Origin of the sequence: Ahrensia marina (genome assembly GCF_001293565.1) — a bacterium.
Classification (GTDB): domain Bacteria; phylum Pseudomonadota; class Alphaproteobacteria; order Rhizobiales; family Rhizobiaceae; genus Ahrensia; species Ahrensia marina.
The window spans coordinates 1-56,868 of record NZ_JXMU01000022.1 but is presented as its reverse complement, the minus strand read 5'-3'; the positions used below and the strand labels follow the sequence as shown (position 1 = coordinate 56,868).

57 protein-coding genes and 1 pseudogene (1 of these 58 only partly in view) are annotated in these 56,868 nt (G+C 50.4%); 30 read left to right on the top strand and 28 right to left on the bottom strand.

Annotation, left to right across the window (positions count from 1 at the left end; translation table 11 throughout):
• The 4 genes in view from SU32_RS13955 to SU32_RS13940 are tightly spaced (each overlapping or abutting the next) and all read left to right on the top strand, a layout consistent with a single transcriptional unit that may run on beyond the window.
• Window positions 1–369, top strand: partial view of an L-aspartate oxidase gene (locus tag SU32_RS13955; RefSeq protein WP_053999990.1) — the 3' portion only. It extends 1,395 nt beyond the left edge of the window; the window shows 369 of its 1,764 coding nt (coding positions 1,396–1,764); its start codon lies beyond the left edge, outside the window; it ends in the stop codon at window positions 367–369.
• Window positions 366–1,322: a fumarate hydratase gene (locus SU32_RS13950; protein ID WP_053999989.1), complete on the top strand. Its 957-nt coding sequence runs from the start codon at window positions 366–368 to the stop codon at window positions 1,320–1,322. Before SU32_RS13955 ends, SU32_RS13950 begins: the two co-directional genes overlap by 4 nt.
• Window positions 1,319–1,984: a fumarate hydratase C-terminal domain-containing protein gene (locus tag SU32_RS13945; RefSeq protein WP_144421148.1), complete on the top strand. Its 666-nt coding sequence runs from the start codon at window positions 1,319–1,321 to the stop codon at window positions 1,982–1,984. Before SU32_RS13950 ends, SU32_RS13945 begins: the two co-directional genes overlap by 4 nt.
• Window positions 1,984–3,579 carry a thiamine pyrophosphate-binding protein gene (locus SU32_RS13940; RefSeq protein WP_053999987.1) on the top strand — a complete coding sequence of 532 codons (1,596 nt, stop codon included), beginning with the start codon at window positions 1,984–1,986 and terminating at the stop codon, window positions 3,577–3,579. The genes SU32_RS13945 and SU32_RS13940 overlap by 1 nt, the downstream gene beginning before the upstream one ends.
• A gap of 9 nt (window positions 3,580–3,588) precedes the next feature.
• On the opposite strand, the gene SU32_RS13935 is transcribed toward SU32_RS13940, so the two are convergent.
• The 4 genes from SU32_RS13935 to SU32_RS13920 are packed head-to-tail and all read right to left on the bottom strand — an operon-like array spanning window position 3,589 to window position 7,030.
• The gene (locus SU32_RS13935; protein WP_053999986.1) at window positions 3,589–4,200 is read right to left on the bottom strand and encodes a glutathione S-transferase family protein; all 612 of its coding nucleotides are present in this window, start codon (window positions 4,198–4,200) and stop codon (window positions 3,589–3,591) included.
• A 29-nt stretch (window positions 4,201–4,229) separates the two neighbouring features.
• Window positions 4,230–5,363: a mandelate racemase/muconate lactonizing enzyme family protein gene (locus SU32_RS13930; RefSeq protein ID WP_053999985.1), complete on the bottom strand. Its 1,134-nt coding sequence runs from the start codon at window positions 5,361–5,363 to the stop codon at window positions 4,230–4,232.
• 9 nt (window positions 5,364–5,372) lie between these two features.
• Complete coding sequence (locus SU32_RS13925; protein ID WP_053999984.1) at window positions 5,373–6,119, bottom strand: sulfite exporter TauE/SafE family protein; 747 nt, start codon at window positions 6,117–6,119, stop codon at window positions 5,373–5,375.
• On the bottom strand, window positions 6,116–7,030 hold the full coding sequence (locus SU32_RS13920) for a LysR family transcriptional regulator (RefSeq protein ID WP_053999983.1): 915 nt from the start codon (window positions 7,028–7,030) through the stop codon (window positions 6,116–6,118). The genes SU32_RS13925 and SU32_RS13920 overlap by 4 nt, the downstream gene beginning before the upstream one ends.
• Before the next feature lie 148 nt (window positions 7,031–7,178).
• Between SU32_RS13920 and SU32_RS13915 the strand changes: the two genes are divergently transcribed.
• From SU32_RS13915 to SU32_RS13905, 3 genes are all read left to right on the top strand, one after another.
• Window positions 7,179–8,156 (top strand): Bug family tripartite tricarboxylate transporter substrate binding protein, encoded by a 978-nt coding sequence (locus SU32_RS13915; protein WP_053999982.1) that lies wholly within the window; start codon window positions 7,179–7,181, stop codon window positions 8,154–8,156.
• A 69-nt stretch (window positions 8,157–8,225) separates the two neighbouring features.
• Entirely contained in the window at window positions 8,226–8,717 is a 492-nt protein-coding gene (locus SU32_RS13910; protein ID WP_053999981.1) for a tripartite tricarboxylate transporter TctB family protein, read from the top strand.
• A complete protein-coding gene (locus SU32_RS13905; protein ID WP_053999980.1) occupies window positions 8,714–10,210 on the top strand; it encodes a tripartite tricarboxylate transporter permease in 1,497 nt (498 codons plus the stop codon). The genes SU32_RS13910 and SU32_RS13905 overlap by 4 nt, the downstream gene beginning before the upstream one ends.
• A gap of 16 nt (window positions 10,211–10,226) precedes the next feature.
• On the opposite strand, the gene SU32_RS13900 is transcribed toward SU32_RS13905, so the two are convergent.
• The gene (locus SU32_RS13900) at window positions 10,227–10,718 is read right to left on the bottom strand and encodes a DUF2938 domain-containing protein (protein ID WP_144421147.1); all 492 of its coding nucleotides are present in this window, start codon (window positions 10,716–10,718) and stop codon (window positions 10,227–10,229) included.
• A 324-nt stretch (window positions 10,719–11,042) separates the two neighbouring features.
• Between SU32_RS13900 and SU32_RS13895 the strand changes: the two genes are divergently transcribed.
• The 4 genes from SU32_RS13895 (at window position 11,043) to SU32_RS13880 (ending at window position 13,921) form a co-directional block, all read left to right on the top strand.
• Window positions 11,043–11,348, top strand: a complete 306-nt coding sequence (locus SU32_RS13895) for a hypothetical protein (RefSeq protein WP_053999978.1) — start codon at window positions 11,043–11,045, stop codon at window positions 11,346–11,348.
• A gap of 165 nt (window positions 11,349–11,513) precedes the next feature.
• Window positions 11,514–12,347 carry a 3-oxoadipate:acetyl-CoA acetyltransferase gene (locus SU32_RS13890; protein WP_053999977.1) on the top strand — a complete coding sequence of 278 codons (834 nt, stop codon included), beginning with the start codon at window positions 11,514–11,516 and terminating at the stop codon, window positions 12,345–12,347.
• A gap of 156 nt (window positions 12,348–12,503) precedes the next feature.
• Entirely contained in the window at window positions 12,504–13,412 is a 909-nt protein-coding gene (locus tag SU32_RS13885; protein WP_201454958.1) for a DMT family transporter, read from the top strand.
• Window positions 13,413–13,444: 32 nt separating this feature from the next.
• Window positions 13,445–13,921: a MaoC family dehydratase gene (locus SU32_RS13880; protein WP_054000002.1), complete on the top strand. Its 477-nt coding sequence runs from the start codon at window positions 13,445–13,447 to the stop codon at window positions 13,919–13,921.
• Between the two features lie 17 nt (window positions 13,922–13,938).
• On the opposite strand, the gene SU32_RS13875 is transcribed toward SU32_RS13880, so the two are convergent.
• From SU32_RS13875 to SU32_RS13860, 4 genes are read right to left on the bottom strand one after another with little or no spacing between them, the layout of a single operon-like run.
• Window positions 13,939–14,502: a sarcosine oxidase subunit gamma gene (locus SU32_RS13875; RefSeq protein WP_053999976.1), complete on the bottom strand. Its 564-nt coding sequence runs from the start codon at window positions 14,500–14,502 to the stop codon at window positions 13,939–13,941.
• The gene (locus SU32_RS13870; protein WP_053999975.1) at window positions 14,495–17,506 is read right to left on the bottom strand and encodes a sarcosine oxidase subunit alpha; all 3,012 of its coding nucleotides are present in this window, start codon (window positions 17,504–17,506) and stop codon (window positions 14,495–14,497) included. Before SU32_RS13870 ends, SU32_RS13875 begins: the two co-directional genes overlap by 8 nt.
• On the bottom strand, window positions 17,503–17,820 hold the full coding sequence (locus SU32_RS13865) for a sarcosine oxidase subunit delta (protein ID WP_053999974.1): 318 nt from the start codon (window positions 17,818–17,820) through the stop codon (window positions 17,503–17,505). The genes SU32_RS13870 and SU32_RS13865 overlap by 4 nt, the downstream gene beginning before the upstream one ends.
• Window positions 17,821–17,880: 60 nt before the next feature.
• On the bottom strand, window positions 17,881–19,134 hold the full coding sequence (locus tag SU32_RS13860) for a sarcosine oxidase subunit beta family protein (protein WP_053999973.1): 1,254 nt from the start codon (window positions 19,132–19,134) through the stop codon (window positions 17,881–17,883).
• Window positions 19,135–19,474: 340 nt separating this feature from the next.
• Here SU32_RS13860 and rpsU point away from each other — a divergent pair, with 340 nt between their 5' ends.
• Both rpsU and SU32_RS13850 read left to right on the top strand, forming a co-directional pair.
• Window positions 19,475–19,705 (top strand): 30S ribosomal protein S21, encoded by a 231-nt coding sequence (rpsU, locus tag SU32_RS13855; RefSeq protein ID WP_054000001.1) that lies wholly within the window; start codon window positions 19,475–19,477, stop codon window positions 19,703–19,705.
• 164 nt (window positions 19,706–19,869) lie between these two features.
• Window positions 19,870–20,727: a tetratricopeptide repeat protein gene (locus SU32_RS13850; RefSeq protein ID WP_053999972.1), complete on the top strand. Its 858-nt coding sequence runs from the start codon at window positions 19,870–19,872 to the stop codon at window positions 20,725–20,727.
• Between the two features lie 81 nt (window positions 20,728–20,808).
• On the opposite strand, the gene SU32_RS13845 is transcribed toward SU32_RS13850, so the two are convergent.
• The 4 genes from SU32_RS13845 to SU32_RS13830 form a co-directional block, all read right to left on the bottom strand.
• The gene (locus SU32_RS13845; protein ID WP_053999971.1) at window positions 20,809–21,024 is read right to left on the bottom strand and encodes an aa3-type cytochrome c oxidase subunit IV; all 216 of its coding nucleotides are present in this window, start codon (window positions 21,022–21,024) and stop codon (window positions 20,809–20,811) included.
• A gap of 109 nt (window positions 21,025–21,133) precedes the next feature.
• Window positions 21,134–21,883, bottom strand: coding sequence for an N-acyl amino acid synthase FeeM domain-containing protein (locus SU32_RS13840; RefSeq protein ID WP_144421146.1), 750 nt, complete (start codon window positions 21,881–21,883; stop codon window positions 21,134–21,136).
• A 176-nt stretch (window positions 21,884–22,059) separates the two neighbouring features.
• Window positions 22,060–24,396, bottom strand: coding sequence for a putative bifunctional diguanylate cyclase/phosphodiesterase (locus SU32_RS13835; RefSeq protein WP_053999969.1), 2,337 nt, complete (start codon window positions 24,394–24,396; stop codon window positions 22,060–22,062).
• 169 nt (window positions 24,397–24,565) lie between these two features.
• Window positions 24,566–25,318, bottom strand: coding sequence for an SDR family NAD(P)-dependent oxidoreductase (locus tag SU32_RS13830; protein ID WP_053999968.1), 753 nt, complete (start codon window positions 25,316–25,318; stop codon window positions 24,566–24,568).
• A 233-nt stretch (window positions 25,319–25,551) separates the two neighbouring features.
• On the opposite strand from SU32_RS13830, the gene SU32_RS13825 reads away from it, so the two are divergent.
• The 3 genes from SU32_RS13825 (at window position 25,552) to SU32_RS13815 (ending at window position 28,918) form a co-directional block, all read left to right on the top strand.
• Window positions 25,552–26,145 carry a TRAP transporter small permease subunit gene (locus SU32_RS13825; protein ID WP_053999967.1) on the top strand — a complete coding sequence of 198 codons (594 nt, stop codon included), beginning with the start codon at window positions 25,552–25,554 and terminating at the stop codon, window positions 26,143–26,145.
• Window positions 26,142–28,061, top strand: a complete 1,920-nt coding sequence (locus tag SU32_RS13820; RefSeq protein ID WP_053999966.1) for a TRAP transporter large permease — start codon at window positions 26,142–26,144, stop codon at window positions 28,059–28,061. Before SU32_RS13825 ends, SU32_RS13820 begins: the two co-directional genes overlap by 4 nt.
• 140 nt (window positions 28,062–28,201) lie before the next feature.
• On the top strand, window positions 28,202–28,918 hold the full coding sequence (locus SU32_RS13815; RefSeq protein ID WP_053999965.1) for a tellurite resistance TerB family protein: 717 nt from the start codon (window positions 28,202–28,204) through the stop codon (window positions 28,916–28,918).
• Window positions 28,919–29,101: 183 nt separating this feature from the next.
• Here the strand turns inward: SU32_RS13815 and SU32_RS13810 are convergent, their stop codons facing one another.
• A complete protein-coding gene (locus SU32_RS13810) occupies window positions 29,102–29,491 on the bottom strand; it encodes a DUF4345 domain-containing protein (protein WP_053999964.1) in 390 nt (129 codons plus the stop codon).
• Window positions 29,492–29,641: 150 nt separating this feature from the next.
• On the opposite strand from SU32_RS13810, the gene SU32_RS13805 reads away from it, so the two are divergent.
• The 3 genes from SU32_RS13805 to SU32_RS13795 are packed head-to-tail and all read left to right on the top strand — an operon-like array spanning window position 29,642 to window position 31,298.
• On the top strand, window positions 29,642–30,316 hold the full coding sequence (locus SU32_RS13805) for a GNAT family N-acetyltransferase (protein WP_053999963.1): 675 nt from the start codon (window positions 29,642–29,644) through the stop codon (window positions 30,314–30,316).
• Window positions 30,313–31,071 (top strand): SDR family oxidoreductase, encoded by a 759-nt coding sequence (locus SU32_RS13800; RefSeq protein ID WP_053999962.1) that lies wholly within the window; start codon window positions 30,313–30,315, stop codon window positions 31,069–31,071. Before SU32_RS13805 ends, SU32_RS13800 begins: the two co-directional genes overlap by 4 nt.
• Window positions 31,059–31,298, top strand: coding sequence for a hypothetical protein (locus tag SU32_RS13795; RefSeq protein ID WP_053999961.1), 240 nt, complete (start codon window positions 31,059–31,061; stop codon window positions 31,296–31,298). Before SU32_RS13800 ends, SU32_RS13795 begins: the two co-directional genes overlap by 13 nt.
• Here the strand turns inward: SU32_RS13795 and SU32_RS13790 are convergent.
• The 4 genes from SU32_RS13790 to SU32_RS13775 all read right to left on the bottom strand — a co-directional run bounded on the left by SU32_RS13790 (window position 31,295) and on the right by SU32_RS13775 (window position 35,384).
• Window positions 31,295–32,296 carry a nickel/cobalt transporter gene (locus SU32_RS13790; protein WP_053999960.1) on the bottom strand — a complete coding sequence of 334 codons (1,002 nt, stop codon included), beginning with the start codon at window positions 32,294–32,296 and terminating at the stop codon, window positions 31,295–31,297. The two genes, SU32_RS13795 and SU32_RS13790, sit on opposite strands and share 4 nt — an antisense overlap.
• Window positions 32,287–32,934 (bottom strand): DUF1007 family protein, encoded by a 648-nt coding sequence (locus tag SU32_RS13785; RefSeq protein WP_053999959.1) that lies wholly within the window; start codon window positions 32,932–32,934, stop codon window positions 32,287–32,289. The genes SU32_RS13790 and SU32_RS13785 overlap by 10 nt, the downstream gene beginning before the upstream one ends.
• A gap of 71 nt (window positions 32,935–33,005) precedes the next feature.
• Window positions 33,006–33,914 (bottom strand): LysR family transcriptional regulator, encoded by a 909-nt coding sequence (locus SU32_RS13780; protein WP_053999958.1) that lies wholly within the window; start codon window positions 33,912–33,914, stop codon window positions 33,006–33,008.
• A gap of 126 nt (window positions 33,915–34,040) precedes the next feature.
• The gene (locus SU32_RS13775; protein WP_053999957.1) at window positions 34,041–35,384 is read right to left on the bottom strand and encodes an 8-oxoguanine deaminase; all 1,344 of its coding nucleotides are present in this window, start codon (window positions 35,382–35,384) and stop codon (window positions 34,041–34,043) included.
• A gap of 87 nt (window positions 35,385–35,471) precedes the next feature.
• Here SU32_RS13775 and SU32_RS13770 point away from each other — a divergent pair, with 87 nt between their 5' ends.
• From SU32_RS13770 to SU32_RS13750, 5 genes are all read left to right on the top strand, one after another.
• A complete protein-coding gene (locus SU32_RS13770; protein ID WP_053999956.1) occupies window positions 35,472–35,975 on the top strand; it encodes a MarR family winged helix-turn-helix transcriptional regulator in 504 nt (167 codons plus the stop codon).
• A gap of 94 nt (window positions 35,976–36,069) precedes the next feature.
• Entirely contained in the window at window positions 36,070–37,095 is a 1,026-nt protein-coding gene (locus SU32_RS13765) for a LacI family DNA-binding transcriptional regulator (RefSeq protein WP_053999955.1), read from the top strand.
• A 14-nt stretch (window positions 37,096–37,109) separates the two neighbouring features.
• A complete protein-coding gene (locus SU32_RS13760) occupies window positions 37,110–38,090 on the top strand; it encodes a 2-hydroxyacid dehydrogenase (RefSeq protein ID WP_053999954.1) in 981 nt (326 codons plus the stop codon).
• Between the two features lie 102 nt (window positions 38,091–38,192).
• Window positions 38,193–38,645 (top strand): AprI/Inh family metalloprotease inhibitor, encoded by a 453-nt coding sequence (locus tag SU32_RS13755; RefSeq protein ID WP_053999953.1) that lies wholly within the window; start codon window positions 38,193–38,195, stop codon window positions 38,643–38,645.
• A gap of 43 nt (window positions 38,646–38,688) precedes the next feature.
• Window positions 38,689–39,468 (top strand): transglutaminase-like domain-containing protein, encoded by a 780-nt coding sequence (locus SU32_RS13750; RefSeq protein WP_053999952.1) that lies wholly within the window; start codon window positions 38,689–38,691, stop codon window positions 39,466–39,468.
• A 5-nt stretch (window positions 39,469–39,473) separates the two neighbouring features.
• Here the strand turns inward: SU32_RS13750 and SU32_RS13745 are convergent, their stop codons facing one another.
• Window positions 39,474–40,223, bottom strand: a complete 750-nt coding sequence (locus tag SU32_RS13745) for a gamma-glutamyl-gamma-aminobutyrate hydrolase family protein (protein ID WP_053999951.1) — start codon at window positions 40,221–40,223, stop codon at window positions 39,474–39,476.
• Between the two features lie 254 nt (window positions 40,224–40,477).
• Between SU32_RS13745 and SU32_RS13740 the strand changes: the two genes are divergently transcribed.
• Window positions 40,478–41,584, top strand: coding sequence for a TRAP transporter substrate-binding protein (locus tag SU32_RS13740; protein ID WP_053999950.1), 1,107 nt, complete (start codon window positions 40,478–40,480; stop codon window positions 41,582–41,584).
• A gap of 87 nt (window positions 41,585–41,671) precedes the next feature.
• Here SU32_RS13740 and SU32_RS13735 read toward each other — a convergent pair whose 3' ends face one another.
• The 3 genes and pseudogenes from SU32_RS13735 to SU32_RS17620 form a co-directional block, all read right to left on the bottom strand.
• Window positions 41,672–42,304, bottom strand: a complete 633-nt coding sequence (locus SU32_RS13735) for a 2-dehydro-3-deoxy-phosphogluconate aldolase (RefSeq protein WP_053999949.1) — start codon at window positions 42,302–42,304, stop codon at window positions 41,672–41,674.
• A 100-nt stretch (window positions 42,305–42,404) separates the two neighbouring features.
• Window positions 42,405–42,647, bottom strand: coding sequence for a peptidoglycan-binding domain-containing protein (locus SU32_RS17625; protein ID WP_342670090.1), 243 nt, complete (start codon window positions 42,645–42,647; stop codon window positions 42,405–42,407).
• Between the two features lie 84 nt (window positions 42,648–42,731).
• A pseudogene (locus SU32_RS17620) lies at window positions 42,732–43,313 on the bottom strand (N-acetylmuramidase family protein); the annotation flags it as partial.
• 113 nt (window positions 43,314–43,426) lie between these two features.
• Here SU32_RS17620 and trhO point away from each other — a divergent pair.
• The gene (trhO, locus tag SU32_RS13725; protein ID WP_053999947.1) at window positions 43,427–44,389 is read left to right on the top strand and encodes an oxygen-dependent tRNA uridine(34) hydroxylase TrhO; all 963 of its coding nucleotides are present in this window, start codon (window positions 43,427–43,429) and stop codon (window positions 44,387–44,389) included.
• Here the strand turns inward: trhO and SU32_RS13720 are convergent.
• The 4 genes from SU32_RS13720 to SU32_RS13705 form a co-directional block, all read right to left on the bottom strand.
• Window positions 44,386–45,288 (bottom strand): UTP--glucose-1-phosphate uridylyltransferase, encoded by a 903-nt coding sequence (locus tag SU32_RS13720; protein WP_082376761.1) that lies wholly within the window; start codon window positions 45,286–45,288, stop codon window positions 44,386–44,388. The two genes, trhO and SU32_RS13720, sit on opposite strands and share 4 nt — an antisense overlap.
• A gap of 75 nt (window positions 45,289–45,363) precedes the next feature.
• Entirely contained in the window at window positions 45,364–46,401 is a 1,038-nt protein-coding gene (gene choV, locus SU32_RS13715; protein ID WP_053999945.1) for a choline ABC transporter ATP-binding protein, read from the bottom strand.
• Window positions 46,398–47,231 (bottom strand): choline ABC transporter permease subunit, encoded by an 834-nt coding sequence (gene choW, locus SU32_RS13710; protein ID WP_053999944.1) that lies wholly within the window; start codon window positions 47,229–47,231, stop codon window positions 46,398–46,400. The genes choV and choW overlap by 4 nt, the downstream gene beginning before the upstream one ends.
• Before the next feature lie 73 nt (window positions 47,232–47,304).
• Window positions 47,305–48,192 (bottom strand): choline ABC transporter substrate-binding protein, encoded by an 888-nt coding sequence (locus SU32_RS13705; RefSeq protein ID WP_245625548.1) that lies wholly within the window; start codon window positions 48,190–48,192, stop codon window positions 47,305–47,307.
• 133 nt (window positions 48,193–48,325) lie between these two features.
• Between SU32_RS13705 and betI the strand changes: the two genes are divergently transcribed.
• From betI to betA, 4 genes are read left to right on the top strand one after another with little or no spacing between them, the layout of a single operon-like run.
• Window positions 48,326–48,904, top strand: a complete 579-nt coding sequence (betI, locus tag SU32_RS13700) for a choline-binding transcriptional repressor BetI (RefSeq protein WP_144421144.1) — start codon at window positions 48,326–48,328, stop codon at window positions 48,902–48,904.
• 26 nt (window positions 48,905–48,930) lie between these two features.
• Window positions 48,931–50,412, top strand: coding sequence for a choline-sulfatase (gene betC, locus SU32_RS13695; RefSeq protein ID WP_054000000.1), 1,482 nt, complete (start codon window positions 48,931–48,933; stop codon window positions 50,410–50,412).
• Window positions 50,412–51,863, top strand: a complete 1,452-nt coding sequence (gene betB, locus SU32_RS13690) for a betaine-aldehyde dehydrogenase (RefSeq protein WP_053999941.1) — start codon at window positions 50,412–50,414, stop codon at window positions 51,861–51,863. Before betC ends, betB begins: the two co-directional genes overlap by 1 nt.
• Window positions 51,863–53,521 (top strand): choline dehydrogenase, encoded by a 1,659-nt coding sequence (gene betA / locus SU32_RS13685; RefSeq protein ID WP_053999940.1) that lies wholly within the window; start codon window positions 51,863–51,865, stop codon window positions 53,519–53,521. Before betB ends, betA begins: the two co-directional genes overlap by 1 nt.
• A 48-nt stretch (window positions 53,522–53,569) precedes the next feature.
• Here the strand turns inward: betA and SU32_RS13680 are convergent, their stop codons facing one another.
• Together SU32_RS13680 and SU32_RS13675 are read right to left on the bottom strand one after the other, a co-directional pair.
• Entirely contained in the window at window positions 53,570–55,012 is a 1,443-nt protein-coding gene (locus SU32_RS13680) for an NAD(P)(+) transhydrogenase (Re/Si-specific) subunit beta (RefSeq protein WP_053999939.1), read from the bottom strand.
• 12 nt (window positions 55,013–55,024) lie between these two features.
• Complete coding sequence (locus SU32_RS13675) at window positions 55,025–56,602, bottom strand: Re/Si-specific NAD(P)(+) transhydrogenase subunit alpha (RefSeq protein WP_053999938.1); 1,578 nt, start codon at window positions 56,600–56,602, stop codon at window positions 55,025–55,027.
• Between the last annotated feature and the right edge of the window lie 266 nt (window positions 56,603–56,868).

Here is a 56,868-nt window from a genome sequence, read left to right as displayed (position 1 = left end):
ACACAAACCGGCATGAAACGCGCGCTGAAAAACATTGCGGAAATCTCGCAAAATCTCATGGAGGTTGGCGTTTCAAACGACAATCTTGCGTTCAACCTCACCTGGCATGACTGGCTGAACATGCGCTCTCTTTGCGATATTTCGCAGGTGATTGCCGAGGCCGGTATTGCACGCGAAAACTCGCGCGGTGCGCATTTCCGTGAAGACTTCCCGGAACCCGGCGAGCTCATAGACAGTTACTTTACTGTGGCAAAGCAAAGCGGCAAGGACATTGAAGTCACACGCGAGCCGGTTGAATTCACAATTGTAAAACCGGGCGAAACCATCTTGCCGGACCATGAACCCGAAACTCTGGTGGCAGCACAATGATCTCAATAGAAAAAATCGAAGAGACCGCCCTCACCCTAATGGACAAGGCGGCAATTGAAATTCCGCAGGATTATCTGGACGGTTTAAAAGCGGCAGCAAGCACGGAAGACGGTGATTTATCGTCTTTTGTCCTGCAAGCCATGTTGGAAAATTATGAAGCGGCAAAAGAAGACCGGCGCGCAATGTGCGGCGATACCGGTGTGCCGCGCTGGTTTGTGAAAATGGGCAATGAAACCCAGATTGAAGGCGGGCCGATTGCACTTGAGGCAGCACTGCGTCGCGCAACGGCCAAAGCAACGAACGGGGTGCCACTGCGTCCCAATCGTGTGCATCCGCTCTGGCGCACAGACCACAATAATAATGTTGGTATTGGCGCACCTGAAATCGAATATGGTTACGAGCCGGGCGGTGAATGGATTGATCTGATCACAGTGCACAAGGGTGGACTGTTCGGCAGTGATTACCGCATGTTGTTTCCATCCGACGGCATTGAAGGCATCAAGCGCTTCTATCTTGATAGTCTGATGGCATTTGGCAAACGCGGCCTTGCGTGTCAGCCCGCCATTATCGGCATCGGGCTTGGCGGCTCGAAAGATATTTGTATGACCCTTGGCAAACGCGCGTCGGTTTTACGCACCGTAGGCAGCCGGAATTCCGATCCGAAAATCGCAGAGATGGAAGACGAGTTTAAAGAACTTGGCAACTCCATCGGCATGGGCGCGATGGGTTTCGTCGGCAAAAGCATGGTTGTCGACTGCAATATCGAGGTTGGCTATTGCCATACCGGCGGTATGCCGATGTCGGTTCACGCCTTTTGCTTGTCATCGCGCCGGGCCGTAGCGCGTATCCACAGTGATGGCACTGTGGAACACCGCACCGATCCGGATTGGTTTACCGATTACCAGCGCCGCGACACTGTCGAATGGAACCCTGTACGGGAGGCAGCAGAATGAAGCCGCGTGAAATAGATTTATCCACGACCCCGACAGATGAGGACATTGCGGCATTAAAGCTGGGCGATGTCGTTTATTTGAACGGTTTGCTCTATACGGCTCGCGAGGGCGTTTATATGCGTGCTTTGGAAAAACAGGCGAATATTCCCATGGAACTGCCTTCGCAAAGCGCTGCGAACTTCCATTGTTCACCGGCCGCAAGGGTCAATGATGACGGCACTTTCGATATGGGCGCTGTAACCGCAACAGCCTCTTTCCGTTTTGCCAAATGGCTGCCTGAATGGATGCAGAAAACTGGCGCAAAACTGATCATCGGCAAAGGCGGCATGACGTCCAAGGATTACAAAAGCTATTTTGTGCCCAATGGTGCCATTTACCTGTCAACGGTCGGCTATGGCACCGGCGCACTTCTGGGGCGCGGTATCGAAAAAGTAGAAGCGGTGCACTGGGTCGACGAACTTGGTCTCGCTCAAGCAATGTGGGTCATAAAATGCAATAGAATGGGGCCGTTTATCGTCGCCTCGGACCTTAACGGCGACTGCCTGTTTGAACGCGAGAATGAAAAAATAGCGCAGAATATCGAGCGGGTTTATGAAGGCACACGTCCCGCGACACTCAAACGTTACGGCGAAACTGACGACCGCTCCGATGAGGTTATTTAATGAAAGGCGCTGAACATCTAGTCGCTTCTCTGGCAAAAGCCGGTGTCACAAAAATATTTGCATTAAGCGGCAACCAGATCATGCCGGTTTTCGATGCCTGTATTGATGCCGACATCGAAATCATACACACACGCCATGAGGCGGCCGCTGTCTATATGGCAGAAGCCTATGCCCAAATTACGGGCACTATCGGCGTTGCGCTGGTGACCGCCGGCGCGGGACTTGCCAATGCGCTCGGGCCGATGTTTACCTGCGGTCTATCGCAAACACCCGTTCTGATATTGAGCGGTGACAGTCCGTTATCTCAAGACGGCAAAGGTTCATTTCAGGAAATGGACCAAGTCGCGATCACAAAGCCGCTGACGAAATTTTCTGCAAGGCCAACGTCTGTTCAGGAACTGATAGCGCAAACGCACACAGCCATTTTTGAAGCGACGACCGGCCAGCCCGGTGCGGTGCATCTGGCGCTTGCCGATGATCTTTTGCGCGAGAGCCTTGATGATAAGTCCGTTGGCGCGCAGCCTAATATCGAGCCGGACAATGGCGCACCAACCGAACAGCACATACAACAAGCGCAAGACCTTATTGCAAAAGCCGAACGCCCGCTCATCGTGCTCGGCCCGTCACTGAATGAAACCCGTGCGCCGGAACTTGCTTCAAAGCTGGAACAAGCCCTTGACGTGCCTGTCATCTGTATGGAAAGCCCGCGCGGTTTCAAAGACCCTTCCAAGAGCGATTTGAAAAGCGTGTTCGAGAAAGCCGATCTGATCGTCTCCCTTGGCAAATCGATCGATTTCACAACGGGATTTGGCAACGCTCCTGAAGCCCGCTGGGTCATCGTTAATTCCAGCGAAAAAGAACAACGTCAGGCGCAAAACAATCTGGATCAGAAATTGGTACTGGCCATTCCTGCGGATGCGAAATTATGCGCTCATGCGCTTTCAGCAGCCGAAAACAATGATGCTGTTGAGCGTAGCGAATGGCACGCATTTGTGCAGCAAGCAACGATGGTGAAACATCTTAATTCAACTCACACAGAGCAGCTTAATTCGCAGACACTTTGCGCAATCATCAAAGATAAGATCGCAGGTCTCGACGATACAATTTTAATTTGCGACGGCGGCGAATTCGGACAATGGGCGCAGGCAATAACCGGTGCCGAGCGGCGTATCGTCAACGGTGTCTCCGGTGCCATTGGCGGCGGTCTGTGCTATGCACTGGGCGCAAAAAAAGCAGCTCCTGATGCCACAATTTTCACTTTAATGGGCGATGGCACAGTTGGTTTTCATTTTGCTGAATTTGAGACAGCGGCACGCAATAATATCCCGTTCATTGCGATTATCGGAAACGATCAGAAATGGAATGCCGAACACCAGATACAGCTGCGCGATTATGGTTCTGATCGCCTGATCGGCTGCGATTTGAGTACTGCGCGCTATGATGAGGCGGCCGTCGCGCTTGGCTGTCACGGTGAATACGTCACCGAGCTTTCACAACTCAATGCTGCGCTCACACGCGCGGTCGCGAGCAGAAAGCCTGCCTGTATCAATGTCATGATAGAAGGCCTGCCGGCGCCGAGCGGATCAGCGCATTAGCCGTCAAACCTATTGCCTTGCCAGCGCCGCCTTCACAGCAGGGCGCGCGAGCATCAAATCACGGTGTGCCATTAATTTTGGAAATTCGGTAATATCGACACCTGTTGCTTGCATCCATTTCTGCATCAGAAAAAGATATGGGTCGCAGAAACTATATTCATCGCCAAGCGCCCAAGGGCCGGCGATATAATGCTCTTCGATAATGCGGGCACATTCGCGGATATTATCCGGCACTTTCTCAATCATGGATGTGTGGGCCTCAGGATCATCGGCCCACCGCGCACCGCGCTTTAAATGGGCAAAGGCGACATGCGCTGTTGTGGCTATATAAGCATTGAGCGCTTGCGCCTTTGCAAATGCAAACGCGGTGTCAGGCATTAAACCGGCGCTCGCGTGAGCCTGCGCGAGATATGCAATGATCGCCGTGTTCTCTGTTAGCACACCCTCAGGGGTCAACAATGCGGGTATGCGACCTTTGGGGTTAACCGCAAGATAAGCAGGCTTCGCATTGTCGCCGTCTGCAATTGAAACTTCTTCAATTTCATAGCGCGCACCGATCTCTTCCAGCAAAATTTGCACCGAGATGGCCGAACTGCCCTTTGATAGGTAAAGCGTATACATGGTGCGGCCTTTCAGGTTGAAACGAGAAATCAGGGTCTGGATTTTTCAAGCGTCAATGTTTTGAACTGCATGATCGCATCAGGCAATTCATCAATACCAAGCCCCGGTTTGGTGCCTATGGTCCACGCGCCATCCTGAATTTCGTTGGTCAGAAAAGTATCACGCAACGGGTTGGGGTTTACATCCAGTTCGAGCAACCCGTCACCACCGGTAGCCGCCAGAATATGCGCCGATGCAGCAAGCCCAATGCCTCCACCCAAAAAGTGGGGGCAATACGTAAATCCTGAAGCGACCGTACTGCGCGCAACGCGGTAGCAGCCCGTCACACCGCCCCATTTTGCCACATCAGGCTGAACATATTTAAAAGCCTTGCTGGCAAGGGCTTCAGCAAAACTGTCCTCGCCAAATATGTTTTCACCGGCAGCAATCGGTGTTTTGATTTGGCTAGCCAACGCCTGCCACTGCGAAAGTGATGTATCGGCCGTAACCGGTTCCTCGATCCAGCCCAGCCCAAAACGGTCGGCAGTTTGCATGAAAGACACAGCCTCTTCAGGCGACCACCCTTGATTGGCATCGGCAAACAGGCGTTCGTCCTGCCCGATATCTGTAGATATTTTTTCCAGCGCCGCCAGATCTTTGGACCTATCGAAACCGACTTTCACTTTGAACGCTTTAATACCGCTCGCCCGCGCTTCGTTGATTGTGTCCTTCGCGGTATAGACCGGTATGCCACTGGCATAGACGGGTACAGATTTCGGCGCATCTTTATTTAACCATTGAGCCAGAGGCACATTTTCACGCCGCGCGGCAATATCATTGAGCGCTGTATCAAGCCCCGCTATAACCTGATTAAATGGCCCCCACTCCCCGCACTGACCGGCCCGTATGCGTGTTCTGGAATCAAGCTGCTCCCAGAATTCTGATGGCGTTTGCGCGTCAATATCAAACACAACATCGGCAATGTCTTCTATCAAAAGGCGCGCGCGATGCTCTGCGCCCGCCGCTGGCCAGTTGGCGAAAATCTCGCCCCAGCCTTTAACACCGTCATCGGCTTCAAGCTGAACAAAAACCGCAGGCCGATCACGCATCACACCAAATGATGTCGCGACATATTTCTCAATCGGCACACGGAAAGCAGAGACTTTAATTTTATTAAAACGCAATTTTATTTCCTATCCAATCACAGTCCGAAGCAACAAAATTAATCCGCCCACAAAGGTTAGAATGATGAGCAACCGCCGGAACTGGTGATCCTTGAGCCGCTTGAATACCGCAATACCGATCTGCGCAAAGATCATCGTCGAGGGAAGCGCCACAAGAAAATACAGCAGGGTCTGGTTTGAGTAAGCTCCCTTCCACGCAAGCATGGCGGATGTCAGCACGAGAACAATGACATTATAGGGTTGTAAAACAGCGCGTGTTTCAGCCTTCGGCCATGTCCGCATTGAGCACCACATAGTCGGTAAAGCACCTGATAAGGATGCCATCCCGCCTAATATGCCACCGGAAAAACCAACCAGCATATCAATAACCGGTGTTCGTCTTTCAATCGTTGGCAAGGTGCTCCTCAAGGTGAAATAGCCCCCATAAACCAACAGAAAAATCGCAATTGTAAGCTTCAGCGTTTGCGCGTCGATATAGGTCAACATGGCAACGCCAAGCGGAATGCCGATGAGAGCAGGCACAAGAAACCGCATGAGGCGTACCGGATTTTCGGCAATCGCTGTGCGGACAATCCATAAGCCTTGTAGACCGCTGACAACCGCCAGCAAAACAACAACGGCAACCGCCTGTACCGGCGGCATGATATTGAGGAAAAACCCAAGCGCGAACAGTGCCGTTCCAAAACCGGCCAAACCATTGATAAAGCCGCCAGCCGCGCTGCCTAAAACCAGATAGAATAATGTAACGTCGTTCATTTTTGTTCATCCGCAGAAAAGCTTTGCGGTTGGAACACGCCAATTTTCACCGCTTCTAGTAATGCCGTATGTATTTCTTCGATAAGCCGTTTGCGCGGACTGTCTTTGTTAAAAGCTAGCCCCAGTTTGCGCACCGGTGCACCGTCAGGCAGCGGAATTCTCTTAAGCGGTAAAGTACTGAATTGTTTGACAGATTGGGTTGGAACAATGGAAATACCGAGATTGGCAAGCACCATGCTTGAAATCGCTTCAAGCCCTTCAAGCTCCATCATCTCATTCACTTTAATGTTCTTTGACTGCAACCATGTTTCAATCGTGTTGCCGACAACCGCATCCCGGCTAAAGCGGATAAAGGGCATTTCGCGCAATAATTCCAAATAATCATCAGACTTTGTTTCTTGTGCCGCAATCAGTTGTAAAGGTTCATGCGCGACATCCAAAAAACCGATACCATTGGCCAACACAGCAGGCCGTGACACAATCGCCGCGTCGATACTGCCCCGTTCAATCTGTAACAGAAGCGGAGTCGTAAGGCCCGGTTGAACATGTACCCTGATATCGGGATATGTTTTGCGTAACAATGCGATAGAAAGCGGCGCAAGGCCGGTCAGCGACGTCGGAATTGCACCCAGCAAAATCTCACCCTGCAAACCGACATCGCCCAATACCGACGGAACGATGTTATCGTAGGCTTTTACAACTTCGCGGGCTTTCGTAACAATCGCCCGGCCAACAGGCGTCAATTGCGGTGTACGTCCGCTGCGATCAAAAAGAGCAACCTGCATTTCCGCTTCAAGTGTCCGCATTTGCTGACTAACCGCCGCATGGGTCACGGCAACAGCATCCGCCGCTGCCGAGAATGTGCGATGGTCTGCAACAGCAAGCAGCGTTTTCAGCATACGAATTGACAACGGAGCCCCTCTCTTGACGTAAACAAAACTATCGAAAAAGATTAGAAAAAATTGCTTTTTCAAATTTTGTCTTAATAATAAGCTTTGGTCAAGGACGGTTTCACGACATTTCTGTGGGACCGCAATCGTATCAACTGGGAGGAAAGATATGAAAATGAAATTGCTAGGTGCATTGGGCACGATGGCGCTCGCTTTGACTGCAAGTACGGCTTATGCGGAGTATCCGGAGCGGCCAATTAACATGGTCATCCCTTACGGCGCGGGCGGCGCAACAGACATTTCCGCGCGCACGATCGCCGAGCCGCTTGGAACAGCAGTGGGCAAGCCGCTTGTTATGTCCAACGTCACCGGTGCCGGCGGCGCTACAGGTTCTGTTGTTGTGCAAAACGCTAAGCCTGACGGATACACAATGTTGTTTGCCCGTGTTGGTTCACACTCGGTCAGCCCGGCGATGAAAGATACATTGCCTTACACGCTTGACGATTTTCGCTTCGTCACCGTTTATGAAATCAATCCCGTCGCATGTGCGGTTTCCCCGTCTTCCGGCATCAACTCTATGGACGAACTGATTGCCAAGGTTAATGAAGGCGGCGTGAGCTACAGCTCTTCAGGTGTCGGTTCGCTGCTTCACCTTGCTGGCGCAATGGTGCTTAATGAATATGGTGTCGAAGACCCGCTGACAGCAGCCACCCATATTCCACAAAAAGGCGGCGGCGAGGCAGCAACAGCTGTTCTTAATGGAACTGCGACATTCATCTGTACAAACACATCAGCGCTGGCAAGTTTTGTGGCTAACGGACAGCTAAAGCCAATTCTGGTGACAACAGCAGAGCCTGTTGCCGGTTTTGATGCGCCAACATCTGCAGATGAAGGCAAGCCTGCACTGGAAAAACTGGTTGGGTGGACAGGCATTGCCGGTCCTGCTGACCTGCCCGATGATGTTGCGGCAAAATGGGGCGAATGGATGGGCCAGGCGGCTGGCGATCAAAACTTTGTTGATCAAATGACCAAGCGCGGTTCTGTGATCAATGTTATGACGCCTGAAGATGCCAATACATTCATTCAGGAACAGTACGAAAGTTTCCGTGCGCTGGTTGACGAACTCGGCATGCGCATCAAAGGTTGATAACTTCTTTGACTGATTGAAAGCCACACCGGTTAAGATAGCCGGTGTGGCCTGCCCTTGAGGAAATTCATGACCGCCAAAACGATCCATCTGCGCCTTGGGCTTCTGGCCTGCGCAATCTCATTATTTCTCATATTTTTTGCGATCCCCTATTGGGTTTCTTCGCCAAGCAATGTCGGCAAAGTTGTTCTGTCGCCCTTGTTCTGGCCCTATACAATTTCAGCACTGACCGGCCTTGTCGGCATACTCCTTTTTATCGAATGGTGGCGCACACCCCCAACCGATGAAAGAATTAACGAGCCTTCCGACGACACACGCACGGCTATGCTGCGCCTGTTAGGCATGGCCGTCATTATGGTTTTGACGATGATGCTCCTGCCCGTGCTCGGCATGGTGTGGACGTGCATGCTTTCTTTTATCTCGACAGCTTTTCTTGTCAGGACACGTCATCCTGTTACTGCAGTCATCTGCGCTGTCGTCATTCCTTTATTATTATATGTATTCTTTGCGCATGTTGCTGGTGTTGCAATTCCGCAAGGTGATTTTGTGAGACTACCATGAGCATGATAGACAGCCTTCTTGCCGGACTTTCGCTTGTCAGCAATGTCTATGCATTTCTAGCACTTTTTGGCGGTATTATCATTGGCGTTATTGGCGGTGCAATTCCCGGCATGTCTGCGACAATGGCCGTTGCGCTGACCCTGCCCTTCACATTCGCCTTGCAACCGATAACAGGCATTCTTTTGCTGCTCGGTGTCTATAAGGGCGGCATATTTGGCGGATCCATTCCCGCGATTCTGATCAAGACACCGGGCACACCAGCCTCGTCAGCAACCATACTTGACGGCTATCCGCTGGCTGAAAAAGGAGAAGCAGGCCGCGCGCTCGGCATGGCATTGTGGGCATCCTGTACAGCAGACCTGATCTCCAATCTGGCGCTTATTCTATTCGCCGGTTGGCTGGCATCTTTTGCACTAAGTTTTGGCCCGCCTGAATTTTTCGCTCTGATCCTGTTTTCTCTGACAATTATTGCCGGTGTTTCCGGTGACAGTCTGCTGCGCGGTGCTCTTTCCGCATTGATGGGACTGCTGCTTGCCACGATCGGCCTCGACCTTGTGTACGGCACCAACCGTTTCACCTTTGGCAGTCCGAACATGATGGGGGGCTTGAACTTTATTGCCGTATTGATCGGTCTGTTTGCGATACCTGAAATTATTGCGATGGTTTGGAACCCGACCGCCCATATCGGAAAGACCCGAAAGCTCGGCAAAAACTGGGTAACGTTCGAGGACTACAAAAACAGCTTTAAGTCGATTGTTAGAGGCAGTTTTATCGGTGTGTTCCTTGGTTCAATTCCAGGCATTGGTGCCGCGCCATCTGCATTTTTGAGTTATTCAGAAGCACGGCGAAAGTCACCGAATAAGAAAAATTTCGGCAAGGGAGAAATTGAAGGCGTTGCAGCGGCTGAGGCGGGTAACAATGGTGTCGCGGGCGCAACGCTCATCCCGCTTCTTGCTCTTGGTGTGCCCGGCGATGTGATTACCGCCATCATTCTTGGCGCATTCATGATCCATGGACTGCAGCCGGGGCCGATGATGTTCGTCCTCAACGTTGATATTATTTACGGCCTGTTCATCGGCCTGATTGTGAGTTCGATCTTCTTGTTCCTTGTCGGCTCTGTTGCCATTCGCGGCTTTAAATATGTCGCCGATGTACCGAAAAGAATTCTTATCCCCGGCGTTCTGGTTCTTTGTATTTTCGGCGTGTTCGCTGTGAACAACAATATCTTTGATGTTGGCGTCATGTTTGCCATGGGCTGGCTCGGCTACTTTATGATGAGAAACAGCATTCCAGCCGCACCGTTTCTTATTGCCTTTATTCTCGGCCCATTGCTGGAAGACAATTTCAGGCAGTCCATGCTCATGTCAGGCACTGACTTTACGATCCTCTTCCGCGGTCCGATTACATGGTTCTTCTGGGCGGCAACAATAATCACAATCATCGCAATTGTGCGTTCCACAATTGCCGGTCGTGTCAAAACAACTCCACAGTGATGGCGGAAAAGCGCCATTACCATTGCATGATGAACAAGCCGCTGAAATACAGTCCTGCGCCATAGGACAAATGCGCGATGATCGTATTTAATCGTGCAGTATTAGGCGACGGCGTTTTCGAGGCCGCCCATCCGAAACCAAACGCTGGCTGCATAATGAAAAATGGCGCGACCGTTGAAATCAAACCAGTGAGCAGAGGCGGCAAGACAGTAGGCTCTTCAAGCCACTGATAGCCTGTTGCAAACAGCATAACAGCCGCAAATGCGATGCCGGTCAAATAGTGGAATATCCAACCGGTCAGCCTCTCATATTTTATAGCAGGCGCTGACAGAATAGACGAATGCCAAAACACACCATCTAATTGGGAAAGGAGCCAACGGCCAACCAGTCCATAGTCGAGCGGTGATACATGCATCACTTTCTTACGTATCCACGCAACGCCATCCATAAACAGCGTCGCACCAATGCCAAGCAATACTGTACAGCCTAGTAATTCAATTCCGCTCACAACGATGTTTCCTTCTTCAGTCAACGTTGCGTAGCAACTCAAGTCAACTTGAGGTCAAGCTCGATTCCGCAATTAAGGGCCTTAGAAAGTCATAATCTATTGACGAAATGTCGCTTATACGCACTGCTCGGCATACAGAAAAAATGTTATTAAAATCAATAATTTAACCGAACAATAGCCGCCTTAAAATACTTTACGCACTGTGTGTTTCCGTTAGAAATTCAAACATTTCCAATATTCTTTGCAACGATTGTGGGCCCTTTGCATTGATTAGGCAGAACCGCGTGTCAGAGCGCATAAGTAACAAACAAGAAAGTATATATTATGAAAAAGATTCTTATTGCAGCAATCGTATCTTCCGCGGCATTTACAGGCGCAGCCTACGCTCAGGATTCGTCTTACAGCGACGGAGCAGCGCCAAATCCAATGATGTTGGATAAGCCTGTCGATGAGACACTGTTCGAAACTGAAGGTGCAAATGCTACAGACGAGCAGTTTGAAGGTACGGTTATCATCCGTAACATGTATGATGAAGAAGAACAGCGTGACGTTCGCCGTGTTTACCGTGTAATGGAAGACGGCTCTAAAGTTCTAATCGCTGAAACTACATTGGGTGGCGATTCAAAATAATCTGCCAATATACCCTATCGTAGAAAAGATCCTAATCCGCGTGAGTTAATTCTCGCGCGGATTTTGTTTATCGCATCATTGCAATGACATTTCCAATCGCTGGTATATAGGTAGAAAACATATTAGTCCGTTTTGGAAACCGATTAAGATGGAGGAAAGCAGCCAATGACGGAAGTAAATAAGCCCTGTATGATATGTGTTGCAATCACAGGATCATTGCCACGCAAACAGAACAATCCGGCTGTACCCATTTCCGTCACCGAACAGATAGAATCGACCCATGCAGCATTTGAAGCCGGTGCAAGCATAGTCCATGCGCATGTGCGCAATGATGATGAAACGCCATCGTCCGATCCTGATAAATTTGCAAAATTACAAGAAGGTCTGCTGAAACATTGTCCGGGCATGATTATTCAATTCTCGACTGGCGGCCGCTCCGGCGCAGGCAAAGAACGCGGCGCCATGCTGTCCCTGAAACCGGATATGGCATCACTGTCCGTTGGCTCGAATAATTTCCCGACAAGGATTTATGAAAATGCCCCCGATCTGGTTGACTGGCTGGCGGCTGAAATGGTCACGCATGACGTCAAACCGGAAATAGAAGCATTTGATCTGTCGCATATCCATCAGGCGGTATTAATGCATAAGGAGGGGCGGATCAATGACACGCCTTATATCCAGTTTGTCATGGGTGTTAAAAATGCAATGCCTGCGGATAAAGATGTGTTTGATTATTATGTCAAAACCGTAAAACGCCTGTCGCCCAACAGCCAATGGTGCGCTGCCGGTATCGGTCCGAACCAGCTTGTCCTTAACCAGTGGGCCGTTGCCGCCGGTGGTCACGCCCGTACAGGTCTGGAAGATAATGTGCGCTTGGACAAAGACACGCTTGCACCGTCAAATGCGGCGCTTGTCAAACGGGTAACCGATCTATGTGAGAAATATGAGCGGCCCGTGGCAACATGGCAGGAAGCACGAACGATGCTCGGCCTCAATTAAGCGTCACCGCCAAACGTCTTGAGCGCGAGAATGGAATGGGGACAATATTTCCCTTTCAGCGCTCTCGTTCACATTATATAACATCGGCACCGCACAGCATTCTGACTGCATTACTGCGTCCTCCGCCGCTACACTTATCTATTTGCAAGGCTCCCAATGGCAAACAGCATAAAACTGGAAACCGTTGCACCTGCGTTGTTTGTGTTGCTTTGGTCAACCGGCTGGATCGTTGCAAAATACGCCAATGACCATGCGGGACCGCTGACATTTTTAGCGTGGCGCTTTGCACTTGCAGCGCTGCTTTTTGCAATTATTGCCATTGTCATGTCCGCCAAATGGCCGACAACACGGGCTGGCTGGCTGCATGCCATCATCTCCGGTGTCTTTCTGCATACACTCTATCTTGGCGGTGTATGGTGGGCAATTAATCGGGGCGTACCCGCCTCGATCTCCGGTTTGCTGGCAGCATTGCAACCGCTTATGACGGCGATGATTGCATTCTGGATTGTCAAAGAGCGCCTCGCCGTCAGGCAGCGCGCCGGAATTATTGTCGGCCTTATCGGGTTGTTGATCGCAATCGGCCCGCGCTTAATGTCACTTGATGCGGGTACGTTGGTCACAGCCAGCATACCATTGATTGTCAATGTTATTGCTATGGCCAGCGTTACTTTTGGTACGATCTACCAAAAACGGTTTCTGCAAGAAGGCGATCTAATACCGGTTGCAACGCTGCAATATGTCGGCGCATTCGTCTTCATTGTACCGATAACAATCATTTTAGAGCCATCGCTTGCCTTTGACATCAACATTCATTCGGTCGGAGCAATGATCTGGTCGGTATTCGGACTTTCGCTTGGCGCCATTCTTTTGCTGCTTTACTTGATCCGCCGCGGACAGGTTAGCCGTGCGGCATCGCTGATTTACCTTGTGCCGCCTGCCGTTGGCATTGAAGCCTGGATATTGTTCGGTGAAACGCCAACATTACCGTTCATCATCGGTACACTGATTGTTGTCGCCGGTGTCTGGCTGGTGAACCACAAAAGACCGATACAAAAATCTGCTTGATTGCACATGGCCGTACTGCCAAAACGCACATCATGACCAAACGCAAAATTACTCTCGACGATATTCCCAATGCAATCGGCACGATTGTCGGCACATCCGACTGGCGTGTCATTACGCAGGAAATGATCGACAAATTCGCAGATGCCACCGACGATCATCAATGGATTCATTGCGACCCTGAGCGGGCGGAAAAAGAAACGCCTTTCGGCTCAACCATCGCGCATGGTTTTCTGACACTTTCCATGCTTTCAACGCTGACCTATGAGGCCTTGCCGGAACTGGAAGGCGCGACCATGGGCATCAATTACGGCTTTGATAAAATCCGTTTCATGGCACCGGTACGTTCGGGCGCAAAAGTGCGGGCGGTTTTTAAACTGCAAGATGCCGACATCAGACCGTCGGGCCGCGTTCTCTCCACTTATGAAGTCACGCTTGAAATCGACGGCAGCTTGAAACCGGCCTTCACCGCAACATGGCTGACACTCGCTGTTATTGAGCAAGCGGACTAAAGTTCGGTGCGGCGCAATTAACGCACCGCCAACGCACTTTGATCTCTAGCCGCAGTCCTTAAAAGCTCGAAAACATAGGGTGCGAAAGACCGCCAGCATTCAATATGAAAAGTATCAGCTTTCGCGCGATACAAAACAATTTCAGCCTTACCCAAAATTGTGCGCGAACATGCGCCTACCGGAAAAACTTCCAGAGATAAATCTTGCGGGCAACCGGCATTAATGACCTCAGCTGCCAGCGGCCCCTTTGCCTCAATCGCCGTATTGCGGTGGGACACATCCACAGCCGAACATAGGGCATTGATGTTCTTCAAATCGTCTATCGGGTTCGCTTTGGAATCATATATCAACCATTCATCCGGCCCGAGCCACATAGCCACTCTGTTTGCAGAGCGTGCAGATGTTTTAGGGGCCTGAGGCAGATCAACACCAAGCGCGTTAGACACGGCTGAAATGTCACTTTGCGCAACACGCAAACTGCAACGATAACCGCCACGTACAGAAGTGATAGATATACCGGGTGCACCGAAATTTTGATCGCCAAGCGGATGCGCCCGCTCAAGTTTCAATGGCTTAGCCATGCAAGCGCCCCCCTTCTTCGTCAACAAAGACAGCTTTGCAAACTTCAACTTCGATTACTTCATTGGCCATGGGGACATAAAGCTTTTTACCCATGAGATTAAAACCATCTTCAATTAGCGCCATCGCGATTGGCTTTTGCGCATTTCCGGACCAATAGCTCGATGACACCCATCCAATCATTTTCATCGGCATCGGTTGATTTGGATCATCAACGATCTGCGCGCCCTCTTCCAGAACGCTGCGCCCGTCAACCGATTTTAAGCCAACCAACTGCCTGCGTCCTTCTGCAACAAGATCAGGACGCTTCAAGCCACGAATGCCAACAAAGTCGGTTTTCTTTTTGCCGACAGCCCAGCCAAGTCCTGCATCATATGGCGTAACCGTACCATCGGTATCCTGACCGACAATGATATAGCCTTTTTCAGCGCGCAGAACATGCATGGCTTCAGTGCCATAAGCACAGCCGCCTGCCTCCTCGACGGCCTGATAAAGCGTATCCCAAACAGCACGGCCATAATCAGCAGGAACGTTGATTTCAAAGCCCATCTCGCCGGTAAAAGACATCCGCATCAGGCGCGTTGGCACACCGCAAATTGTCCCTTCCGCCATCGACATATGCGGCAAGGCTTCTGTTGACAGATCGATCCCCTCAACAAAAGGCGAAACAATATCGCGCGACTTTGGCCCCTGAACAGCAATGACAGCCCACTGCTCTGATGTTGAGGTCAGCCAGACTTTCATATGCGGAAACTCTGTCTGCAAATAATCTTCCATCATGTTGAGCACACGCGGTGCGCCGCCCGTTGTGGTGGTCACATGAAAACGGTCTTCAGCAATCCGCGCAACGACACCGTCATCATAGATAAAGCCGTCCTCGCGGCACATAATGCCATAGCGCAATTTACCCACACCCAGTTTCAAAAACGGGTTGGTGTAGATCAGGTTCAAAAACTCGGCTGCGTCCGGACCAACAACTTCAATCTTGCCCAGTGTCGACGCATCAAACATGCCAACATTTGTACGCGCTGTTTTGCACTCGCGGTTAACCGCCGCATGCATGTCCTCACCGGTTTTCGGATAGTACCAGGCGCGTTTCCAACTGCCGACATCTTCAAACACCGCACCGATTGCCACTTCACTGTCGTGCATCGGTGTTTTGCGTGTCGGCTCGAACAAAGTACCCTTCGAGTGAGAAACCAGCGCACCAAATGTAACCGGCGTATAAGGCGCACGGAATGTTGTCAGTCCGACTTCCGGCAAATCCTTGCCCAGCGCTTCGGCTGCAATTGCCAGCCCGTGCATATTCGACAATTTGCCTTGATCCGTCGCCATGCCATTGGTGGTAAAACGCTTCACGTGCTCGATCGAGTGGAAGCCTTCTTGGACGGCGAGACGAATATCTTTAGCTGTTACATCGTTCTGGAAATCCACAAATGCTTTGACGACTTTACCGGCTTCCGCGCCCGGTGCAGCGCCGATGAGCGTTCCTTCCCAAGCCTCTCCGCCGGTCGCATTGATCGCCGTGGCGCTCTGCTTTGCATTGTGGCGAACCGCACGTGCCGCATCTTCGCCAGCCGCAATCGCTTCATCAATTGTTGCACTTAAATTATCCGTGCCGTTACACGCACCTATGCTGACACAATCCTGCGCGTAAACACCGGGCACAAAACGGCTTTTGTCCGCATCATATGTCACCTTGCCACGTGATTGTGAGAACATATGAACAGAAGGTGTCCAGCCGCCACTCATGATGATGCTGTCAACGGCAATAACTTCATTTGCACCACCGTTTACCGGCGCGACCGACATTGACGAGACGCGCAGCTTGCCGCCGGCCGCCATAACGCCGTGGCCTGTCAAAACGCGAATACCAAGCGCACTCGCCTTAGCCAGCAATTCTTCATTCGGATTATCGCGCACATCAACGATTGCGGGGATATTAATACCGGCTTCTTTAAGATCAAAAGCCGCAGCATAAGCGCTGTCATTGGCCGTATAGACACCGACATTTTTGCCAACGCCAACACCGTAATGATTAAGATAGGTGCGTGCTGCCGAAGCCAGCAAAATACCCGGGCGGTCATTATTGGCAAACACCATATGGCGCTCAATCGAACCGGTGGCGATAATGACTTTCTTAGCGCGCACTTCCCATAGCCGCTCACGCGGTAAATCGGCTCTTGGCGCTGATAAATGCTCGGTGACACGCTCGATCAACGCAACATAGTTTTGCGCATAATAACCAAACGCCGTTGTACGCAATAAAACACGCGCATTATCCATCGCCGCCAGTTCTGCCGTAACTTTCTGCGCCCAGGAAAAACCATCCATCCCGTCAACGGTTACATCACTATCAAAATGCAAAGCCCCGCCGAATGTAGCCTGCTCGTCGCAAATGATCACACGCGCACCGTTTTTCGCCGCAGCCAAAGCGGCGCTTAAACCGGCAATGCCGCCGCCAAGGATCAGAACATCGCAATGTTCATGCTGAGATGAATAATGGTCCGGATCTTTGTGAACAGGCGCTTTTCCAAGCCCTGCCGCCTTGCGGATAAATGGTTCATAAACTTTATCCCACGCTTTGCGCGGCCACATAAATGTCTTGTAATAAAAGCCTGCTGATAATAGCGGCGATGCAATATCATTGATCTCGCCGATATCATATTTTAGCGATGGCCAGCGATTTTGGCTTGTTGCTTCCAGACCATCATACACCTCTTGAACCGTTGCCCGTATATTGGGCGTATGGCGCGCCACATCGCGCTGAATACCAAGCAATGCATTTGGCTCTTCTGATCCGGCAGATACAATACCGCGCGGACGGTGATACTTAAATGAACGCCCGACCAGATGAATATCATTGGCGATCAAAGCAGACGCGACAGTATCACCTTTAAGCGCAGGCAAAGTCTTGCCATCAAATGTAAAGCGAAGTGGATCGGCAGCGCTTAACCGTCCTTTGCCGGGAATGCGGTTTGGCTGGATTGAAACAGGTGCATTCATGACTTTGCTCCCGCTTTTGTCTGGTTATCAATTTCAGAAAGGTCAGGCTTTGGCTCACCGGCCTTATAGGTCACCAAAAACTTGTCCGAGACCGTATCGCGTGCGGCATTGAAAAAGCGTCCGCATCCGTGAATGTGCCGCCAGCGCTCATAAGTGATGCCCTTTGTATTGTCCCGATAGAAAAAGAAGTTTGCAAAGCCTTCATCGGTCAACTCGCCCATTTGCGTCGAGCGCTCGATATGGGCTTCACCGGCATGGGCAAACTCTGTTTCGGGGCGCTCTTCAGCGCAATAAGGGCAATGTATTAGAAGCATTTTTAAAACCTGACTTTTCGTCGAATTTCATTGCAAAATTATTTCAAGCAAATCTGTTGCTTAATGTGATACGGCCGCCGCTGCTGCCTCATCAATCAAACGCCCCGAAGTAAAGCGTTCCATCGTGTAACCTTCATTGAATTTATGCGGCGCAGCATTAGCGATGGTATGGGCGAACACATGCCCTGAACCCGGCGTTGCTTTAAAACCGCCCGTTCCCCAGCCGCAATTGACATACAGACCTTCCACAGGTGTCTGCGCGATAATCGGCGAGCGGTCCGGCGTAACATCAACGATACCACCCCATGAGCGCAGCATTTTCATGCGGCTGAAAATCGGGAAAATCTCGCAAATCGCATCGAGCGTGTGCTGGATCACATGCAAACCGCCGGTTTGCGAATAGGATGTATATTGGTCGGTTCCAGCACCAATCACCAATTCACCCTTATCCGATTGCGAAATATAGGCGTGCACGGTGTTCGACATCACAACACACGGGAAACAGGGTTTTACCGGCTCCGAAACCAGCGCTTGTAAAGGATAGCTTTCCAGCGGCATCTGTACATCGGCCATTTGCATGACATGTGACGTGTTACCCGCAGCAACAACGCCCACTTTTTTCGCACCGATAAAACCGCGCGATGTTTCAACGCCAGTGACTTCACCGCTGGCACCACGCCTGATTCCTTTTACTTCGCAGTTTTGAACAATATGCACACCGCGCGCAGCCGCAGCCCGTGCATAACCCCATGCCACCGCATCATGACGCGCCGTTCCGCCTTTACGCTGAAGCGCAGCACCCCTCACCGGATAACGGGCCGATTTGGAAATATCGAGCGGCGGACAATATTCTTTTGCCTGCTCCGGTGTCAGCCATTCATTGTCAACGCCGTTTAAACGGTTTGCATGAACATGACGCTTAAATACCTGCACATCATGAACATTATGCGCCATCATCATCACACCGCGCTGTGAGAACATGACATTGTAGTTCAGGTCCTGGCTAAGCCCTTCCCAGAGCTTCACCGCATGATTGTAAAGTCCGGCGGATTCATCAAACAGATAGTTCGAGCGGATAATTGTGGTGTTGCGGCCAGTATTGCCGCCGCCAAGCCAACCCTTTTCCAGAACGGCCACATTGGTGATGCCATGCTCTTTGGCAAGATAATATGCTGTTGCCAGCCCGTGCCCGCCAGCACCGATGATAATGACATCATAACTGGATTTCAGCTCCGGATTATCCCATTGCTTTTCCCAGCCCTTGTGGGCTCGCATGGCTTCCCGAGCAACAGCAAATCCAGAAAAACGGCGCATAGAGACCTACTCCAAACAAGACAAAATCCGATTCAGTAACAAAACTTGCATATGTCACAAGGGCGAACCTGTCATTTTGCGACGAAGCCCGACGTTAATGTGTACCCGTGCCTTATAAAACAGCGATTGTAGAAGCGCTATTTCTGTCCGCTAAACGCTGGACTTCTGGAGTCAAAGCTGGTATCTCAAACCCAACCGCTCGGCCTGTGGCTTTGCGAGCAGTATCGTTTATCCATTGAACATCGCACTTTTCGTGGCATTCGTTCGCAGGAAACAACGGGTTTTGCCGCATTCTGGCCGACACAGATTTGAATTTGAACCGTTAAGGAATGGGATCAACGTGCAAGTACTCGTACGCGACAACAATGTAGACCAAGCACTCCGCGTGCTAAAAAAGAAATTGCAGCGCGAAGGCGTTTTCCGCGAAATGAAATTGCGCGGTCATTATGAGAAGCCTTCTGAGAAACGTGCCCGTGAAAAAGCTGAAGCAGTACGCCGCACACGTAAGTTGGCGCGCAAACGCGCTCAGCGTGAAGGTCTTCTCGGCGGCCGTTCTGCTGCTGCACGCTAAGGCTTAATCAGCGCGATCTTTTAACATTTTATAATTTTGCGCTGCCGCGTTTTCGACGCTTTTTGTTTTCATTAGTGGTGCGTTCGCTTGAACGCGCCACTTTTCGTTTGTCGGAAACCCGATAATATATTGTAATAACAGTGGCGACCTTGAAGGGGGAAAGCATGACTTTGGTGACGAGGCTGCAAACATCATACAGCCGCAACAACCCGCGGTTAATCTTGCTTGCTGGCATGGCCGGGCTTTTAGCGGTTTCAGCCTGCACCTCCTCCACATCAATTCCTTCCGAGGTTGCGCGTATCGAAACAGCGCAAGGCAGCGCCGAAAATATCGGATCGCTTACCGCCGTTATTCGGGCTAACCCGAACGATCCTGTCGCTTACAATGTACGCGGTTCAGCCTTTGGTAAATCAGGCAACACAAGTGATGCGCTGCGTGACTTCAACAAAGCGATACAGCTAAATCCACGCTATTTTGAAGCCTATGCCAACCGCGCGCTTATTCACCGCATAGAAGGCAACTTATCCGCTGCGGCGGCTGACTATAACAGTGCAATCAGAATCAACCAGAATTACGACAAAGCTTATATTGGGCGCGGTGAACTCTACCGGCGCGCAGGCCGGACGAACGAAGCCTTCAATGATTTCCAAAAAGCTATCCAGCTCGATACGACAGATCCGCGTGCTTATCACCGCCGTGGCCTAATTTATCAAAGCCGCGGACAACATGATTTCGCTCTCGATGATTTTGCTACGGCCATCTCCTTGGCACCTAATTCGCCCGAACCATATAATGGACGTGCGATTTCCTATATCGCCCTTGGCCAGATTGACAATGCCTTTGATGCTGTGAACTTTGCTCTTAATCTGGATGACAACAATGCTGAAAGCTGGGCGAACCAGGGATTGATCTGGGAGCAAAAAGGCGAAAATGACAAAGCGCGCAAATCCTACAGACGCGCGCTACAGCTCAATGCAAATTTCGAACCGGCTCGAAATGGTCTGAACCGCGTGGGGGGATAATTAAACCAAGACCTAAATGAAGTCAGGATATAAAAAAGCCGCCGAATGAAATCGGCGGCTTATTCGCGTTCAGATAAATTCTTAGAACATGAACTTTGCAATCACGCAGGAGATAATGGCGATCAATGTTCCGCCAATAAGCCCTGCACCTGCAAAAAAACCAAATGCCATGCCGATAAGGATTGCGCAGGAAATAATCGTGAGCCATTTCGCGCCTACAAGGAACATATTGTAAGTGCGGTCATGTTCCGCATAATCCATGACGTTTTCGTTTTTTGACGTATTTGTGTCAGCCATTTTATAAGCTCCAAGGCAAAATTGTTTGACACACGCTTACCCAAAACATCCCGCCGCCGCAATGGTCACATGGTCACACGCGCAAGTGAATCTTTAAAAAATAGGGCGCTTAAGCAGCTCTGACGGCAAATCTTGCCGTCGGCCTCACACAAAATGGTACCTGCTCGCGTTCATAGTCACCAAATAACATACGCGCCTCGGAATCTTTGAAGCTAAAAACCGGATAGCGCGAAAACAAATCTTCCCGCTGCTGAACCGAACCGCCAAGCAATACGGCATCAACATTCATACCCGGTGGATTGTATGGGCCGGCCAGCAGAGTTGACCGGAAAATACGCAAATAAAAACCGCGATGCTCTTTCTTGACTGCAGACAAACAGTAATCGGCGTTAAAATATGCTGTTGCAATGATCGGCAGGCGCAACGTCAGGATCGGCAGGCCCGGAATAAGCTTCGTAAACACCGTTTCTATCGCCAGCCTGCTCGGATCGATAAAGGTCATACCCTGATCAAGCAGAGGGTTTAATACATCACCGAAAATATAGGTCGCCGGCGTATTGCGAGTTTCAGACGTGAGCAGAGAAACACGAATGGTAGAAACAAGCTCGTGTTGAAAATAGACGCCGAAAACAAAGGAATCCGGATCATAATCAAGATCCTCGATTACACGCTCGCCAAACTTTCGTTCATAGATATCGCGCGCATCAAATGCACGCTGTCGCAGACGGCCGATCGCCTCAAAATCTTCCGGTGTAACGGCCCTTCTGTACTCCAGCAGATCCAGCCCGTCGAACATATCTTTCGACAGCTGGGTCGCCGGGTCCAGCACACCTATTTTTGAAGGAACCAAACCAGTCAACGCTACAATCCTTTGTATTCGCTGAATGTAAAAAGCCGAAATCAGAAAGTAAACGCATCGTTAATTTTAACCTAGGATTAAGGTTAATGAACATTTCAAATTTATGAAAAAACAGAGCGAATTTGCTCTGGCGTTAGAGAAAATTTCGAAAGTGTTGGCAGGATAGCGGCGCTGATTTACGCGACCGCATATTCCTTGGCTTTCTTTGTCGGAAGCTGCGATAGTTTTGACAAAGTGCGAATGCCGCTTGCAGGCAATGGCGGGCCATAAACATACCCCTGTATCCGGTCAACCTTGCCTTCGCTCACAACGAGCGAAAGTTGTTTTTCCGTCTCGACACCTTCAACGGTGACATCAAGACCCAGCGTGCGACAAAGTTCTGTCACACCATGCAGTAATGCAATTGGTGTCTCACCAGTATCAATGCCAACAACAAAGGATCGGTCAATCTTGACTTTATGAAGCGGCAAGCGGTGTAAATAGCTCAACGACGACTGGCCCGTGCCAAAATCATCCAGCGCAATGCGGACGCCCAAATCCCTTATCGCCCGCAATTTGCTGATCATTTCGCGCTCATTAGAGATAACCGCGGTCTCCGTGATTTCAATTTCCAGCCTGTGCGCAGGTAGATTTGAAACCGCCAATGCATCCTTGATAACAGACACAATTTCTCCTGTTCGAAAGTCGACAGGAGAAAGGTTAACCGAAACCGACACATGATCCGGCCACTTGGCGCATTCTGTTGAAGCCTTGCGCAGCATCTGGTTGCTGATTTGGGTAACAATCCCCATCTCCTCGGCAAGCGGAATATATTCTGCCGGAGATACATTGCCATACTCGCTGTCATGCCAGCGTGAAAGTGCTTCGCAGGACACCAGACGCCCTGATTGTGCATCGACGAGCGGTTGATATAGAATAGTCAGGCTGTCGGATTGAACCGCCTTTGCAAGATGGTTTTTGATGCGCTGGCGCCGCTGGTAGTGGTCGTCCATGATTTTTTCAAATTCACGCCAGGTGCCCTTACCGTCGGCCTTGGCAGCATAAAGCGCCAGATCTGCGCGTACGATCGCATCATCTTGATTAAATTCACTCGCCTTCATCGTGACATAGCCAATGCTGCAACTCACATAAACCTGTTCGGATTTCAGGTCGTGAATTCGGCATAGATCATGATTAAGCCCGGCAACAGTGAGGTGCATGTGCTGAGGGTCTTTAATACCGCTGATAAACAGCAGAAACTCATCCCCGCCCAGACGGCAAGCCAGATGTTGATAATTGCTGCTTTTTAACGACAGCAGCGAAGCGATACTGCGCAAGAGTTCATCACCCTGCGCATGGCCGACTGCATCATTGACATGCTTAAAGTCGTCAACATCCACCACCAGCAAAGCACAATAATCGTCTTCATTTGCATTATTTGCAATTTCTGAGATCAACGTCTCGAAATACCGGCGATTGGGCAGATTCGTCAGACTGTCATATTGAGCCATACGCTCAATTTTTCTGGCTGACTGCACACGATCACTTATATCCTCAAAGGTCAGAACAGTACCGCCATCGGAACGCTCACTGACAGCCAGCTCCAGATAGCGGCCATCATCAAGCAAAACCTGCTGCCTATCGGCAACACGGCCAAGAAGGGCGTTAAAAGCAACATCCAGATTTTCAAGATTACGGTCTGCCAAAGCATCAAAACGGCGTGCAAAACGCATGAGTACAGAGAAATGACGCCCGACGATATCGAGATGATCAGGAAACTTGAAGAGCTTACGGGCCTGATCGTTGGCAATGAGTATCCGGTTGCTCTCATCAAACATCATCAGGCCATGCGCCATATTTTTGAGCGCAACATCAAAGCGCCGACCAATCTCGATTTTCTCGGCATTGCCCTCAACCGCACTGATAACGGTGCTGCGCACCGCTTTGACCATACCCAAGACAAGAACAATGTAGGGAAGACACAAAAGAGCGAGCAAAATATGTGACAGGCTGCCATCAACCAACAACCCTATAATGATCGGGCCGAAAAGTCCGAACAACATGAAACTTGCAAGCCGCATCGATCCGTACAAACGCCCGACAATGGTTGGAACAGGCGCAAACAATAGGCAATAAACAGCGCCAAGCGACGCCCCGGTTTCCGCAGTTTGAAACCCGAAATAACAAAATAATCCGACATTAATCGAACTCAGCGCACTGGGAACAACATATTTGTTCTCCCAATTGTTTGCCACCGAGACTTGCACCGAAATGGGGCACGCCTTTATTTCTTCAAAAGCGGCCTGGTACAACTGCCCTAAACGCATACGCCAAAGCGCAAAAATGACAGCACCGGAAATAAAGACACCAAAGTAATAGATATTGGTTGCCAGCAGAAAGAAGGAAATTGTTGCGGCTTGCAAAATACCGCCCATCAATAAACCTCGCGTATCGCTAAAGAGCGAGTTCACGAACTCTACATAGGCTTCATCTTCGACGCGCTGGCTTTTCGCCTGAGCTAAAATGTTTCTCATACCAACCTCAGCGGCCAAGCTATCAATGAGGTCTTAAAATAATATGTATGATATAAGATAGATGTCCCAACTCTTGCCAAGAAATACTAACCATTTGCGTAAGATCTTCTATCTTAACGCCACAGGTCGAAAATGCTTGGTTTCAGAGCAACTCATCCGCTCAAAAGAACTATCCGGCCAAGCTGTAACCGCCGTCAATCGTTATCGTTGTGCCTGTCATATATCTGGATGCATCACTGGCAAGCAAAAGACACGCCCCGTCCAAATCAGACGCATCTCCCAAACGCGCCATCGGGATTTTTGCTTTCAGCACCCGCCCCAGCCCTTTTTTGAAATATTCCTCTGTCATCGCAGACGGAAACCAGCCGGGAGATAAATTATTCACACGCACACCGGAACGCGCCCATTCACTGGCCATGGACATCGTAAGCTGGCTAAGCGCCGCTTTTGACGCCGAATAGGCTGCAAGGCCGGTCATTGATGATCCCGCCATTACCGATGTGATATTGATGATCGAACCGGAAACATTATTCTTCCGCATTTGCGCTGCGGCCTGTGTCGCAACATTTGTGGCGGCAAAAACATTAAGAGCAAAGAGTTTTTGCAAATCATCCGGTCCAGTGTCTTTAAGGCGTTGAACTTGGGAGGCGCCTGCATTGTTTACGACGACATCCACGCCGCCATAGACCTCACTCAGATGTAAAAATAGTTTGTCGACAACATCTGTATCGGTAACATCGCCGATGAAGTGTTCAAAATTCGTCGCATATATATCGGTTTTCCAATGTGGCTCCTCGCGCGAAATACCGATCACCTTGGCACCGCGTGAAAGGTATAATTGCGCCATATGCGCTCCCAGCCCTTTTGATACACCGGTAACAAGGCAAACCTTGTCTTTTATGGAAAACAGATCATCGTTCATGAACTATAGACAGCACGGCCACAAACAAGGTCAAGTTGCATTGATCATTTGCTGTGAAGAAGCGCCAGTTTTCAACACTTTCAACAACAGTTTTCAAGGTGGTCAGAAAATTTGACCACCGAATTGAATCTCAGTCTTTATGGTGGTAGCAAAATGATGCGCATTGAAATACCACAAGAACCGTATCAGACTTTGCGCGACAAAAGCCAGCCAATAGGCTCAAGGGGAGGAATATGACGGCACTTTTACGGCTCTCATCAGCAATTGATGCGGTGACAGCATTTATCGGCAGATCTGTATCATGGCTTATTTTAGTCGCGGTACTTGTAAGTGCCGGAAATGCAATCATACGAAAAGCATTTGATACCTCCTCAAACGCATGGCTGGAACTTCAATGGTATCTTTACGGTGCCGTATTCCTGTTAGCAGCAGCCTACACATTGCAGCGCAATGAGCATGTTCGCATTGACATTGCGACATCCGGCTTGACGAAAAAGACCAGAGACTGGATTGACCTTCTCGGTCACATATTATTCCTGATGCCGTTCTGTATTCTAATGGTTTATCTCGGCTGGCCATTTTTCTGGAACTCATTCCAGAACGGAGAAATCTCACTCAATGCCGGCGGCTTGACGATTTGGCCTGCAAAGCTGCTGATCCTGGCAAGCTTTATTCTTTTGTCCGCGCAAGGCATCTCGGAAATCATCAAGCGATGGGCAGTGATCAGAGGGATAATTGATGACCCGACTGTCCAGCATGAACTGCCAGCAGCAGTCGAAGCATTAGAGTCAACAGCAGACCTTTCTAATCGGGTGAATAAATCATGATCCAGATTATCGCCCACAACCTTGCACCCATCATGTTTGTTTCAGTGATGGCAATGCTCCTCATCGGTTATCCGGTCGCTTTTACGCTTGCTGCCGGTGGCTTGATCTTCTTCTTTATTGGCGTCGAACTTTCTCAATATTCCAGTGAAATCCGGCTGTTCTATCCGCTGATACAATCGCTTGCGAATCGCACATTCGACATTATGCGCAATGACACGCTGCTTGCGATTCCATTTTTCACATTCATGGGGCTTATTCTTGAGCGATCCCGTATGGCAGAGGATCTGCTGGATACGATCGGCCAATTGTTCGGCCCCTTGCGTGGCGGCTTGGCCATTGCCGTTATCATCGTTGGCGGTTTACTGGGTGCAACAACCGGCGTTGTAGCAGCCTCCGTTATCGCCATGGGCCTCATCTCCCTGCCGATTATGATGCGCTACGGCTATGACCGTTCTGTAGCGACAGGCACGATTGCAGCTTCGGGCACTTTGGCGCAGATCGTACCGCCATCGCTTGTTTTGATCGTTATGTCAGACCAGCTCGGGCGGTCGGTTGGCGACATGTATGTCGCAGCGCTTTATCCTGCTCTCATGATCATGGGGATGTACTGTCTGTACATCTTCCTGCTGACATTGATCAGCCCGAAAAAAGTGCCCGCTCTGCCGATTGAAGCACGCACATTGGGCGGCGGTGTTACCTCACTTCTTGTGATGATCGCCTTATCGGTTGGCATTCATTATGCGCTGTACAATTTTGTTTTTGCCGATTTGCGTTACGAAACCCGCTTTGTCTGGTCGGCAACAATCGCCACTTTTGTTGCGCTCAGCATTTCATTGCTGAACCGCTATTTGAAGCTTGGGATTATTTCCCGCCTCGCAGAACAGGTCATTATCGTTCTCATTCCGCCGCTGGCACTGATTTTCCTCGTGCTGGGTACAATCTTCCTTGGCATTGCAACGCCAACGGAAGGCGGTGCGATGGGCGCAACCGGTGCGCTAGTACTTGCACTGTTTAAACGCCGCCTTGGCATCAAAACACTCAAAGAAGCACTCGATTCAACGACCAAACTGACAGCGTTCGTCATGTTCATTTTGATCGGCGCACGTGTCTTCGGCCTCACCTTCTATGGTATTAACGGCCATATCTGGATTGAAGAACTGCTTTTGGCCCTGCCCGGCGGCGAAACAGGCTTCCTGTTTGTCGTAACCGTGATTGTATTTGTGCTTGGATGCTTTTTGGACTTCTTTGAAATCGCATTCATCGTGGTACCGCTGCTTGTCGGCCCGGCTGAATCGCTCGGTATCGATCTGATCTGGCTTGGCATCATTCTGGGTATCAATCTACAGACATCATTCCTGACACCGCCATTTGGTTTCGCGCTATTCTATTTGCGTTCCATTGCACCGACAAAAGATTGGGATGATGAGGTTACAGGTGAACGCATCGCCCGGATCAAGACAACGCAGATTTATAGAGGCGTTCTGCCTTATATCGTCATTCAGTTTGTCGCGATCATGATTATTATTTTCTACCCGCGTCTCGTGACCCACTACAAAGACGATGAGGTCAAATACAACATCGAAGAGTTTGAACTTCAATTGCCGGGACTAGGCGGCGGGCTGAACGAGCAACAAGATGGAGGTGGACTGCCCGGATTAGGCGGCAATGGCCTTCCAGGCTTAAGCCTGCCAGGACAAAGTGGAGGCAATAGCGGCAATAGCGGCGGCCTTGGTCTTCCGGGTGGTCTTAACCTGAATGGCAGCCCTTCGGGACTGCCGGGTCAAAACAATGATGCAAGCCCTGAAACACAGGAGCAAGGCACCACAAATAACAATGGCCAACTCGGATTGCCCGGTCAATTAAACCTGAACAATCAGCCTCTCAATCTGGGCAACGAGCCACCCCAAACAGATTGAAACCAATAAATGAATTGAGAAAACGCCGGATAGTATGTTCGGCGTTTTTGTTTTTTAGGACCGAAATTTATCGGTTAAACATTGCATCGCATCCCAAGCGTCCCCATCTGTCCAGTGCGAACAAAAACTGGGAGATACGGATGTTCGATCCTAAAAAACTTTTGAATGATCTTTTAAATTCGCCTGTTCCCGGCGGTGCTGAAGGCGGCAATAACACCGTGCGTGACAAAGCCTCTCAAGTCGGTCAACTGGCAAAGGACAACCCGCTTGTCACCGGCGCACTTGCTGCTGTTTTACTCGGCACTGGCGCAGGACGCTCCATTACGGGCTCTGCTCTCAAAGTGGGCGGTGTCGCAGCTGTAGCCGGCCTTGCCTATAAAGCCTACCAAAACTATCAGAGCGGCCAAAAAGCAGAAGAGATCGAGGCTCAAGGCGCAGAACAGGACGTGCTGACACCTCCCAAAGACAGCGACTTTGCACCCGAAACAGCACCGCAAGGTGCCGATGAGTTTACACTGTCCCTTGTCAAAGCCATGATTGCTGCAGCCCGCGCTGATGGCCATATTGATGATAATGAGCGTGCCCGCATAGCCGAGAAACTTTCCATGGGCGGTTATGACGAAGATGCGCAAAACTTCATCCGCGCTGAACTGTCCAAGCCTGTTGATATTGATACGCTTGTTTCATCGGCCAAAACAGAAGCGCAACGCGTCGAGCTTTATACCGCTTCGCGCTTGGCAATTGACCCGCAGACACGGGCAGAGCGCGGCTATCTCGACATGCTCGCCGGGCGCCTGTCTTTACCTGATCCACTCGTCGATCACATCGAAGCCACTATCAATCAGGCGACCACCTGACAGCGCAATGCGCAAGCATATGCTTAATGGAAATTTACCGTTAACCATTTGTTAGGAAAGTTGAGACATTATGGAACTAGAGATTTCACGGGCTTAAGGTCTCCTCCCAACTTGGGTCCGCGCACTCGGGCGATCTACAAGGATCGCCCGTTTTTTTATGTGGTTATATTCCTTTCCCAACTTCTAATAGCCGCCCAAGCGGGCAACACGCCGCTGCCATAATATAATGAGGGGCGTGACCACCAATTCCATTCCCAAAGCCAATTGATGCGGCAGTGTACCGAACCCTGTCAGCATTCCTTCATATAGTCTTGCGATGCCACCGACGAAAACGATGAAACCGAGGATTAAAAACCGGCTTTTATGCTTTTCGATGTTTGGAACTGAAAAAACAAACAGCAAGCCAATGGCCAATAAAAGACCGGATAAATATCCAACATGACTGATCAGATCGACCGAATAGCTGCGGGCGCCAAACAGCCAAGGCCCAACGATAATGCCGCCCAAGCCGGCCCCGATCGGCACCAGCGACGCGACCAAAACAACAAGTTGCAGAATTCGTTTTTCAAACATCCAAAAGCCTTTTCATTCCCGATAATCATACAGCCACACATTGAACCGGTGACAAGTTTTCCTTGCGCCCAACGATTTTGGGGTGGGTGGGGGATAATCGATGTTTTATGAAAGAAGAAAAATTTCGCGTCAATGTGGGTGAGACGGACCATGCAGGAAGATTTAAAGAACTGGACAGGATGCGCGGCTCCAAAACCCGACTTGCTCAAAGGCAAACATATCGTTCTTGAAGCCTACGAACCGGCGATGGCGGCTGATCTTTGGGATGCGCTTGGCGGTACAGAATTTAACCAGCTGGCTTATTACTTTCCGAACCCAAATTTCGATAATGCCGACCAGTTCGGCGCTTGGCTTAATGCCTGTCAAAGCACGTATCACACAATGGTATTCCGCAATCCGGCATCGCAAGAACTCTGTGGCATGGCTTCATATATGCGCATGGATCCGGCAAATGGCTGCGTTGAAGTCGGCGCAGTTTGCCATGCACCTGAACTTCAGCGCTCTATTGGCGCAACAGAAGCGCATTATCTGATGACCAAACATGTGTTCGATGATCTTGGCTACCGGCGCTATGAATGGAAACTGCACAATGACAACGCACCGTCGCACCGTGCGGCCCGGCGTTTTGGCTTTCAGTTTGAAGGCGTTTTTCGCAACCACATTGTCTCGAAAGGTGAAAATCGCGACACCGCGTGGTATGCGATGATCAATCACGACTGGCCAAACATCAAAGCCGCCTTTAAGACTTGGCTTGAGCCGTCGAATTTTGATAATGCAGGTCATCAAAAGGCATCGCTTCAAGAAATACGGAACGCATTGATATGACAAAACGCCTTGATGGAAAAATTGCCGTTGTAACCGCTGCCGGACAAGGTATAGGCCGTGCTATTGCGCAAATGTTTCACGATGAGGGAGCGCAGGTCTATGCCAGCGATATAGACGCTGCAAAGCTTGAAAAAGCGCCGTTTAAAGACATCCGCTCACTGGATGTTACAAATACCGGCGCAGTGCAGGACTATGCGGCACAAGTGGGTGCTATTGATATTCTTGTTAATGTCGCCGGCTATGTCCATCACGGCTCGGTGCTTGACTGCGATGAAGATGCCTGGGACCGATCATTCGACATTAATGTGAAGTCCATGCACCGCACCATTAAGGCGTTTTTGCCGGATATGATTGAACGTGCAAGCGCCAAGGGAACTTCGGGCTCAATTATAAATCTCTCCTCCGGGGCATCTTCTCTCAAAGGCGCGCCCAACCGCTATGCCTATGGCAGCACAAAGGCAGCGGTAATTGGCCTGACCAAATCGGTTGCCGTTGATTTCATTCAGCAAAATATCAGATGCAATGCCATTTGTCCGGGAACGGTTCATTCCCCGTCATGGGAAGAGCGGGTTGGAGAGCTTGGCAAATCACTTGGCAGCTATGAGGAAGCACACGCACAATTTGTCGCACGTCAACCAATGGGACGTGTGGGCACAGCTGATGAAATTGCCGCTCTGGCACTCTATCTTGCAGAAGATGCATCCGCATTTACAACCGGAACAGCCATGCCAATTGATGGGGGATGGACACTTTGACAGTGCCCGAAAAAGATAAAAATACCGGCTATGACCGCAAAACGATAATTACCGCTGCGGGAATTTTCATCGGCTTCTGCGTCGTCACTTATTTTTTGCCGAATATAATGAGTGCTGTCGGCACCAGTAATCCATATCTGACAGCCGGTGTCATTGCGGCCTTTTTGATTTTACCCTTTGTCGGGCTTTGGCTGCGAGGCCGTAGCAAATCAAAGCGCGAAGATTAAAGATAAAGTGTCAATGCGCCTGCAAGCAGCAGACTTCCCAAAACAATCAGAAGCCCTGCGCCAAACACCTCAATGCCCAAATGTAACCGCTCGTTCATGACCGGTGACTTGGATAGGGCCAAAGCTGCATTTTTTGCTGTCACCGATAAGATGGCGAGAATCGATACGGTGATCGCCGTGCCAAAAGCCATCGCAAAAACCGAGACAACGCCGCCTGCATAAAGCCCGTTAAGCAAGGCAAAACTAAAAACAATCACAGCCCCCGAGCAGGGTCTTATACCAACGGCAAAAATGGCAGCGCCAGCCGAACGCCAGTCGAGCGGACGGTCGACGGTACTCGGGCTTGGCATATGCACATGACCGCAACTCGAACAGACTTCGCCCGCACTATGATCATGATGGTGATGGTCGTGAGCGTGATTATGGCCGCCGCTCTTGTGTGCGTGACTTTCATGCTTTCGGGCGTAAAAACCTTTTAGCTTGCGCCACAAAAGCCAGACGCCAAATGCAATAATCAGAATGTAACTGCCAATTTCCAACCACTGGGAAGCATCCGTCATTGAAACCGACGTGCCGCGCAGCAATAAAAATCCTGCGCCCACCAGCACAATCGCGGAAATCGCCTGAAGCACTGATGAAGCAAGTGCCAAACCGACACCGCGCCGCAATGCCGTTTCATTGGCAACCATATAGGATGAAATCACAACCTTGCCGTGACCAGGCCCCGCCGCATGCAAAACGCCGTAAAGGAACGAAAGCCCGACCAGAAGCCAGACAGCAGAGCCATCTTGGCGCATGGTTTTCAAAGCATTTGTCATGGAGCGGTAAAACGCGCGTTGTTCAGTGCCAATCCAGGTAAAAAACGAACCGAATAGGCCGCCGCTTGGCGCAACCGGCTGCTCAGCGCCGCCAATGCCAAGCGAGGACTGCGCATAGACGCTGCTACAAGCACCAACCAACACTAAAGCCGCTATAGCAAAGCGCCATTTTACGAGCATGTAACTTCCATACGGGTCGCAAGAATTTTGCTCATATCGTTCTCGGTTGTGTCATAGAACGCTTCGGTCAGGCTCTGCTGATTTTGTTCGATTGCCTCATCAGGGTCCGGCACCACCATTGTGCGCGAGCACCCTTTCGGTGCATCAATCAAAACCATGTCGTCTTCGCTGTAAAACTCGATCGCTGTATAAAAAGTCGGATCAAAAACGCCGATTTTAGGCGCATCTTTAAGAGCCACCTCTTCAGCAGGAACGGTTGAAAATAAAATCAGCAGTTGGCCATCTTCAACAGAAATTGCCATTTCCGTCACTTTTTTAAAGCCAATATCCTGGTCATTGACTTCAATATTCTGGAAATAGTTGAAATCGGCAATGGACGAGGAAACCGTATTGGCGACAACATCAAGCTCTTCGTCGTTTAGATCACCGCTTTCATCCATATCAAACTCGATCATAACTGTTGCTGTAAACAGTTCGTCAAAACGCCAAACATGGCGCAGTTCTTCAATCGTGCCTTGCGGTGTCGATTTAAGTTCCATCCGCGCTTGAGCAAATACATGCGGGTGAGCATTTGCTGCAGCAGGCAAGCCTGCAACAAACATCGTGCCAGTCAATAATATAGCTAAATGTCTAAACATGCTTCCGGTCTGATTCCAAAATTGTTTTACGCCATTTAAAGCTGGCTCTTTTATGGCAGTAATGTTCTTAATTAAGAACGAATAGTCGCATCGTACTTTTTAAACCAGTCCGCCAGAAAATCGACAAGAGCGCGGATCTTGGCCGGCAGATGTCTACGGTGCGGAAAAACGGCATAAATGCCGCTTTCAATTCGCAGAAAATCATCCAGTACCGGAACCAGCAATCCTTGCGCGACATCCTCGCGAACAACAAATTCCGGACACATGGCAAAACCAAGTCCGTTCAATGCAGCGGTCCGTGTTGCCAATGGAGAGTTGACAAACATCGCGCTTTTCACCTGAAGCGGTTTCGTGTTGCCGTCTTCATCCTGAAAGGGCAGCACATCCCGGCGCCGTGCATTGGTATCAACCACCCACGGCAGGTTGACAGCATCTTCCGGCGACTTCGGCATTCCGTATTTTTCTATCGTTTCAGGCGAAGCATAAGCGGCTACCCTGAACGCTGAAACCCGTTTTGCAATGAGCGATGAATCATCCAGCGCCGACATGCGGATGGCTAGATCAAAACCTTCTTCAACAAGGTCGACAAAACGGTCATCGAGTTCAATATCCAGATGGACTTCCGGATTTTCTTTACAAAAATCGATCAGGCTTTGGCCCAGTGTCGTATCGGCAAATGTGCGCGGAGCGGAAAGACGGACCCGGCCGCTAAGTCCGGCGCGCGCCTCGCGCATCATATCCTGCAGTTCATCAAATTCGCGGAGTAAAGCTACAGCACGGGCGTAATAGGTGTGCCCGGCTTCGGTGAGGGAAAATTGCCGTGTCGTACGGTTGAGCAGAAGCGAGCTAACCTCGTCTTCCAGTTCCCGTACATATTTGGACAACAAGGCCTTCGATCTGCCCATTGCACGAGCTGCAGAAGAATAGCCCTCGTGATCAACAACTGCCACAAAGGTTCGCATCCGCGTTAGTGTATCCATCAACTCAACACCCTCTTTAAGTCTCGTATGTAGTTAGCCGAGATCAATATTCCAGAGACAGTATTGCAGAAAATTTGTCCGTATTGTTACGCGATGACTTTAAATCAGACACATTGCTGACAAGGCCTACCTGAATACTTTGGATGCCTGCCCGTGATCCGCGCGCAGCTTGGCCAAATCGACGCCGACAGGATTGGCATCAACAACGGTCCATTTTCCGGCAACCATAACACGGTCCGCAGTGTGTGCTCCGCATAATACAAGGGCTGCAAGCGGATCATGCGCGCCTGAAAAGCGCAGCTCGTCGAGCGTGAACATCGCTATATCAGCTTGCTTTCCAACGTCTAGCGAGCCCAGATCATGGCGCCCGATACATTGCGCCGAACCATTCGTGGCCCAACGGAAAGCATCATCGTGACTGACTGTCGCGTCATATGTCAGACGGTTGATCATCAACGCGTGACGCACACCTTCCATCAGGTTCGACGAATCGCTGGAGGCCGATCCATCGACCCCAAGACCGACTTTTACGCCCGCAGCCTCCAGTTCACGTGTGCGGCAATGGCCGGAAGCTAGAACCATATTTGAGGACGGGCAGTGTGAAACACCGGTCCCCGCCTTACCAAGGCGCTTGATTTCATCGTCGTTGAAATAAATACCGTGTGCGAGCCACGTTTTGTCGGTCAGCCAACCGGTTTCTTCCAGATAGTCAAGCGGCCGGCACCCCATTGTTTCTATGCAAAAAGCATTTTCGTCTTCAGTTTCCGCCAAATGGGTATGAAGCGCACAGCCGCATTTTTTCGCCAGCGTCGCAGTGTCAGTCATCAATTGTTTGGTTACGGAAAACGGAGAGCACGGCGCAAGCGCAACCTGCAACATCGCGCCTTCATCCGAGCAGTGATATTTGGAAATAACCCGTTCGCAATCGGCAAGAATTTCATCAGCGTCCTGAACAATATTGTCAGGCGGCAGCCCGCCATCTTTTACCGACATGTTCATCGAGCCACGGTTCAAAACCATCCGTACGCCTAAGTCACCGGCAACACCGGCCTGAATATCCATCGCATCATCAAGTCCGTCAGGGTAGACATAATGGTGATCGGAGCTGCACGTGACCCCGCTCATCATGAGTTCAACAAGCGCTGCTTGCGTTGCAAGTTCCAGCCCCTCAGGGGTCAGGCGTGTCCAAAGCGGATAGAGCGCCTGCAACCAGGGAAAAAGCTTCTTGTTTATTGCGTCGGGATGCGCGCGCGTCAGCGTCTGGTAAAAATGATGATGCGTATTGACAAGGCCCGGTATGACAACATGGCGCGACGCGTCAAAAACATCATAATCACCTTCCGGTGATTGCCCCAGTGCAATATGCGCAGTGAACTTGCCACCTTTGATAAGCAGCCCGCCCCGCGCATCAATATTGGCAGGCGCAAGTATAGCCAACGGGTTTTTAATCCATAGAGTTCTATCGCGCATTGAAATTTCCCCTCAAAACATCATTCGCGTATGACAATTCGAATTGCAACAATTGCATTTGCACATCTGCCGACTTAAAACATTTGCATGGCTAAATACTTTATCGAAACCGATGACGGCGAAGTGCCAAAATTCATACTCGCCGCTCTTCAAAATGCAGCGCGGCTTGCACGGACACATACAGCGCGCCATCTGTTGGAAACCGGTCTTTATGCCGGTCAGGAAACGATAATTGCTCTGCTTGCAGAACATGAAACGCTTAGCCCTAGCCAGATAGCAAAACATATTGGCGTGCGTCCGCCAACGATTACAAAATCCATTGGCCGGCTAATAGAACAGGGTTTTGTGACAAAATCCACAGGCTATAGCGACGGACGTCAGGTGCAAGTTGAACTGACTGAAGCTGGCCGCGACATTCTGAAAAAAGTCCGCAAAGCGGCAAAGAAAGCCGAGAAACAGGCGCTGAAAGGGTTTTCTTCCTCACAGCTAAAACAGTTCGAAAGCGCACTGACACAATTGTCCGACAATTTGATCCAACGCGACGAAAAAGCACAGAAAAAAGCCGCCAAACGCGCGCTGGAAGACAGCTAGTCTCCAATTGAAATTTTAAAGGCTTTTTAAAACACCTAAAATGCTCTAAAACGCTTTAAACTTTTAAATGGCAATCTGCCGTGGGGGACAGAGCGTGGCACAAAAAGTCAAATTATCTACGATTGGCGAAAGCTTGGGGGTTTCAACGGCAACGGTCTCTTTGGCGTTGCGCGACAGCCCCCTTGTTGCAGAGGCAACGCGCGAAAAGGTCAAAGCGCACGCTTTGGAGATGGGCTATATCTACAACCGCCGTGCGGCCAGTTTACGTACATCAAAATCGGGTATCTTAGGCGTTGTCGTGCACGACATCATGAACCCTTTTTACGGCGAAATCCTACGCGCCATCGAAATGGAACTGGACCGTTCACGCCAGACTTTCATCCTGTCCAACCATTATGACCGTGTGGAAAAGCAGCGCGACTTTCTGGAAACCTTGATGCAGCTTGGCGCAGACGGTGTGATCATGTCACCTGCCATTGATACACCAGCCAGCGATATGGAACTGCTTCAGAAAAACGGTTTGCCAACAGTTCTGATCGCGCGATCTGTGCCGGAAGCCGATTTGCCGGTTTTCCGTGGTGACGACAAATTCGGCATTAGCCTTGCAACCAACCATCTGATCTCGCTGGGTCACAAGCGTATTGCGATGGTCGGTGGCACCGACAAGACATCAACCGGCCGCGACCGTTATGAGGGCTATGTCGAGGCAATGCATAAAGCAGGTCTTGAAGTCAAAGATGAATGGCGCATCATCGGCCCGCGCACCAAGGCGGCAGGTTTTGAGGCGGCCGGACAGTTTCTCGCATTGCCCGACAAACCAACTGCGGCGGTGTGCTGGAATGATCTGGCTGCAATCGGTTTGATGAGCGGTATCGCACGCGCCGGTTTGCGTCCGGGCATTGATGTTTCGGTAACAGGCTACGACGATCTGGAAGAAGCATCGATTGCCACACCGGCTTTGACAACAGTTCACAACGGCCAGCCGGAAGTCGGACGCCTCGCCGCGCGCGCCATGCTTGACCGGATTGAAGGCAAACAATCTACACATGGCGAACTAACTTTGATAAAGCCTGAATTGCATATTCGCCAATCAACCAGCAAAGTGGTTGAACGTATCTAACGCCGGGATCCCAAATGACCGAACTAAAATCTATCAAACTGCTCGCCGGAAATGGCGGTCACGCAGTAACACGTGCACGCATCGAAGAAATGTTCGATACCGTCATTTCAAGTCCCGAAGATGTTGCCAAAATGCAAGCCGACGAACGCGCTCAAATTCGCGCGATCGCATCTTTGTTTATTCCTGTCGATGCCGCGCTGATTGATCTGCTTCCCAATCTTGAAATCATTTCATCCTTTGGCGTCGGCTATGATCATATCGATGCCCAGCATGCAGCGAAGAAAAACGTTGTTGTCACACACACACCTTCAGTGCTGGATGATGAAGTCGCAGACACAACAGTTGGTCTTCTGCTGAACACTGTGCGTGAGCTTTATCATGCAGAGCAATATTTGCGGGAAAACCGCTGGGAGAGCGAAGGCAACTATCCCCTATCCTCTCTTTCAATGCGAAACCGGACAATTGGCATTTTCGGTTTGGGGCGTATTGGCAGAACCATCGCCAAGCGGCTTTCAGGCTTCGATGTTGCCATTCATTATCATAGCCGCAATCCGGTCGACGGTGTTGACTTCACCTATTACAGTTCACTGGAAGAAATGGCCGAAGCGGTGGACACGCTCATTTCCGTTGTTCCCGGAACAGCCGCAACCCATCATGCAATTAACGCGAATATCCTGAAGTTGCTCGGTTCACGCGGTGTTCTCGTCAATGTCGGCCGCGGGCCGGTTGTGGATGAGGAAGCGCTTATTGCCGCCCTTAAAGACGGTACCATTGCAGCAGCAGGCCTTGATGTTTTTGAAGAAGAACCAAAGGTACCTCAAGCTTTGCGTGAAATGAAAAATGTCAGCCTGCTGCCCCATGTAGCATCAGCGTCACAAGACACCCGCAACGCTATGGGCGCGCTTGTCATTGATAATCTGGAAGCTTGGTTCAAGACGGGGCAAGCAAAGACCCCGACACCGGAAACCGCACATATAAAAAGCAGCAAAGCTTAAGATAGATCGGCCTAAACCTGCTGAATTAACAGCCCGTTAACCAAGAAAGCGCCATAGTCCGCCATGGGATTACAAGAGGCTAGGGCAAAGGGCTAGATAAGTATGCGGTTTTCGGCTGTTACTATTTTAAACTGCATTACAGTGACGGGTGCGGCATCCATGATGTTGGTGGGAGCCTATAATGATAAAGCTTATTCATTAGGTTCAGATGGCATCGACACCATGTCCACCGCCAGCGTGCAAGCCCATGCAACAGCCCAGCCCAAAGCACTGGCCGACCACTTTACTGTTCGAAACCATGCCGACGGACGCTCGTGCATTGTTAAACTACATCGCGCAGAAGGCTATAATGTGCACCGCATCGAGCCGAGTGAAAATTGCGCGGCGGTAACCGGCATGCTGGCCAGTGCGCGCGCATGGAGAGAAAACAATGATGGACTGGTTGCCATCACAGACCGCAGCGGCAAAAGTCTGATGAAGCTTATCCCCGGCGATGGCCTTGCATGGGAAGTCATTGAACCGCGCAATATTGCACTTTCGCTGGAAGCTTTTTGAGGAAAGCACTTAACTTTTGGACATGGCGCGCTAGAGTTAAGGTATGATACTTAATATTGAAGCCTACCTTCATTACTATTTCGAACAGCCTTCAGACCTTATTCTACAGCTCGAAGCCAGCAAGACCGGACAACAGAAAATTTTGAACGCGAATATCGCGTTCTCAAAAATCGAGAACTTTGTTCGCGTCCCTACCGAAGCTGGAATCGGTGACCGTTTACTATTGCGTACTGAAGATCATTTCAGTTGCCGGTACACATCTAGAATTGAGATAGAACGAAAACCGACAGATATCGCCAGCCTGCCGGCAACACCCATTCACCTTTTACCCGGTGAAGCTATACGCTATTTAATGCCATCGCGTTATTGCCCGTCCGATGAATTTCAAGCCTTCGTATCATCTGACTTCGGTAACCTTAATGGCGGCGCACGGATCGCCGCACTCAGCGAATGGATTCATGACCATTTTGCCTATGTTCCCGGCTCCAGCAATGCGCAAACAACTGCACTGCATACATTTGTCCAGCGCAGGGGAATTTGCCGGGATTTCGCACATTTGCTGGTTACGCTTGCACGCGCATCTGCAATTCCAGCGCGGTTCACAAGTGTTTTTGCACCTTTCGTTAATCCGCAGGACTTTCATGCCGTAGCGGAAGTCTTTCTGGATGGTGCGTGGCATTTAGTCGACCCGACAAAAATGGCGCATCAGGAAGACATCGCCATTATCGGTGTTGGCATGGACGCCGCTGAAGTCGCATTCATGACCAGTTACGGATTTGCTGAATTTCGAGAGCAATCCGTCTCGGTCAGCGTCGAAGCTTAAGCGTCTTACTTCATTTTTTGTGACGCATAATCGCGCACAGCATCACCAAATGCCTCAAACAGTCTGCGCGATGTATCATCCGTTTTCGCCCAATATTCAGGGTGCCATTGAACGCCAACTGCATAGCCTTTTGCATCAATGACAGAGACTGCCTCAACAGTTCCATCATCGGCTGACGCTTCAACCTGAAGGCGCGGCGCGATATTGTCTATAGCCTGCCGGTGCAGTGAATTGACCCGAACGTCCTCGCCTATGATTTTCTCGATGCAGCTGCCTGGCTTTGTTTTAACGCTATGGGCAAGCGCAAACCGCTTTGCCTGATCAGGCGAAGATGGCGCGCGATGGTCCAGCATGCCGTCCGCTTCCTGAATCTCTGTCGCCAAAGTGCCACCCAGAGCAACATTAAGCTCCTGAAGACCGCGGCATATCGCAAAAAGCGGCACGCCTTTTTCAATAGCAGCGCGAATCAACGGCAGTGAGGTTGCATCGCGGTCAGGATCATATGGCTCATATTTTTCATGTGCTTCGACCCCGAAATTGGACGGATGCACATTACTTTTTGAACCGGACAGCATCACACCGTCCACGCGCGCAAGCAGCGCATCAAAATCAATAGCATCGCCAAACGCAGGCACCAGCAGAGGCAGAACGCCCGAAACATTAAAAGCTGCCGTCATGTATTGATCCGGCACACAATGCCAGGAATAGTTTTCAAACTCACGAATATCAGCAACAACGGCAACAACAGGCTGCATTTCAGGCTCCTTCAAATCACGCAGATTGTCCTAAACCGATCTGCAAAAAAGCCAAGCAAAATTATATCAAATCGCCGATAGCACCGCATTCGTATTTTCACGGATTAATCATATACCAAAGTGGACAATTTTTTTTACCGCTTTGCGTATCTCTTGCTGGACACATCTTTGTAAAACTGTAAGTTGGCATTGGGGCATCGGGGAGTCTGAAAGATAGTTCCCCGAGTAACGTTTATTTTCCACGGGAGGATCTAATGGATCGACGTTCGTTTATTAAAAAGGCCGGTGCAACCGGTGCCGGTGCAGCGGCTGCATCAACTTTGGCAGCGCCTGCCATTGCACAGGAAACACCAAAAGTAACTTGGCGCTGTTCATCAGGCTTTCCAAAGTCACTGCCGACAATTTACGGTGCGGCTGAAGTATTTGCCAAAGCTGTTGCTGAAGCAACAGATGGCAATTTCGAAGTTCAAACTTTCGGTGCAGGCGAAATCGTTGGCGCGCTTGAAGGTGCAGATGCTGTTAAAAACGGCACCATCGAAATGGCGCACACAGCATCTTATTACTTCACAGGCATCGACCCGACTTACGCATTCGGCACAGGCGTTCCATTCGGCCTTAACCAGCGTATGACAAATGCCTGGATGTATGAAGGTGGCGGCTTGGACCTTCTCAATAAGTTCTATGCAAAGCAGAACATGATTTCGTTCCCTGCCGGTAACACTGGCGCTCAGATGGGCGGTTGGTTCCGTAAAGAAATCAACTCTCTTGAAGACATGCAGGGTCTGAAATTCCGTATCGGTGGTTTTGGCGGTCGCATCATCGAGAAAATCGGCGTTGTTCCACAAGGTCTACCGGGCGGCGATATTTATCCTGCTCTTGAGAAAGGCACAATTGATGCTGCTGAGTTCGTTGGACCGTTTGACGACCAGAAGCTCGGCTTTAACAAAGTGGCTCCATATTACTACTACCCGGGTTGGTGGGAAGGCGGCGTAACGCTGATGAACATGATCAACCTTGATGCATGGAATGCGTTGACACCGGCTTACCAGGGTATCGTTAAATCAGCTTCAGCACTTGCTAACAGTGTCATGATGGCGCGTTACGACACCTTGAACCCGACAGCGCTTAAAGAATTGGCTGCTGCAGGTACTCAGTTGCGTCCATTCAGCCAAGACATTCTGGAAGCTTGTTTTGATGCGGCGACAGAAACCTACGCTGAAATCAGCGCAGAAAATGCCGACTTTAAAGAAATTCATGACAGCTACATGGCTTATCGTAAAGAAGGTTATCTGTGGTTCCAGTTGTCAGAGTACAACTTCGACACATTCCTTATGCTTCAACAGCGTGCAGGCAAGCTCTAAGTTTGTACAGCAAGCTGAAATTATTAAGCCCGGGAGAAATCCCGGGCTTTTTTATATAAATATCGATCTCATAAATAGGATTGTAAATTAAATCTCGGCCGCAGCTTTCGCCAATGCCGTGATACCGTCCCAATCGCCTGCTGCCACCATATCCTTGGGCGCAACCCATGAACCGCCGACGCAGAGCACGTTCGGCAAGCTCAAATAATCATTGGCATTTTTAACCGACACACCGCCGGTCGGGCAGAATTTCACCTGACCGAACACTGACGCGCAGCTTTTCAAATAGGCCGCACCACCGGCTTGTTCGGCTGGGAAGAATTTTAAATGCGTGTAACCTGCTTCCAACGCCTTCATGATCTCTGAAGATGTGACCGAGCCCGGCAATAAAGGCACATCGTGGCCATCGGCAGCAGAGACAAGTTCCGGTGTCAGGCCGGGCGAGACAATAAATTTGGAACCGGCGGCAACAGCTTCATCGAAATTTGCGCCATTTAAAATAGTACCTGCGCCGACAATAGCGTCCGGCACTTCTGCCGCAACGCGCTTGATGCTCTCCAGTGCTGCTGCCGTGCGAAGCGTAATCTCAACAGCAGGCAAGCCGCCTGCAACCAACGCGCGCGCCAGAGGCACCGCATCATCGGCATTGTCCAGAACAATTACCGGAATAACTTTCTGGCCAGTCATTACGGGGGTCAGTGCATCAACATTCTGCGCCATCTATATATCCAAATCTCGGTTCGTTAGAAGTTGCCTTTTGGTAAGCTAGACAGGCACTCAATGTCCAGCGCTCCGCAAAAATAATTTAATCGATTTAAGATCAACGCATAAGCCGCATGATACGCATTATTATTGCCAGAATAGATAAAAAGCGCCCTAGCCGAGGCAAAACTTGCTTTAATCTGGCACGGCTTTCAGGGCCAAATATGCCGTCCACAACCAATTTTTCCTGCACTTGGAATTGTCGCAAGGCACGGTCCGTTTCAACACCGAATATCCCGTCACTTTGAACAGCATAACCGGCTGCCGTGAGCATTTGCTGAAGTGACCGGACGGCTTCCACATCATTATTGAGCGAAAATGCACGCAAATTGTTTTTAAAAGTCCCCGACCTTATCCGCTCGAATATGCCGCGCTTAAGTCTGCCATTTGAATGACGCGCATAAGCGGCAGCGATTCGCGTATTATAACTATTCTTTTTGTAAGCAGGTCCATTGTAACGGCGCGCAAAACCTGCCCAATCACAGCGCTCAATATAGACGGCCAATCCGTTCTTGCGGATAAAACGCATCATAAGCCGCATTTGACCGGCAATCGAGCCGCGCGCCTCCTGCACCATCGCTTCAACTGAACCATAACCGAGCGTTTTGAAATGTGCGCCCATCACCTGACCGATACCCCAGGATACGGATTGCAATGCGGCAGATCGGTCTATGCCCATCGCTTTATTCAACAAGACCCACCGTTCCGCTTGGGAACGGGCGTTTTTAATGCGCCCGGCTTTTGGCGACGCCAGACCGGCACGCCGTGCTTTTTCCCGTTTATCATCACTTAAAAGACGATCGAAATAGTGCCCCTCAAACCGGATGAGCGGTTCTTTCCTGCCGCCCACATATGCAAAAGCGCGGCCGCCACTTTCCACTTCTGCAATTGCAAGCAGAGCGGCCGGATCGATCCCCTCTTCCTGCGCCACCTTTTCAATCTCTTCAATTGTCTCTTTGGAAAACATCGGGTTCAATCCATCTATCAAAACCACAATTGTCCTGCAGGCCGCTTGATGGTGGATAAGTTGAGACAAAAAAACCTATTCACTCAATTTGAAACACAGGTTAAAGAGCCGTTATGAATGACACATCGCACATCGTCGTCGCCGCTCTTTATCACTTTGCACGGTTTGACCGTTTCGCAGATTTGCAAGCACCGCTAACCGAGATTTGTGAAAGCAATAATATTGTCGGCACATTGCTGCTTGCCTCTGAAGGCATTAACGGCACAATCGCAGGCACGCGCGAAGCCATCGACAATGTATTGTCTTTTATCCGTTCACAGCCTGAATTCACAGATTTGGAGCATAAAGAAAGCTTTGCAGACAAGCTGCCTTTCTACCGGCTTAAAGTTCGCCTTAAGAAAGAAATTGTTGCCATGGGCGTGCCGGAAACGGACCCGACCAAAATCGTCGGCACCTATGTGGAGCCGGAGGATTGGAACGCGCTTATCGATGATCCGGACACCATCGTCATCGACACACGCAATGATTACGAAATAAAAGTCGGCACATTCAAAAACGCCATAAATCCGGAAACAGACGCATTCCGCGAGTTTCCGGACTGGGTAAAGCGCAATGAAAACCTGCTCAAGGGCAAAAAAATTGCTATGTTTTGCACGGGCGGTATCCGCTGCGAAAAATCAACAGCCTATGTAAAGTCACTTGGCTATGACGATGTCTTCCATCTCAAAGGCGGCATTTTAAAATATCTTGAAAATGTACCGCAGGAAGAAAGCACATGGGATGGTGAGTGCTTTGTTTTTGATGAACGGGTTGCGGTGAAACACGGCCTTGAGCTTGGCGATCATAAATTGTGCCGCGCCTGCCGCCATCCGCTGTCACCGGAAGATCTGCGTTCTGATAAGTTTGTTGCCGGTATTTCCTGCCATAATTGTTATGATCAATATACTGACGAAGACCGCGCACGCTTTGCCGAACGCCAAAAGCAAAGTGAGCTTGCAGCAAAGCGCGGCAAGCGTCACATCGGCGATGATACAGTCAAAAAACTGCGTGCATCAAAAAAGCAAAACGAGGCTTAGTCCGGAACGCGGACCTTGGCGCGGCGGTCACCAAGCCGTTGCGCTAGTTTTCCACGCAAATCATCGCCAAGCTCTTTGTTGCGCAGACCAAGGGCAATATTCGCTTCAAGAAAACCAAGTTTGGAGCCGCAATCAAATGCTTCGCCTTTAAAGGGTGTGCCATAGAATTTTTGTGTTTCCATAAGCGTCAGCATCGAGTCCGTAAGCTGGATTTCACCGCCCGCACCCGCTGCCTGCGTGCCAAGCAATTTCATGATCGAGCCATCTAGAATATAACGGCCATTGATGTAATAATTGGACGGCGCTGTACCCGGCTTTGGTTTCTCCACCATGCCGTTAATTTCAAAATGCGTGCCAAACTCTTCACCCTTGGACACGATACCATATTTGTGTGCTTCGTCAGGATCGCATTCAGAAAGCGAAACAATGTTGCCGCCTGTTTCATTGTAAACATCGACCATTTGCTTCAGCGCACCGGGTTCACCGGTCATCAACATGTCCGGCAGCAGAACAGCAAACGGGTCATCGCCGACAATATCGCGCGCGCACCAGACCGCATGGCCAAGACCAAGTGGTGCCTGCTGACGCGTAAAGACTGCCTGACCGGCATCGGGAAGTTCTTTTTCCAGTTGCTCGAGTGTGGCGCCTTTATTGCGCTGCTTGAGCGTAGATTCCAGTTCGAACGCCATATCAAAGTGGTCTTCAATAACCCCTTTGTTGCGCCCGGTCACAAAAATGAGTGTTTCAATACCAGCCGCCCGCGCTTCATCAGCGGCATATTGAATGACCGGACGGTCAACAACGGTCAGCATTTCTTTAGGAACAGCTTTTGTCGCGGGTAGAAACCGCGTTCCAAGACCAGCAACAGGAAAGACGGCTTTTCGTATCGGTTTAGGCACAATTTTCTCCATCTGGAAGTAAAACCCTAAATGTACCTAGCGCGACCTCAAAAAAGTGCAACAAAAACTTGTCAATTACTCGTCAGGGACAGTTGTTCCTGACAAGCGGTCAAGAATACCGGATTTAGTAATCCGGCCGACAAGTTTGCCGTTTTCTTCCACCCCCAGCGCCTTGTTCGTCGCGGCGGCAATTTCCATCACACTTTGAATTGGTTCGTTGATCGGCACTGTCTCAGTTGGAGTGGTGCCGTTCAAAGGCTCCATGGCATCACGGGCAGTCAGAACGCCGAGCGGGTTCATATGCGCAACAAAATCAGCAACATAATCATTGACAGGGTTGGAAAAAATATCACGCGGTCTGCCGATCTGTACAATCCGCCCGCCCTCCATAATCGCAATACGGTCGCCAAGCTTGAACGCTTCATCCAAGTCGTGGCTTACAAAAATGATCGTCCGTTTTAGATTTTGCTGAAGTTCAATCAGCTCGTCCTGCAAGCGGTTGCGGATCAAAGGATCGAGCGCAGAAAATGGCTCGTCCATTAGTAGCACAGGTGCTTCGGTTGCGAATGCGCGGGCAAGGCCGACACGTTGCTGCATACCGCCGGACAGCTCGGAAACCTTTTTGTCCGCCCATTCCTTCAAGCCAACCATTGAAAGTTGTTTTTCAATCTGCTCGTCGCGCTCTTCCTTAGCCATACCGGCAAGTTCAAGGCCCAAGCCGACATTCTCGCGCACACTGCGCCAAGGCAGGAGTCCAAACTGCTGGAAAACCATCGCGACACATTCACGGCGAACGCGGCGTAAATCTTCTGGTGAAGCGTTCGTAACATTGGCGCTCCAGTCTCCATCGTGGATTGTCACGCTTCCGCGCACAACGGGGTTAAGAGCATTAACAGCACGCAACAGCGTAGACTTGCCTGATCCTGAAAGCCCCATAAGCACCAGAATTTCGCCCTGTGCGACTTCCAGCGAGCAGTTGTGCACACCCAGAACCTGACCGGTTTCGCTCTGCACTTCTGAACGGGTTTTGTTATCATCCATCAATGGAAGAGCGGACTGCGGATTGTCGCCAAATACGATCGACACATTATTAAATTCAACAGCGTTGGTCATGAGCGGTTCACCCGTAAAATTCTATCCAGCATAATAGCAACAACAACGATGGTGATGCCGCTCTCAAAGCCCAGCGCGGTGTTCACCTGGTTCAAAGCCCGCACAACCGGTACGCCCAATCCATCGGCGCCAACGAGCGCAGCAATAACAACCATCGACAATGACAGCATGATTGTCTGGTTCAAACCTGCCATGATTTGCGGCAGGGCATACGGCATTTCCACTTTCCAAAGTGTTTGCCGCGGCGTTGCGCCAAAAGCCAGCGCAGCTTCAAGCAGAGGTTTCGGCGTCGTGCTGATCCCGAGGTGGGTGAGCCTGATAGGGGCCGGAAGAACAAATATCACTGTCGCAATAAGGCCGGGCACCATGCCGATACCGAAAAACACAATTGCGGGAATAAGATAGACAAAAGTCGGCAATGTCTGCATCAAATCAAGCACAGGTCGCATCGCCGAATAGAGTTTCGGGCGGTGGGCTGCCGCAATGCCGATCGGCACGCCAAGGGCCATACACACAACACACGCCGACAGAACGAGCGTTAGGCTCTCCGTGGTTTCTTCCCAATACCCCTGATTGAGAATAAACAAAAAGCCAAGAACAACGAACAGGCAGATTTTCCAGCTACGCTGCAAATAAAAGGTAATCGCTGTAATGATGGCGATGACAACAAATGGATGCGGGGTCTGAAACACCCACAATATAGCATCAATCATATTTTCGAGTGCTATATCCAGCCCGTCAAAGAACCATTCGCCATTCTCTTGTAACCATTCGAAAATAGTTTTCGCTGTTTTACCAACGGGAATTTTGGTCTCTGTCAGCCAATCCATATGCCCACCCAATATGAAAATTATCTCTTAAAATCCCCGCGACACTAAGGTCGCGGGGTTTGTCGTATCGTTATTAAAGGCCGAGTGATGATTTAACCGCAGCCACAGCATCGCCGCCGTCTTTTGTCGTCACACCTTCAAGCCAGCCATCCAGCGTAGATGGGTTTGCTTTAAGCCATGCAGAGGCCGCGTCCGTTGCTTCTTCGCCATCATTGAGGATCGCGCCCATGATTTCGTTTTCCATTGCAAGCGAGAATTCAAGATTTTGAAGCAGTTTGCCGACATTTTTACATTCGTCAACATAACCGGCACGTGTGTTGGTGTGCACTGTCGCACCGCCCAGATTAGGACCAAAGAAGTCATCGCCGCCTTCAAGATAACCCATCTCGAAGTTAGCGTTCATCGGATGTGGTTCCCAGCCGAGAAATACAATCGGCTCGTCTTTTTTCGACGCACGCTCAACCTGTGCCAACATGCCCTGTTCAGAACTTTCGGCAACTTCGAAACCGGAAAGCTCGAACGCGCCCTGTTCAATCATGTCTTGGATAAGACGGTTGCCGTCATTGCCCGGCTCGATGCCGTAAATTTTACCTTCAAGCGCATCTTTATGCTTGGCAATGTCGGCAAATGTTTTAATGCCAAGCGCCGTACCGGCAGCATTTGTCGCAAGCGTGTATTTAGCGCCTTCGAGGTTCGTACGCACTGTATCCACAGAACCTTCTTCACGGTAGGCGGCAATGTCGCCTTCCATCGTCGGCATCCAGTTACCGAGGAACACATCAATGTCGCCCTCTTTCATAGATGCGTATGTCACAGGCACGGAAAGCACTTTGACATCTGTCTCATAACCAAGCGCATCAAGAACGACAGTTGTCGCCGCAGTCGTCGCTGTGATGTCGGTCCAACCAACATCGGAGAATGTAACAGTGTCGCATTGAGCTGAAGCAACACCGGATGACATCAGCAATACAGCCGCTGTCGTAATTAGTTTCTTCTGCATGGGTATCTCCCTTTGAAAAACTTCAAATATTTTTATTGATTGACGAGTCAGTTAAAAACATTTTTTATCCAATGGCAACGTCAAGAGGTTAAAAATGCCAAAGGTTGGAATGGAGCCTATGCGCAGAAGCGCATTGGTGGAAGCCACAATTTATGAAATCGGAAACGCGGGATCGCTGGATGTAACGGTCAGCCAGATTGCGAAAAAAGCCGGTGTTTCCAGCGCCTTAGCCCATCATTATTTCGGCAGCAAGGAACAGATTTTTCTGGCAGCCATGCGTCATATTCTAACGGTATTTGGCGCCGAGGTGCGCGGTGCAATTTTAATGGCAAAGACACCCCGTGAACGCCTTCAGGCGATCATTAAAGCCAGTTTTTCCGAACAAAATTTCCGTCCGGAGATCGTTAGCGCGTGGTTGAGCTTTTATGTTCAGGCGCAAAATTCACAAAGCGCACAGCGTCTTCTACGTGTGTATCAGAAGCGTTTAATCTCCAATTTGATCTATGATTTACGCCCCCTTGCAGGTTCTGCCTCAGTAGAATTAGCCCACTCAATAGCTGCCCTGATAGATGGCCTTTATATCCGTCAGGCGCTCCGCGACGAAAAAGCCGACGGCAGCTTTTGCGTTCGACTGGTAACAAAACATGTTGATAGTGCTCTGGAGACATTGTGACGGCAAAACCCAACATTCTTATCATTATGGTCGACCAGCTAAACGGAACGCTGTTTCCTGACGGACCGTCCGACTGGCTTCATGCGCCCAATTTAAAACGGCTTGCTGCTCAGTCCACACGCTTCAAAAACAGCTATACCGCATCGCCGCTCTGTGCGCCGGGGCGTGCAAGCTTTATGTCTGGCCAACTGCCATCGCGCACACGTGTTTATGATAATGCGGCTGAATTTGCTTCCTCTATCCCGACCTATGCGCATCATTTGCGCCGCGCCGGATACCAGACCTGCCTGTCCGGAAAAATGCACTTTGTCGGCGCAGATCAGTTGCACGGCTTTGAGGATCGTTTGACCACCGATGTTTACCCACCGGATTTCGGCTGGACGCCGGACTACCGTAAACCCGGTGAACGCATCGACTGGTGGTATCATAATATGGGGTCGGTAACCGGCGCCGGTGTCGCAGAAATTACCAATCAGATGGAATATGATGACGAGGTTGCCTATCACGCAACGCGCAAGCTTTATGATCTGTCTCGTGGTCATGATAAACGCCCTTGGTGCCTGACAGTCAGTTTTACCCATCCGCATGACCCTTATGTCGCGCGTAAGAAATATTGGGATTTATACGAGAACTGCGAACACCTCATGCCACAAATAGGGCCTATCGCCTATGACGAGCAAGATGATCATTCCAAGCGCATTCTGGATGCCAATGACCGCGATAACTTTAATATAACCGACGAGCATATCCGCCGCGCAAGACGCGCTTATTTTGCCAATATCTCCTATCTTGATGATAAGGTCGGCGAACTTTTAAGAACACTTGAAGCTACGCGTCAGGAAGCGACAATTCTTTTTGTGTCAGATCACGGCGACATGCTCGGCGAGCGCGGCTTGTGGTTCAAGATGAGCTTTTATGAAGGCTCTGCGCGTGTGCCGATTATGATATCATCGCCAACAATGCAGGCCGGTCTTGTAACAGAACCGGTGTCCAATATCGATATCTGCCCGACCCTATGCGATCTTGCAGGTATTGATATGAGCGAGGTCATGGCGTGGACGGAGGGCGAAAGTCTTGTCCCGCTCGGCCAAGGCAAAACACGGCAATCGCCAGTCGCGATGGAATATGCGGCTGAAGCTTCCTATGCGCCGCTGATTTCACTGCGCTCTGAAAACTGGAAGTTCAACCGCTGCGCTCTTGATCCCGATCAGCTTTTTGATCTTGAAGCCGATCCGCATGAGTTGAAAAATCTAGCTGCCGATCCGGCCTATAAAGACATAGTGGCTGGCTTTGACGCTCAAATGAAAAAGCGTTGGGATATTGAGCAATATGACGCGGATGTCCGTCACAGTCAGGCCGGACGCTGGGTCGTTTATGAAGCATTGCGCAATGGCTCTTATTACCCGTGGGACTATCAGCCACTGCAAAAAGCATCAGAGCGCTATATGCGCAATCATATGGATTTGAATGTGCTGGAAGAAAATCAGCGCTTCCCGAGAGGTGAATAATGAACATAAAACCAACAGCCAGCCATTTTATCAACGGTCAATATGTCGAAGATAAAAACGGTACACCGATAGAAATTATCTATCCTGCGACAGGCGAAACCATCGCAACGGTCTATTCGGCAACGCCTGCCATTATCGATCAGGCGATAGAAGCAGCGCAGCAGGCGCAAAAACAATGGGCCGCCATGAGCGGTACAGAGCGCGGGCGCGTCCTGCGTAAAGCGGCCGATATCATCCGCGCCCGCAATCATGATCTGTCTGTTCTGGAAACCTGGGACACCGGAAAACCATTACAGGAAACGCTAGTGGCCGATGCCACATCAGGTGCAGATAGCATCGAATATTTTGGCGGTCTTGCCGGAACATTGACCGGAGAACATATTCCACTGGGGGAGAGTTTTGCCTACACAGTGCGCGAACCTTTAGGTGTCTGTGTCGGTATCGGCGCATGGAACTACCCGACTCAAATCGCCTGCTGGAAATCGGCCCCTGCCCTTGCCTGCGGCAATGCCATGATTTTCAAGCCATCGGAAACAACACCGCTTTGCGCGTTGAAAATCGCGGAAATTTACATGGAAGCCGGCGCACCGGCCGGACTTTTCAACGTGGTGCAAGGACTGGGCGATGTCGGTGCAAATCTCGTCAATGATCCGCGCATTGATAAAGTATCGCTCACCGGCTCCGTACCTACAGGAAAGAAAGTCTATGCGGCAGCGGCAAGCCAGATCAAACATGTGACAATGGAGCTTGGCGGCAAATCCCCGCTCATCGTATTTGACGATGCCAATATTGAAGACGCGATCAGCGGCGCCATTTTAGGAAACTTCTATTCTTCCGGCCAGATTTGCTCAAACGGCACACGTGTGTTCGTTCATAAATCGATCAAAGACAAATTCCTTGCGCGCCTCAAAGAGCGCACGCAAACAGCCATCATTGGCGATCCAATGGATGAAGCAACAAATTTCGGCCCTATGGTTTCCAAAAACCAGATGGAAATTGCCGAGCGTTACGTCGCAAAGGGCCTCGAAGAGGGTGCAACGCTTATCTATGGCGGCAAACGCATCGAGCGCAAAGGGTTTTACTTCGAGCCAACAATCTTTGCCGATGTCAAAGACGACATGAGCATAGCGCGTGAAGAAATTTTCGGACCAGTGATGTGCGTTCTTGATTTTGAAAGCGACGAGGAGGTCATCGCCCGCGCCAATGATACAGAATTCGGTTTGGCCGCTGGAATTTTTACCAATGATCTTACCCGCGCGCACCGTGTCATCGGTGAGTTGGAAGCAGGGTCATGCTGGATTAACGCCTATAATTTGACGCCGGTTGAAATCCCGTTTGGCGGTGTCAAATCTTCCGGCGTTGGCCGCGAAAACTCAAAAGCGGCGATTGAACACTATAGCCAGCTTAAAACCATCTATGTTGAAATGGGCCACATGGAGAGCCAGTTCTAATGCAAGCTGATTATGTCATCGTCGGTGCGGGATCTGCCGGCTGCGCCCTTGCCTACCGCCTTTCAGAATCAGGCGCATCTGTGCTGGTCATCGAGCATGGCGGCACGGATATGGGACCGTTCATTCAAATGCCGGCGGCGCTTTCCTATCCGATGAACATGTCGCGCTATGATTGGGGCTTCCAGTCCGAACCGGAACCGCATTTGGGCGGCCGTCGCCTCGCAACACCGCGCGGTAAAGTCATTGGCGGATCGTCCTCAATCAACGGCATGGTCTATGTGCGCGGTCACGCAGAGGACTTCAACACTTGGTCTGACATGGGTGCAGATGGATGGTCTTATGCCAATGTGCTGCCCTATTACAAACGCATGGAGAGCTGGGACAGTGGCGGTCATGGCGGCGATGCGGACTGGCGCGGCAAATCCGGCCCGCTGCACGTTACACGCGGCCCGCGCGAGAACCCGCTTTTCCAAGCCTTTGTCGATGCTGGCAAACAGGCAGGTTACGAACTCACCGATGATTATAACGGCCGTAAACAAGAAGGTTTCGGCCCGATGGAGCAAACGGTCTATAAGGGCCGCCGCTGGTCAGGTGCCAATGCTTACCTTAAGCCTGCCATCAAGCGCTATAAATGCGAAGTGATTAACGCCTTTGCCGAGAAAATCATCATTGAGAATGGCGAGGCCAAAGGCGTTCAGGTTTCACGCGGTGGAAGCAGCGAAACCATTAAAGCGAACCGCGAAGTCATCATTGCCGCAAGTTCGATCAATTCTCCAAAACTATTGATGCTTTCCGGCATTGGCCCTGCTGAACATTTGTCAGAGCATGGCATTGATGTTGTGGCAAACCGCGCCGGTGTCGGCCAGAACCTGCAAGACCATTTGGAGCTTTATCTTCAAATGGCATCAAGCCAGCCGATAACGCTTTACAAGCACTGGAACCTTTTCTCAAAAGCACTGATTGGTGCTCAATGGCTGTTTACAAAAACCGGCCTTGGTGCCTCCAACCAGTTTGAAAGCGCTGCATTTGTACGATCAAAAGCAGGGGTAAAATATCCCGACATTCAATATCACTTTCTGCCGATGGCGATCCGCTATGACGGCAAAGCACCTGCTGAAGGCCATGGTTTCCAAGCCCATGTGGGTCCCATGCGCTCGCCAAGCCGCGGTGAAATCACGCTGCGGTCCAATGACCCGCGTGAGGCACCGAAAATCCTGTTTAATTATATGTCCCATGAAAAAGACTGGGAGGATTTTCGCACCTGTATTCGTCTGACACGGGAGATTTTCGCGCAGGATGCTTTCAAGCCTTATGTCAAACATGAAATTCAGCCGGGCGACGCTCTGCAATCCGACGATGAGCTCAACGGCTTTATCAAAGAGCATGTGGAAAGTGCTTACCATCCCTGCGGTACATGTAAAATGGGGCGTAGCGACGACCCTATGGCCGTTGTTGACCAGGATACAAAAGTCATTGGCGTTGACCGTTTGCGCGTGGCGGACAGTTCAATCTTCCCGCAAATCACAAATGGCAATCTTAACGGCCCGTCGATTATGACCGGCGAGAAAGCAGCCGATCATATTTTAGGTAAAGATTTGCTGCCTGCATCCAATGCCGAGCCGTGGATCAATCCTGATTGGGAAACCGCACAGCGCTAGACATAAAAAAGGCGGCTTCTTAGCCGCCTTTTCTTTGTGCCAATCAGATTAGCTGATTTTTTGTAAGAGCAGATCAAGCGAAGCTTTCGCATCACCATAGAACATGCGCGTATTCTCTTTAAAGAACAGCGGATTTTCGATACCGGAATAACCCGTACCCTGACCGCGCTTGGAAACAAAGACCTGCTTTGCTTTCCAGCACTCCAGCACCGGCATACCGGCAATCGGAGAATTCGGATCGTCCTGTGCGGCAGGGTTCACAATGTCATTTGAACCGATAACAATCGCCACATCTGTTTCCGGAAAATCATCATTGATCTCGTCCATTTCCAAAACAATATCATATGGCACTTTTGCTTCGGCCAGCAGAACATTCATATGTCCCGGCAAGCGTCCGGCAACAGGGTGAATCGCAAAACGGACTTCCTTGCCTTTTGCTCTCAGGCGCTTTGTAAGTTCTGAAACTGACTGCTGCGCTTGCGCAACCGCCATGCCGTAACCCGGAATAATGATGACACTGTCAGCATCATCCAAAGCCGCCGCGACGCCGTCGGCATCAATCGCCACTTGCTCACCTTCAACTTCCATTTGCGGTCCGGATGTGCCGCCAAAACCGCCCAGTATCACCGAGATGAATTTGCGGTTCATTGCCTTGCACATAATGTAAGAGAGGATAGCACCGGACGAACCGACAAGCGCGCCGACCACGATCAGCAGATCGTTACCCAGTGTAAAGCCGATCGCCGCTGCCGCCCAACCGGAATAGGAGTTGAGCATAGACACCACAACGGGCATATCCGCGCCGCCAATACCCATGATCAAATGCCAACCGATAAAGCCGGCAATCAACGTCACAAGCACCATTGTCCAGATACCGGCACCGTTGAAATACATGATACCAAGGATCAGGGAGACAACCAGACATGCAAGATTGAGCATATGGCCGCCCGGCAATTGTTTCGGCTTGCCATCAACTTTGCCGGCAAGTTTGCCAAACGCAATCACAGAACCGGTAAATGTAACCGCACCGATGAAAATGCCCAAGAACACTTCAACTTTAAGGATTGCGATCTCGACCGCATCTTTCGCTGCCAGCTTTTTACCAAAACCGGTCAAAAGGTCTTGATTGCCACCTGCGGCAATAAGGTCCAGCACCGTAGAAAGCTCGATATCGGCATTAAGGCCAATAAATACCGCAGCCAGACCAACAAAAGAGTGAAGCGCTGCCACAAGTTGCGGCATCTCCGTCATTTGAACGCGGCCAGCGACATAATAACCGGCAAACCCGCCCGCCGCGACAGCAACGAGGATGAGGAAAATATTGTAAACGCCCGGACCAAAAACCGTTGCTATAACGGCAATTGCCATGCCGACGATACCATACCAGACGGCGCGTTTCGCGCTTTCTTGATTACTCAAACCGCCAAGCGAAAGAATGAAAAGAACAGATGCCGCAATATAGGCGGCTGATGAAACACCAATAGAAAACATGTTTCAGCCCCCTTAAGATTTCTGGAACATGGCAAGCATCCGGCGTGTAACCAGAAAGCCACCAACGATATTGATTGACGCGATAAGCACCGAAATAAAGCTGAGTATCACAACGAGCCAGCTTCCCGACCCGATTTGCAATAACGCACCGATAATCACGATACCTGAAATCGCATTGGTTACCGCCATCAAGGGTGTGTGTAAGGCATGCGACACATTCCAGATAACCTGGAAGCCGACAAAACATGCCAGCGCAAATACGATGAAATGCTGCATAAAGCTTGCCGGTGCAAACATACCGATGAGCAGCATAATCGCGCCGCCCACAGCCAAAAGCGTAACCTGCTGTTTTGTTGCCTCTTTAAAGGCAGCAAGTTCATTGGCTTTCTTTTCTTCGGCTGTCAGCTCTTTGGCTTTTTCCTTTTTCGGCGCCGCAGCTATCGCGGCAACCTTTGGCGGTGGCGGCGGATAAGTAATCTCGCCCTTGTGCGTTACCGTTGCGCCGCGGATCACATCATCTTCCATATTGTGGTTGATGACACCATCTTTTTCAGGCGTCAGGTCAGCCATCATATGGCGGATATTGTTTGCATAAAGTGTTGAGGACTGCGTTGCCATACGGCTTGGAAAGTCAGTGTACCCAACAATGGTGACGCCATTGTCCGTTACAATCTTTTCGTCCATCTGCGTCAGCTTGCAGTTACCGCCTTTTTCCGCAGCAAGGTCAACAATCACCGACCCCGGCTTCATGGCCGCAACCATGTCTTCGGTCCACAGCTCAGGCGCTTCACGGTTTGGAATTAATGCCGTACAAATGACGATATCAATATCAGGGGCCATTTCGCGGAATTTTTCCAATTGCTTTTCACGGAATTCCGGCGATGAAGGCGCGGCATACCCGCCCGTTGCCGAACTATCCTGGCTCGATTCTTCAAAATCAAGGAACACAAATTCAGCGCCCATGGATTCGATTTGCTCGGCAACTTCGGGGCGCACGTCAAAGGCATAAGTTATAGCGCCAAGCGATGTCGATGTTCCAATCGCGGCAAGACCGGCAACCCCGGCACCAATGACCAGAACTTTTGCCGGCGGCACTTTACCGGCCGCAGTAACCTGACCGGTAAAGAAACGGCCAAAATTATTGCCTGCTTCAATGACAGCCCGATAACCTGCTATATTGGCCATGGATGAAAGCGCATCCATTTTCTGCGCACGTGAAATACGCGGCACCATATCAATTGCAATAAGTGTGCTTTCAGCTTTCTTAGACGCTTCCAGTAATTTGTCGGAAGCTGCCGGATTGACAAAACTGATCACGGTCTGGTTTGCGCGGAATTTCTTTACCTCTGCTGGCGAAGGTGCGCGCACTTTTGCAACAACATCTGCTTCCCGCCAAAGCGCGGCGGCTGACGCAGCAATCTTAACGCCCGCCTCCTTATAGGCAGCATCTGAGAACCCGGCTGCCGTTCCGGCGCCTTTTTCTATGAGGCATTCATAGCCGAGTTTTTGAAGGTCTAACGCTGATTGCGGCGTCATCGCGACGCGGTTTTCTCCAGCGAACGTCTCCTTGGGAGCACCAATGACGGTCATATATATTCTCTCTCATTAATACTTGGCGGAAATAAAGTCGTCCGCCGCTCTATGTTTCAAAGATTATCCATCCTTGAGTGTTCTGCATAATGGTATTGTTCCAAGTTCCAGAAAACCAGACTGATAATCAACGATAGTATTAGGAGTGCAAGCCCTCTAACCGTATGGTTTGCGGTGAATTCCACATAAAATCGTTTTAAGGTAAGCGGTAAGACTGTTTATCGGCTTTCAGCCAAGCCCTTCACCGCAGAGTGTCTCTATTTTTA

What these genes read in the sequence shown, in the direction of transcription:
- betC (WP_054000000.1), top strand. Translation starts at nt 48,931, where the DNA reads ATGGTCGACCAGCTAAACGGAACGCTGTTTCCTGACGGACCGTCCGAC.
- SU32_RS13795 (WP_053999961.1), top strand. Translation starts at nt 31,059, where the DNA reads ATGGACACTTTGACAGTGCCCGAAAAAGATAAAAATACCGGCTATGAC.
- choW (WP_053999944.1), bottom strand. Translation starts at nt 47,231, where the DNA reads ATGGATTGGCTGACAGAGACCAAAATTCCCGTTGGTAAAACAGCGAAA.
- SU32_RS13810 (WP_053999964.1), bottom strand. Translation starts at nt 29,491, where the DNA reads ATGTTTGAAAAACGAATTCTGCAACTTGTTGTTTTGGTCGCGTCGCTG.
- SU32_RS13910 (WP_053999981.1), top strand. Translation starts at nt 8,226, where the DNA reads ATGACCGCCAAAACGATCCATCTGCGCCTTGGGCTTCTGGCCTGCGCA.
- SU32_RS13885 (WP_201454958.1), top strand. Translation starts at nt 12,504, where the DNA reads ATGGCAAACAGCATAAAACTGGAAACCGTTGCACCTGCGTTGTTTGTG.
- SU32_RS13805 (WP_053999963.1), top strand. Translation starts at nt 29,642, where the DNA reads ATGCAGGAAGATTTAAAGAACTGGACAGGATGCGCGGCTCCAAAACCC.
- SU32_RS13845 (WP_053999971.1), bottom strand. Translation starts at nt 21,024, where the DNA reads ATGGCTGACACAAATACGTCAAAAAACGAAAACGTCATGGATTATGCG.
- trhO (WP_053999947.1), top strand. Translation starts at nt 43,427, where the DNA reads ATGAATGACACATCGCACATCGTCGTCGCCGCTCTTTATCACTTTGCA.
- SU32_RS13780 (WP_053999958.1), bottom strand. Translation starts at nt 33,914, where the DNA reads ATGGATACACTAACGCGGATGCGAACCTTTGTGGCAGTTGTTGATCAC.
- SU32_RS13755 (WP_053999953.1), top strand. Translation starts at nt 38,193, where the DNA reads ATGCGGTTTTCGGCTGTTACTATTTTAAACTGCATTACAGTGACGGGT.
- SU32_RS13890 (WP_053999977.1), top strand. Translation starts at nt 11,514, where the DNA reads ATGACGGAAGTAAATAAGCCCTGTATGATATGTGTTGCAATCACAGGA.
- SU32_RS13925 (WP_053999984.1), bottom strand. Translation starts at nt 6,119, where the DNA reads ATGAACGACGTTACATTATTCTATCTGGTTTTAGGCAGCGCGGCTGGC.
- SU32_RS13675 (WP_053999938.1), bottom strand. Translation starts at nt 56,602, where the DNA reads ATGACCGTCATTGGTGCTCCCAAGGAGACGTTCGCTGGAGAAAACCGC.
- SU32_RS13750 (WP_053999952.1), top strand. Translation starts at nt 38,689, where the DNA reads ATGATACTTAATATTGAAGCCTACCTTCATTACTATTTCGAACAGCCT.
- betI (WP_144421144.1), top strand. Translation starts at nt 48,326, where the DNA reads ATGCCAAAGGTTGGAATGGAGCCTATGCGCAGAAGCGCATTGGTGGAA.
- SU32_RS13760 (WP_053999954.1), top strand. Translation starts at nt 37,110, where the DNA reads ATGACCGAACTAAAATCTATCAAACTGCTCGCCGGAAATGGCGGTCAC.
- SU32_RS13895 (WP_053999978.1), top strand. Translation starts at nt 11,043, where the DNA reads ATGAAAAAGATTCTTATTGCAGCAATCGTATCTTCCGCGGCATTTACA.
- SU32_RS13680 (WP_053999939.1), bottom strand. Translation starts at nt 55,012, where the DNA reads ATGTTTTCTATTGGTGTTTCATCAGCCGCCTATATTGCGGCATCTGTT.
- SU32_RS13705 (WP_245625548.1), bottom strand. Translation starts at nt 48,192, where the DNA reads ATGTCATCCGGTGTTGCTTCAGCTCAATGCGACACTGTTACATTCTCC.
- SU32_RS13940 (WP_053999987.1), top strand. Translation starts at nt 1,984, where the DNA reads ATGAAAGGCGCTGAACATCTAGTCGCTTCTCTGGCAAAAGCCGGTGTC.
- SU32_RS13950 (WP_053999989.1), top strand. Translation starts at nt 366, where the DNA reads ATGATCTCAATAGAAAAAATCGAAGAGACCGCCCTCACCCTAATGGAC.
- SU32_RS13860 (WP_053999973.1), bottom strand. Translation starts at nt 19,134, where the DNA reads ATGCGCCGTTTTTCTGGATTTGCTGTTGCTCGGGAAGCCATGCGAGCC.
- SU32_RS13850 (WP_053999972.1), top strand. Translation starts at nt 19,870, where the DNA reads ATGACTTTGGTGACGAGGCTGCAAACATCATACAGCCGCAACAACCCG.
- SU32_RS13745 (WP_053999951.1), bottom strand. Translation starts at nt 40,223, where the DNA reads ATGCAGCCTGTTGTTGCCGTTGTTGCTGATATTCGTGAGTTTGAAAAC.
- SU32_RS13740 (WP_053999950.1), top strand. Translation starts at nt 40,478, where the DNA reads ATGGATCGACGTTCGTTTATTAAAAAGGCCGGTGCAACCGGTGCCGGT.
- SU32_RS13870 (WP_053999975.1), bottom strand. Translation starts at nt 17,506, where the DNA reads ATGAATGCACCTGTTTCAATCCAGCCAAACCGCATTCCCGGCAAAGGA.
- SU32_RS13935 (WP_053999986.1), bottom strand. Translation starts at nt 4,200, where the DNA reads ATGTATACGCTTTACCTATCAAAGGGCAGTTCGGCCATCTCGGTGCAA.
- SU32_RS13945 (WP_144421148.1), top strand. Translation starts at nt 1,319, where the DNA reads ATGAAGCCGCGTGAAATAGATTTATCCACGACCCCGACAGATGAGGAC.
- SU32_RS13815 (WP_053999965.1), top strand. Translation starts at nt 28,202, where the DNA reads ATGTTCGATCCTAAAAAACTTTTGAATGATCTTTTAAATTCGCCTGTT.
- choV (WP_053999945.1), bottom strand. Translation starts at nt 46,401, where the DNA reads ATGACCAACGCTGTTGAATTTAATAATGTGTCGATCGTATTTGGCGAC.
- SU32_RS13785 (WP_053999959.1), bottom strand. Translation starts at nt 32,934, where the DNA reads ATGTTTAGACATTTAGCTATATTATTGACTGGCACGATGTTTGTTGCA.
- SU32_RS13790 (WP_053999960.1), bottom strand. Translation starts at nt 32,296, where the DNA reads ATGCTCGTAAAATGGCGCTTTGCTATAGCGGCTTTAGTGTTGGTTGGT.
- SU32_RS13735 (WP_053999949.1), bottom strand. Translation starts at nt 42,304, where the DNA reads ATGGCGCAGAATGTTGATGCACTGACCCCCGTAATGACTGGCCAGAAA.
- SU32_RS13800 (WP_053999962.1), top strand. Translation starts at nt 30,313, where the DNA reads ATGACAAAACGCCTTGATGGAAAAATTGCCGTTGTAACCGCTGCCGGA.
- SU32_RS13875 (WP_053999976.1), bottom strand. Translation starts at nt 14,502, where the DNA reads ATGGCTAAGCCATTGAAACTTGAGCGGGCGCATCCGCTTGGCGATCAA.
- SU32_RS13830 (WP_053999968.1), bottom strand. Translation starts at nt 25,318, where the DNA reads ATGAACGATGATCTGTTTTCCATAAAAGACAAGGTTTGCCTTGTTACC.
- SU32_RS13770 (WP_053999956.1), top strand. Translation starts at nt 35,472, where the DNA reads ATGGCTAAATACTTTATCGAAACCGATGACGGCGAAGTGCCAAAATTC.
- SU32_RS13880 (WP_054000002.1), top strand. Translation starts at nt 13,445, where the DNA reads ATGACCAAACGCAAAATTACTCTCGACGATATTCCCAATGCAATCGGC.
- betB (WP_053999941.1), top strand. Translation starts at nt 50,412, where the DNA reads ATGAACATAAAACCAACAGCCAGCCATTTTATCAACGGTCAATATGTC.
- SU32_RS13835 (WP_053999969.1), bottom strand. Translation starts at nt 24,396, where the DNA reads ATGAGAAACATTTTAGCTCAGGCGAAAAGCCAGCGCGTCGAAGATGAA.
- SU32_RS13865 (WP_053999974.1), bottom strand. Translation starts at nt 17,820, where the DNA reads ATGCTTCTAATACATTGCCCTTATTGCGCTGAAGAGCGCCCCGAAACA.
- betA (WP_053999940.1), top strand. Translation starts at nt 51,863, where the DNA reads ATGCAAGCTGATTATGTCATCGTCGGTGCGGGATCTGCCGGCTGCGCC.
- SU32_RS13775 (WP_053999957.1), bottom strand. Translation starts at nt 35,384, where the DNA reads ATGCGCGATAGAACTCTATGGATTAAAAACCCGTTGGCTATACTTGCG.
- SU32_RS13820 (WP_053999966.1), top strand. Translation starts at nt 26,142, where the DNA reads ATGATCCAGATTATCGCCCACAACCTTGCACCCATCATGTTTGTTTCA.
- SU32_RS13905 (WP_053999980.1), top strand. Translation starts at nt 8,714, where the DNA reads ATGAGCATGATAGACAGCCTTCTTGCCGGACTTTCGCTTGTCAGCAAT.
- SU32_RS13915 (WP_053999982.1), top strand. Translation starts at nt 7,179, where the DNA reads ATGAAAATGAAATTGCTAGGTGCATTGGGCACGATGGCGCTCGCTTTG.
- SU32_RS13825 (WP_053999967.1), top strand. Translation starts at nt 25,552, where the DNA reads ATGACGGCACTTTTACGGCTCTCATCAGCAATTGATGCGGTGACAGCA.